General features: G+C 70.6%; 45 protein-coding genes. 33 read left to right on the plus strand and 12 right to left on the minus strand.

Going from position 1 to position 47556, the window contains the following annotated elements; translation table 11 throughout:
- The 3 genes from ACO057_RS03295 to ACO057_RS03305 all read left to right on the plus strand — a co-directional run.
- Positions 1 to 767, plus strand: a 767-nt coding sequence (locus ACO057_RS03295; RefSeq protein WP_421988925.1) for an NAD(P)/FAD-dependent oxidoreductase, incomplete at its 5' end; no start/stop codon positions are given.
- Between the two features lie 96 nt (positions 768 to 863).
- The gene (locus ACO057_RS03300; protein ID WP_421988926.1) at positions 864 to 1655 is read left to right on the plus strand and encodes a cold-shock protein; all 792 of its coding nucleotides are present in this window, start codon (positions 864 to 866) and stop codon (positions 1653 to 1655) included.
- A gap of 92 nt (positions 1656 to 1747) precedes the next feature.
- Complete coding sequence (locus tag ACO057_RS03305; protein WP_421988927.1) at positions 1748 to 2035, plus strand: hypothetical protein; 288 nt, start codon at positions 1748 to 1750, stop codon at positions 2033 to 2035.
- On the opposite strand, the gene ACO057_RS03310 is transcribed toward ACO057_RS03305, so the two are convergent.
- Positions 2036 to 2758, minus strand: coding sequence for an aspartate/glutamate racemase family protein (locus tag ACO057_RS03310; protein ID WP_421988928.1), 723 nt, complete (start codon positions 2756 to 2758; stop codon positions 2036 to 2038). It abuts the gene before it with no gap.
- A gap of 62 nt (positions 2759 to 2820) precedes the next feature.
- Here ACO057_RS03310 and ACO057_RS03315 point away from each other — a divergent pair, with 62 nt between their 5' ends.
- The 6 genes from ACO057_RS03315 to ACO057_RS03340 all read left to right on the plus strand — a co-directional run bounded on the left by ACO057_RS03315 (position 2821) and on the right by ACO057_RS03340 (position 7958).
- Positions 2821 to 3813, plus strand: coding sequence for a Bug family tripartite tricarboxylate transporter substrate binding protein (locus tag ACO057_RS03315; RefSeq protein WP_421988929.1), 993 nt, complete (start codon positions 2821 to 2823; stop codon positions 3811 to 3813).
- A gap of 1 nt (position 3814) precedes the next feature.
- Entirely contained in the window at positions 3815 to 4663 is an 849-nt protein-coding gene (locus ACO057_RS03320) for a hypothetical protein (RefSeq protein ID WP_421988930.1), read from the plus strand.
- A gap of 67 nt (positions 4664 to 4730) precedes the next feature.
- A complete protein-coding gene (locus ACO057_RS03325; protein ID WP_421988931.1) occupies positions 4731 to 5414 on the plus strand; it encodes a GntR family transcriptional regulator in 684 nt (227 codons plus the stop codon).
- Positions 5415 to 5416: 2 nt separating this feature from the next.
- On the plus strand, positions 5417 to 5914 hold the full coding sequence (locus tag ACO057_RS03330; protein ID WP_421988932.1) for a cysteine dioxygenase: 498 nt from the start codon (positions 5417 to 5419) through the stop codon (positions 5912 to 5914).
- A gap of 63 nt (positions 5915 to 5977) precedes the next feature.
- On the plus strand, positions 5978 to 6874 hold the full coding sequence (locus ACO057_RS03335; protein WP_421988933.1) for a DMT family transporter: 897 nt from the start codon (positions 5978 to 5980) through the stop codon (positions 6872 to 6874).
- A 31-nt stretch (positions 6875 to 6905) separates the two neighbouring features.
- Positions 6906 to 7958 carry a hypothetical protein gene (locus ACO057_RS03340; protein ID WP_421988934.1) on the plus strand — a complete coding sequence of 351 codons (1053 nt, stop codon included), beginning with the start codon at positions 6906 to 6908 and terminating at the stop codon, positions 7956 to 7958.
- On the opposite strand, the gene ACO057_RS03345 is transcribed toward ACO057_RS03340, so the two are convergent.
- The 3 genes from ACO057_RS03345 to hutH are packed head-to-tail and all read right to left on the minus strand — an operon-like array spanning position 7933 to position 11053.
- Positions 7933 to 8349, minus strand: a complete 417-nt coding sequence (locus ACO057_RS03345; protein WP_421988935.1) for a PaaI family thioesterase — start codon at positions 8347 to 8349, stop codon at positions 7933 to 7935. The two genes, ACO057_RS03340 and ACO057_RS03345, sit on opposite strands and share 26 nt — an antisense overlap.
- A complete protein-coding gene (gene hutI / locus ACO057_RS03350; protein ID WP_421988936.1) occupies positions 8346 to 9545 on the minus strand; it encodes an imidazolonepropionase in 1200 nt (399 codons plus the stop codon). Before hutI ends, ACO057_RS03345 begins: the two co-directional genes overlap by 4 nt.
- Positions 9542 to 11053: a histidine ammonia-lyase gene (hutH, locus tag ACO057_RS03355; protein WP_421988937.1), complete on the minus strand. Its 1512-nt coding sequence runs from the start codon at positions 11051 to 11053 to the stop codon at positions 9542 to 9544. Before hutH ends, hutI begins: the two co-directional genes overlap by 4 nt.
- A 104-nt stretch (positions 11054 to 11157) precedes the next feature.
- Between hutH and ACO057_RS03360 the strand changes: the two genes are divergently transcribed.
- From ACO057_RS03360 to ACO057_RS03385, 6 genes are all read left to right on the plus strand, one after another.
- Positions 11158 to 12516: a formimidoylglutamate deiminase gene (locus ACO057_RS03360; RefSeq protein ID WP_421988938.1), complete on the plus strand. Its 1359-nt coding sequence runs from the start codon at positions 11158 to 11160 to the stop codon at positions 12514 to 12516.
- Positions 12513 to 13259 (plus strand): SDR family NAD(P)-dependent oxidoreductase, encoded by a 747-nt coding sequence (locus tag ACO057_RS03365; RefSeq protein ID WP_421988939.1) that lies wholly within the window; start codon positions 12513 to 12515, stop codon positions 13257 to 13259. The genes ACO057_RS03360 and ACO057_RS03365 overlap by 4 nt, the downstream gene beginning before the upstream one ends.
- 77 nt (positions 13260 to 13336) lie before the next feature.
- Positions 13337 to 14425 (plus strand): alpha/beta fold hydrolase, encoded by a 1089-nt coding sequence (locus tag ACO057_RS03370; RefSeq protein ID WP_421988940.1) that lies wholly within the window; start codon positions 13337 to 13339, stop codon positions 14423 to 14425.
- Positions 14426 to 14497: 72 nt separating this feature from the next.
- Positions 14498 to 15247: a dienelactone hydrolase family protein gene (locus ACO057_RS03375; RefSeq protein WP_421988941.1), complete on the plus strand. Its 750-nt coding sequence runs from the start codon at positions 14498 to 14500 to the stop codon at positions 15245 to 15247.
- Positions 15248 to 15251: 4 nt separating this feature from the next.
- On the plus strand, positions 15252 to 15557 hold the full coding sequence (locus ACO057_RS03380; protein WP_421988942.1) for a DUF6295 family protein: 306 nt from the start codon (positions 15252 to 15254) through the stop codon (positions 15555 to 15557).
- A gap of 35 nt (positions 15558 to 15592) precedes the next feature.
- Positions 15593 to 16501, plus strand: a complete 909-nt coding sequence (locus ACO057_RS03385; RefSeq protein WP_421988943.1) for an acetamidase/formamidase family protein — start codon at positions 15593 to 15595, stop codon at positions 16499 to 16501.
- 48 nt (positions 16502 to 16549) lie between these two features.
- Here ACO057_RS03385 and ACO057_RS03390 read toward each other — a convergent pair whose 3' ends face one another.
- The 3 genes from ACO057_RS03390 to ACO057_RS03400 form a co-directional block, all read right to left on the minus strand.
- On the minus strand, positions 16550 to 18847 hold the full coding sequence (locus ACO057_RS03390; protein ID WP_421988944.1) for a penicillin acylase family protein: 2298 nt from the start codon (positions 18845 to 18847) through the stop codon (positions 16550 to 16552).
- Positions 18848 to 18942: 95 nt separating this feature from the next.
- A complete protein-coding gene (locus tag ACO057_RS03395) occupies positions 18943 to 19488 on the minus strand; it encodes a lipocalin family protein (protein ID WP_421988945.1) in 546 nt (181 codons plus the stop codon).
- Positions 19488 to 20375 carry a polysaccharide deacetylase family protein gene (locus tag ACO057_RS03400; protein ID WP_421988946.1) on the minus strand — a complete coding sequence of 296 codons (888 nt, stop codon included), beginning with the start codon at positions 20373 to 20375 and terminating at the stop codon, positions 19488 to 19490. Before ACO057_RS03400 ends, ACO057_RS03395 begins: the two co-directional genes overlap by 1 nt.
- Positions 20376 to 20541: 166 nt before the next feature.
- Here ACO057_RS03400 and cydD point away from each other — a divergent pair, with 166 nt between their 5' ends.
- The 6 genes from cydD to ACO057_RS03430 all read left to right on the plus strand — a co-directional run bounded on the left by cydD (position 20542) and on the right by ACO057_RS03430 (position 29485).
- Positions 20542 to 22206, plus strand: a complete 1665-nt coding sequence (gene cydD / locus ACO057_RS03405; protein WP_421988947.1) for a thiol reductant ABC exporter subunit CydD — start codon at positions 20542 to 20544, stop codon at positions 22204 to 22206.
- Positions 22196 to 23839 (plus strand): thiol reductant ABC exporter subunit CydC, encoded by a 1644-nt coding sequence (gene cydC / locus ACO057_RS03410; protein ID WP_421988948.1) that lies wholly within the window; start codon positions 22196 to 22198, stop codon positions 23837 to 23839. Before cydD ends, cydC begins: the two co-directional genes overlap by 11 nt.
- 89 nt (positions 23840 to 23928) lie before the next feature.
- Positions 23929 to 24357 (plus strand): OmpA family protein, encoded by a 429-nt coding sequence (locus tag ACO057_RS03415; protein WP_421988949.1) that lies wholly within the window; start codon positions 23929 to 23931, stop codon positions 24355 to 24357.
- Between the two features lie 65 nt (positions 24358 to 24422).
- Complete coding sequence (recQ, locus tag ACO057_RS03420; RefSeq protein ID WP_421988950.1) at positions 24423 to 26273, plus strand: DNA helicase RecQ; 1851 nt, start codon at positions 24423 to 24425, stop codon at positions 26271 to 26273.
- Positions 26274 to 26387: 114 nt separating this feature from the next.
- Positions 26388 to 28604 carry a TonB-dependent siderophore receptor gene (locus ACO057_RS03425; protein WP_421988951.1) on the plus strand — a complete coding sequence of 739 codons (2217 nt, stop codon included), beginning with the start codon at positions 26388 to 26390 and terminating at the stop codon, positions 28602 to 28604.
- Entirely contained in the window at positions 28601 to 29485 is an 885-nt protein-coding gene (locus ACO057_RS03430; protein ID WP_421988952.1) for an alpha/beta hydrolase, read from the plus strand. The genes ACO057_RS03425 and ACO057_RS03430 overlap by 4 nt, the downstream gene beginning before the upstream one ends.
- On the opposite strand, the gene ACO057_RS03435 is transcribed toward ACO057_RS03430, so the two are convergent.
- The 4 genes from ACO057_RS03435 to ACO057_RS03450 all read right to left on the minus strand — a co-directional run bounded on the left by ACO057_RS03435 (position 29486) and on the right by ACO057_RS03450 (position 35318).
- Positions 29486 to 33433, minus strand: a complete 3948-nt coding sequence (locus ACO057_RS03435; RefSeq protein WP_421988968.1) for an SbmA/BacA-like family transporter — start codon at positions 33431 to 33433, stop codon at positions 29486 to 29488. It abuts the gene before it with no gap.
- Positions 33433 to 34302, minus strand: coding sequence for a hypothetical protein (locus ACO057_RS03440; protein ID WP_421988953.1), 870 nt, complete (start codon positions 34300 to 34302; stop codon positions 33433 to 33435). Before ACO057_RS03440 ends, ACO057_RS03435 begins: the two co-directional genes overlap by 1 nt.
- Positions 34299 to 34559 carry a DUF3253 domain-containing protein gene (locus ACO057_RS03445; protein WP_421988954.1) on the minus strand — a complete coding sequence of 87 codons (261 nt, stop codon included), beginning with the start codon at positions 34557 to 34559 and terminating at the stop codon, positions 34299 to 34301. The genes ACO057_RS03440 and ACO057_RS03445 overlap by 4 nt, the downstream gene beginning before the upstream one ends.
- 135 nt (positions 34560 to 34694) lie before the next feature.
- The gene (locus tag ACO057_RS03450) at positions 34695 to 35318 is read right to left on the minus strand and encodes a DUF1826 domain-containing protein (protein WP_421988955.1); all 624 of its coding nucleotides are present in this window, start codon (positions 35316 to 35318) and stop codon (positions 34695 to 34697) included.
- A gap of 110 nt (positions 35319 to 35428) precedes the next feature.
- Here ACO057_RS03450 and eno point away from each other — a divergent pair, with 110 nt between their 5' ends.
- From eno to ACO057_RS03500, 10 genes are all read left to right on the plus strand, one after another.
- Positions 35429 to 36706, plus strand: coding sequence for a phosphopyruvate hydratase (gene eno, locus ACO057_RS03455; protein ID WP_421988956.1), 1278 nt, complete (start codon positions 35429 to 35431; stop codon positions 36704 to 36706).
- A 157-nt stretch (positions 36707 to 36863) separates the two neighbouring features.
- Entirely contained in the window at positions 36864 to 37163 is a 300-nt protein-coding gene (locus ACO057_RS03460; protein ID WP_421988957.1) for an FtsB family cell division protein, read from the plus strand.
- Positions 37164 to 37499: 336 nt separating this feature from the next.
- A complete protein-coding gene (gene pdhA, locus ACO057_RS03465) occupies positions 37500 to 38468 on the plus strand; it encodes a pyruvate dehydrogenase (acetyl-transferring) E1 component subunit alpha (RefSeq protein ID WP_421988969.1) in 969 nt (322 codons plus the stop codon).
- A gap of 1 nt (position 38469) precedes the next feature.
- Positions 38470 to 39825 (plus strand): pyruvate dehydrogenase complex E1 component subunit beta, encoded by a 1356-nt coding sequence (locus tag ACO057_RS03470; protein ID WP_421988958.1) that lies wholly within the window; start codon positions 38470 to 38472, stop codon positions 39823 to 39825.
- A gap of 14 nt (positions 39826 to 39839) precedes the next feature.
- The gene (locus ACO057_RS03475) at positions 39840 to 41120 is read left to right on the plus strand and encodes a pyruvate dehydrogenase complex dihydrolipoamide acetyltransferase (RefSeq protein ID WP_421988959.1); all 1281 of its coding nucleotides are present in this window, start codon (positions 39840 to 39842) and stop codon (positions 41118 to 41120) included.
- 34 nt (positions 41121 to 41154) lie between these two features.
- Complete coding sequence (locus tag ACO057_RS03480; RefSeq protein ID WP_421988960.1) at positions 41155 to 41652, plus strand: GNAT family N-acetyltransferase; 498 nt, start codon at positions 41155 to 41157, stop codon at positions 41650 to 41652.
- 3 nt (positions 41653 to 41655) lie between these two features.
- Positions 41656 to 43053, plus strand: a complete 1398-nt coding sequence (lpdA, locus tag ACO057_RS03485; RefSeq protein ID WP_421988961.1) for a dihydrolipoyl dehydrogenase — start codon at positions 41656 to 41658, stop codon at positions 43051 to 43053.
- Between the two features lie 81 nt (positions 43054 to 43134).
- Entirely contained in the window at positions 43135 to 44124 is a 990-nt protein-coding gene (lipA, locus tag ACO057_RS03490; RefSeq protein ID WP_421988962.1) for a lipoyl synthase, read from the plus strand.
- Complete coding sequence (locus ACO057_RS03495) at positions 44124 to 44600, plus strand: type II toxin-antitoxin system RatA family toxin (RefSeq protein ID WP_421988963.1); 477 nt, start codon at positions 44124 to 44126, stop codon at positions 44598 to 44600. Before lipA ends, ACO057_RS03495 begins: the two co-directional genes overlap by 1 nt.
- An 86-nt stretch (positions 44601 to 44686) precedes the next feature.
- Entirely contained in the window at positions 44687 to 45316 is a 630-nt protein-coding gene (locus ACO057_RS03500) for a glutathione S-transferase family protein (protein WP_421988964.1), read from the plus strand.
- 15 nt (positions 45317 to 45331) lie between these two features.
- Here the strand turns inward: ACO057_RS03500 and ACO057_RS03505 are convergent, their stop codons facing one another.
- Positions 45332 to 45886: a DUF4337 domain-containing protein gene (locus ACO057_RS03505; RefSeq protein WP_421988965.1), complete on the minus strand. Its 555-nt coding sequence runs from the start codon at positions 45884 to 45886 to the stop codon at positions 45332 to 45334.
- Between the two features lie 108 nt (positions 45887 to 45994).
- On the opposite strand from ACO057_RS03505, the gene ACO057_RS03510 reads away from it, so the two are divergent.
- Positions 45995 to 47038 (plus strand): threonine aldolase family protein, encoded by a 1044-nt coding sequence (locus ACO057_RS03510; RefSeq protein WP_421988966.1) that lies wholly within the window; start codon positions 45995 to 45997, stop codon positions 47036 to 47038.
- Positions 47039 to 47273: 235 nt separating this feature from the next.
- Positions 47274 to 47468 (plus strand): YraN family protein, encoded by a 195-nt coding sequence (locus ACO057_RS03515; protein WP_421988967.1) that lies wholly within the window; start codon positions 47274 to 47276, stop codon positions 47466 to 47468.
- Positions 47469 to 47556: the final 88 nt, after the last annotated feature.

Below are 47556 nucleotides of genomic sequence, written 5' to 3' on the forward strand. Positions count from 1 at the left end.
TGAAGTGGCTGGAGATCGGCGAGGACGAACTGCGGCAGCGCGAGCCCGACCTCGACCGCCGCTACAAGTTCGGTCTCCTGATCGAGGAGGGGGGCCATTGCACCGATCCCGGCGCCTATGTCGCGGCGCTCGTGGCCCAGGCCCAGGCCCAGGGGATGAAGCGCGTGGTCGCCCGCGCCACGGGCTTCCGCATCGAGGCCGGGCGCCTGAAGGCCGTGGTCACCGATCAGGGCGAGGTCTCGACCGACCGCGCGGTGATCTCCGCCGGCGCCTATTCCAAGGCCCTGGCGCGCGAGGCCGGCGACAACCTGCCTTTGGAGACGGAGCGCGGCTATCACGCCGTCATCGCCGATCCCGAGGCCGGGCCGCGTTCGCCCATGATGCCCTCGGACGGCAAGATGAGCATCACCATGACCCGGGCGGGCCTGCGCGTGGCCGGCCAGGTCGAGATCGCCGGCCTCGAGGCCGCGCCCAACTGGAAGCGGGCGGAAATCCTGCGCGACCACCTGCTGCGCAACTTCCCCGGCCTGCCGCGCACGATTCCGGCCGAGCGGATCAAGGTCTGGATGGGCCATCGCCCCTCGATGCCGGATGGGCTCCCGTGCATCGGTCCGTCCTCCGCCAGCCCCGATATCCTGCATTGCTTTGGTCACGGGCATGTAGGCTTGGTGGCGGCGCCGCGCAGCGCGGCGCTCGTTACGGCTCTGCTCTCGGGCACTTCTGCGCCCATTCCGCCCGGGCCTTATTCACCGCGCAGGTTCACTTGATGTTTTCGCGTGCATTCCTTCCCCAGGGGTGCCATGCTGAATCACTCGCCCAGCATCCCGTTCGGCCGAGAACACTAGCGTGGATTGAAGAGAGACGTGTCTGACGATTATGCGCCTGAGGGCGGCGACACCGGCCTGATCGAGGCCAAGGTCAAGTGGTACAACGGCCGCAAGGGTTTCGGCTTTGTGCTTGGACCGGACGGGCAGGACGTGTTCTTCCACGCTTCCGCTCTGACCGATGCCGGGATCGACCAGCCCGACACCGATGATATCCTCGTTTGCGAGATCGGCTCCGACCGTCAGGGTCGTCGGCTTGTCACGCGCATCACCGAGTTGAAGCGCGGCCCCGGCGGCGGCGCTGGCGGCGGTGCGCGCGGCGGCTTCGGCGATCGTCCTCCTCGTCGTGACTTCGGTGGCCCCCCGGGTGGCGGCGGTGGCTTCGGCGATCGTCCCCCGCGTCGTGATTTCGGCGCTCCGGGCGGCTTCGGTGACCGCGGTCCCCCGCGCCGTGACTTCGGCGCCCCGGGCGGCTTCGGTGATCGCGGTCCCCCGCGTCGCGACTTCGGCGGTCCCCCGGGCGGCGGCGGTGGCTTCGGCGCCCCGCGTGGCCCCGGTGGCTTCGGCGGCGGTGGTGGTGGCGGCGACCGTGGTCCCCGTCGCAACTTCGACGAGGGCACCGGCCCCGTCTATCCGCTGAACGGCACCGTGAAGTGGTTCGACCAGGTGCGTGGCTTCGGCTTCGTGACGCCTGAGGACGGCGGCCAGGACGTGTTCCTGCACTCCTCCGTCCTGACGCGCGCGGGTCGCACCGACCTCGCCCAGGGCGAGAAGGTCTCGCTCGACGTGCGTGACGGCCAGCGCGGCCGCCAGGCTGTCGGCATGAAGTAAAGCCGGCCTCACGGCAGGGCTTTCGAGGGCCTCGGACGGAAACGTCCGGGGCCTTTTTCTTGTATTAACCATTCGCCGCGCAGCATCGCGGCATGCCGGCGATCCTCATCCTGCTGATGCTCGTTGCCCCGGCCTGTGCGCAGGTCCCGGTCTGCAACGGCCTGCGCGAGGGGATGACCGCCTGCTTCGACGGCCGGCTCTGCCGCTGCCGTTTCGAACAAAGCGGGACGATGACCGGGCGGCCCGACGCGCATCGCTGGGACTGCGGCGCCCTCCGCCCGGATTGCCACCCCGGGGAGCCGCAGACGCCCTGGCCGCATATCGTTCCGCAGATCTACCTGGACGGGACGCGGGGTCTCGCCCCCCGCCCAGGCAAATGATCACCAGCGGCGCGGGCGCAATCCGGCGTGGAACCACGAGATCATGGAATAGATGTCGTAGACCGGCAGTCCCGTCGCCTCGGCCAGATCGGCCGCATAGGGGGGCATGTTCGTGCATTCCAGTACGATCGCGCCGAGATCGGGATTCTTCGCGACCAGCCGCGCGCCGGCATCCAGGATGTCCTGCCGCGCGAGGTCGATATCCAAGTCCGGCTTCTCGGCCCGGATCAGCACGCGGAAGAATTCGCGCCCGCTTTCCGTGCCCTCCACCGGCGTGTCCAGCGGCACGCCCGCACCCTCCAGATGCTGCCGCGTCATGCTCGCGCTGTTCACGGTGACGAGGCCCACGCGCTTGCCCGGCGGCAGCGTCGCCTGCACCCAGGGCACCTGCATCATGGAGGAGGTCGCGACCGGCACCTTCACCGCCGCCGCCATCTCCGCCTGGAAGAGCGAGAGGAAGCCGCAATTCGTCGTGATGGCCTCGGCGCCGAGATCGACCAGATCCCGCGCCGCCTCCACGAAGGCGTCGAGCAGCCCTGCCGCGCCCTGTTCCACCACCCGGCTCGGAGAGGCGCCGCGCACCACGCGGAACAGAACGGGGAAGGGCCAGGTCTCGCCATTGCCCATGTCGCCGAGGATGCGCGGAAAACGAGCCTCCAGCATCAGAATGCCAAGCGGCGCGCCATAAATTGATTTGCCGCCCCGCGCGATCGTGCCCACCATGATTTCCCTCTGAATCGACCGCGCCTAGACTGCGCGCGACTCATGTTTTGGAGAACCCGCTAATGCGCCGCCGTTCCTTGCTGGCCCTGCCGCTCGCCGCCCCCGCCCTGACGACCTTCGAGGCCCGGGCCCAGGACGCCGCCTTCCCGAACCGTCCGATCACCATCTACAGCGGGTTCCCCAATGGCTCGGGTATCGACATCTACGCCCGCCGCATGCTGGAGCCGCTGGGCCGCGTCCTGGGCGTGACCATCCTGGCCGACAATCGCACCGGCGCCGGCGGCAATATCGGCTCGGACTTCGTCGCGAAGTCGCGGCCGGACGGCTACACGCTCTACTTCGGCACGGCCGGCACGCATGCGATCAACCAGACGCTCTACCGCACGCTGCCCTTCAACGTGATCCGTGACTTCACGCCGATCTCGCATCTCGGCGACGTGCCCAATATCCTCACCGTCAGCCCCGAGCGTCATCCGGAATACACGGATTGCGCCGCCCTGCTGCGGGCCGCACGGGCCAATCCCGGAAAGCTGAACTACTCCTCGACGGGCAATGGCGCCTCCACGCATCTAGCGGGCGCGCAATTCGCCATGGCGGCGAATGTCGACGTCACGCACGTGCCCTATCGTGGCCAGCCCGGCGCGCAGACGGCGCTGCTGGGCGGCGATGTCGACTACTTCCTGAACCAGTCGGGCCCCGCCATGGGCGCGATGCGGCAGGGGCAGGTGAGGGGCCTGGCGGTGTCCACCGCCCAGCGCATGGCCTCGCTGCCCGACGTGCCGACCATGGCCGAGGCCTGCAACCTCCCCGGCTTCGTCAGCACGACCTGGTACGGCATTTTCGGCCCGGCGAACCTGCCCGCGCCGATCCTGGCGAAGCTCTCGAGCGCTTTCACCACGGTCCTGCGCGATCCCGAATTCGCGAACTGGCTCACCGACAACCAGGGCATCGGCCTGCCGCCCGTCTACACGCCCGAGGGCTTCGCCGCGATCCAGCGCCGCGACGTCGAGAGCTGGGGCGAGATCGTCCGCCGCTCCGGCGCCTCGGTGGATTGAGATGCAGCGCCGCGCGCTCCTGGCAGGGCTGATGGCCCCGGGCCTCGCGCGGGCGGCGCTGCCAGCCGGGCGTTCCCGGATCGCCTTCGACGAGCCGAGCGGCGCGGCGCCGGGTCCGATGACGGTCGAACTCTACCGGCCGGCCGCCTGGCGCCCCGGCGGCAAGGTCGTCGCCGTGCAGCACGGGCTGCGGCGCGACGCGGCGAATTACCGCGATGCCTGGGCGCCCCATGCCGAGGCGCAGGGCTTCCTTCTGATCTGCCCGCATTTCTCCGCCGCGCAGTTTCCCGGCGCGCGCTACTACAACCTCGGCAATGCCCGCGCGCCGGAGGCCGAGTGGACCTTCTTCGCGCTCGACCGCGCCGTGGCCGCGGCCTTGCGCGCCGTGGAGGCCCCGCCGGCGCCCTTCGCGCTCTATGGCCATTCGGCCGGGGCGCAATTCGTCCATCGCTATCTGCTGCTGACCGGCGCGCCGCGCGTGTCGCGCCTCGTGATCGCGAATGCGGGCTGGTACTCCTGGCCCGATTTCGGCATCGCCTTTCCCTATGGGCTCGGCGACTGCGCGGCGACCGAGGCGGGGCTGCGCGCCGCGCTCACCCGCCCCGTCACGATCCTGCTGGGCGAGGCGGATACCGATCCGAACCATCCGGCCCTGCGCCGGGATGCCAGCTCGGACCGCCAGGGAACGACCCGTTTCGAGCGCGGCCAGGCGTTTTTCGCGGCCGCGCGGATGGCCGCCACGCGCTATGGCGTCCGCTTCGGCTGGACGCTCGCGACCGTGCCCGGAGTCGGGCATTCCGACGCCGGCATGGCCGGGCCAGCCGCGGAAATCCTTGCTTCCGCCTCATAATTGGCTTGCCATACCACGCCGGTGAGTCGTACAACTGCACTGACATGTTACGGATCGCCCTCAGCGAATGTCCCTGCAGACCACCCTCGAGGCCCCGCCTTCCCTGACCGAGCGCGCCGTCGCCGAGCTGCGGCGCGACATCCTTTCCGCGCGCCTCGCGCCGGGCGAGACGGTCTCCGAGGGCGCGGTCGCGCAGCATCTGGAGCTGGGCAAGGCGCCGGTCCGCGCCGCCCTGGCGCGCCTCGCCGAGGAGGGCCTGGTCACCGCCGTGCCGCGCCGGGGCTGGATGGTCAGCCTCGTCACCATCCGCGACATCCATGAGGTCTTCGACCTCCGGCTGATGCTGGAGCCCGAAGCCGCCCGCCGCGCGGCGGGCCGGGTGGACCATGCCATGCTCTCCCGCCTCGATGCCGTCTGTGCCGCCGGCTACGACTGCGGCGACGAGGACAGCGCCATGGGCTTCCTCGACGCCAACAAGGCCTTCCACGTCGCCATCGCCGAACTCGCGGGCAATGCGCGCCTCGCCCGCCAGCTCGACCGGCTGCTGGACGAGAGCACGCGCATGCTCGTCCTCGGCCTGCGCCCGCGCGACCGCACGGGCGAGATGGCCCATGAGCACCACGCGCTGGTGGAGGCGCTGGCGCTCGGCCGCGCCGAGGACGCCGCGCGGATCATGCATGAACAGGTATCCGCCAGCCGCCGGATGGTGCTGGCCGCGCTGACCGCCCCCGATGCGAGGACCGCAATATGAACATGATGGCCCCCCTCACGCGGCTCGACACGATGCTGGCCGATATCCGCATCGCCGCCCGCACCCCGCTGGCCGGGCGGGACCGTGCCGTGGCCGAGGCCATCGCGCCGCATCTGGACGATCCCGGCCTGCTGGCCGGCAAGGACTGTCCCTGCAATCCCGATCGCTACATCCGTCATTTGCTCGAGGAGGGCGACGGCTATGCGGTGGTGGCCCTGGTCTGGCGTCCGGGCCAGATGTCGCCGGTCCATGCCCACCACACCTGGTGCGCGCTCGGCGTGCATGAGGGCGTGCTGAGCGAGCACTTCTTCACCCCCGGCGCGCCGCCGCAGCTCTCGGCCGCCCATCTGCGCCGCCGCGGCGACATCAGCCACGGCCCGGCCAGCCCCGACGTGATCCACCGCATCGCCAATTGCTCGTCCGAGGTCGCGATGTCGATCCATGTCTACGGCGTGCCCTTCGCGGAATTCGCGGATGGGGTGAACCTCATCCTGGCGTAAACGCTTCCGGGCGCTTGACGGCGCGGGGCCGCTTGCCGAGGGTGGGCGCTCGATGCCCGCACCGTGCTGAACCTCAATCCCAAGATCCTTCTTGGCCTGCTGCTCGGCTCCATCGCTTCGGTGATCTGGGGCGGACATGCGGTGGTGGCGCGGCTCGCCCTCGTCGGGCAGGGCTTCGAGGTCCTGGACATCCTCTTCTGCCGCTATATCCCGGCCTCGCTGCTGCTCCTGCCGCTGGTCTGGCGCGACCGCGCGGCCATGCGCCATCTGGGCTGGCGGCGCATCCTGGCGCTGTTCTGCTGCGCGGGCGCGGGCAACCTGATCCTCTTCGCGATGGCGCTTCGCTTCGCGCCCGCCACCCATGGCGCGACCATCGCGCCCATGATCTCGCCGGTCGCCGGCGCGCTCCTCGCCTGGTGGCTGCTGGGCGAGAGGCCGACGGCGGGGCGCGCGGCGGCGCTGGGCGTCATGCTCGCGGGCGTGCTGATCATCGGCTGGGACGGGCTGGGCGCGCATCCGGGCGCCTGGCGCGGCGACCTGATGCTGGTCGGCGCGGGGATCACCTGGTCGGTCTTCACCATCCTCATCCGCCATTGGCAGGTGCCGGCCATTCCGGCGACGGCGGCGGTCACCATGGTCTCCGCGCCCTTCGTGCTGCCGCTGTTCCTCTATTACCGCGCCGAGGCCTTCTTCGCCCTGCCGACCGAGCTCGTCATCTGGATGATCATCGCCCAGGGCGTGCTGCTGGGCGGCGTGGCGATGCTGCTCTTCGCCCGCAGCGTGGAGATGCTGGGCGCGACGCGGGCCAGCACGCTCTCGGTCATCGTGCCCGTGGCCGGGCTGATCCTCTCGGCCGTGGTGCTGGCCGAGCCGATCGGGCTGGTGAAGGCGCTGGGCGCGACGCTCTCGCTCGCCGGGATGCTGGCGGCGATCCTCTTTACCGGACGGCGGGTGGCCTGAGACACTCGTCATCGACAGCCAGGAGCGCGCGATGAGGCCATTGATCAACGCGCGCGGGACCTTCACGCCGCTCGGCGTCTCGCGCTCCTCCCCCGCGGTCGGTTCGGCGGTGGCGGCCGCGCTCTCGGACTTCGTGGTCATGGACGATCTGCACGCCGAGACCGGCCGGCGGATCGCGCGGTTCTCGGGCGCCGAGGCCGGTGCGGTGACCCACTGCGTTGCCGCGGCGATCACGCTCGCGGTCGCCGCCGTGATGGCGGGTTCCGATCCCGCGCGGATCGCGGCGCTTCCGGACACGCGCGGGATGCTCCATCGCGTGGTGCTGCCGGCGGGCCACGCCGTGAACTACGGCCATCCGATCGAGCAGGCGATCCGGCTGGCGGGCGCGACGCCGGTGCTGGCGGAAGACCTCCCTGCGGCGCTGGACCATCCGGCCACCGGGGCTCTGCTGCTGGTCTCGTCCCGCCTGACGCGCGGCGAGCCCATCGATCTCGCGGCGGCCGTGGCTCAGGCGCATGCGCGCGGCGTACCGGTGATCCTGGACGGCGCCGCGCAGGACTGGCGCATTCCCGAACTGCTCGGGACGGGTGCGGATCTTCTGCTGGTGAGCGCCCAGAAGTATCTGGCGGCTCCGACGGCGGGGCTGGTGATGGGCCGGAGTGACCTCGTCGCCGCGGTGCGCGCGCAGGAGAAGGGCATCGGCCGTGCCATGAAGGCGAGCAAGGAGGCCATGGCCGGCATCCTTGCCGCCCTCGCCGAGCGCGAGGCCCTGGACCCCGCGGCCTGGGCGGCGGAGCAGGAGCGCAAGCTGGCGCGCTTTCTCGACGGAGCGAAGGCCTTGCCCGGCCTCCTTGCCGAGGCCGAGCCGGATCCGACCGGACTGCCCTTCGCGCGGGCGAGGCTTCGCATGGCGCCGGCGCGGGCCGTGGCGCTGGCGAAGGCCTTGCGGCACGGCAGTCCTTCGATCTGGACGATCGACCAGGCGGCCGAAGCCGGCGACCTCGTCTTCGAGCTGGTCCCGCTGCGCGACGGCGAGATCGACGCGATTCTGGCGCGGCTCAGGGCGTCCTTGGCTTCGTCCTGACCCAGCTCGTGGTGATGTGGACCGCGACCTCGTCGCTGTCCTTCCGCGTCACCAGAACCTCGCCGAAGATGGTGCGCCCGCCGCCCTTGAGGACGCGCGCGGTGGCGATGATCGGCCCCGGTCCGCAGGCGCGGAGGAAGTTCACGTTCATCGCGGTGGTCAGGCTCTCGTCGCGCCCTTCGGTGCCGGCCAGCAGCGCCGCCCACATGGCGATGTCGGCGAGGCCCATGATGGCGGGGCCCGAGACCGTGTTGCCCGGGCGCAGAACGCGCGGGCTGGAGGGCAGTTCCAGTTTCGCATAGCCCGGCGAGGCCTCCAGCAGCCGCACGCCCCATTCGGCGCCGAGCGGCACGCCCGCATGCAGGATCGCCTCTATCTCGGCCAAGGTCATGCGGCTTCTCCGGCGACGACGCGCCCCGTGCAGGGATTGCCGCCGAGCCAGTAGCAGAGCTCCGCCGGCCGCTCGACGGCGTAGAAGGCGAGGTCGCAGCGCAGCCCTTCGGCGAGCATGCCCCGATCCTTCAATCCGAGCGCGGCGGCGGCGTGGCGGGTGACGCCCAGCAGGGCTTCGGGGACCGTCAGGCGGAAGAGCGTGCAGGCGAGGTTGAGCATCAGCAGCAGCGACAGCGCGGGCGAGGAGCCGGGGTTCATGTCCGTGGAGACGGCCATGCGGCAGCCCGTCGCGCGCATCGCGGCGATGTCGGGGAAATGCGTCTCGCGCAGAGTGAGCGTCGCGCCGGGCAGCAGCACGGCCACCGTGCCGGTGGCGGCCATGGCGGCGATGCCCGCCGCGTTCGAGCGCTCCATGTGGTCGGCGGAGAGCGCACCGAAGCGGGCCGCCAGCGCCGCGCCGCCGCCATCGGTGAGCTGGTCGGCATGCAGCTTCACCGGCAGGCCGCAGCGCTTGGCGGCCTCGAAGACCAGAGTGGTTTCCTCGGCGGTGAAGGCGATGGTTTCGCAGAAGGCGTCCACCGCATCGGCCAGGCCCTCGGAGGCGGCGCGCGGCAAAATCTCCTCCGCGACGTGGCGCGCATATTCGCCTGGGCGTCCGGCATATTCCGGCGGCACGGCATGGGCGGCGAGCAGGCTGGTGACGATGCCGACCGCGCGCTCGCCCTCCAGCGCGCGGGCCGCGCGCAGTTGCTTCAGCTCCGCGCCCAGCTCCAGCCCATAGCCGGACTTGATCTCGACGGTGGTCACGCCCTCGCGCAGCAGGGCGTCGAGGCGGGGCAAAGCGGCGGCGACCAGCGCCTCCTCGCTCGCGGCGCGGGTGGCGCGCATGGTGGACAGGATGCCGCCGCCCGAGCGCGCGATCTCCTCATAGGAGGCGCCGGCCAGCCGCGCCTCGAACTCGCCCGAGCGGTTGCCGCCGAAAACCATGTGCGTGTGGCAGTCGATCAGCCCGGGAAGGATCCAGGCGCCCCGGCAATCGGTGACGGGCGCGGAATGCGCGGGCAGTGCCGCGCGCGGCCCGACCCAGGCGATGCGCCCGTCCTTCGCCGCGATCGCACCATCCTCGACCAAGCCAAGCGCGTCGTCGCGCATCGTCGCGAGATTCGCGTTGGTCCAGACGCGATCGAAGCTCATGCCAAAGGCACCAGCGCGCCCAGGCGCTGGCCCGCCAGAAGCTTGCGCGCGGCGGCGATGTCGGGCGCCATCAGCCGGTCCTCGTCCCAGGGCGCGACATGCTCGCGCAGCGCGGCATGGGCCGTCTCGACGGGGGCGGAGCTGGTCAGCGGGCGGTGGAATTCCAGGCCCTGGGCCGCGGCCAGCAGCTCGATGGCGAGGATGCCCTGCAGGTTGTCCAGCATGGGGCGCAGCCGCAGCCCAGCGCCGGTGGCCATGGAGACATGGTCCTCCTGATTGGCCGAGGTGGGCAGGCTGTCCACGCTGCGCGGATGGGCGAGGGACTTGTTCTCGCTGGCCAAAGCGGCGGCCGTCACCTGGGCGATCATGAAGCCGGAATTCAGCCCGCCCGCCTGGACGAGGAAGGCCGGCAGGCCGGAGAGCGCGGGATCGGTCAGCAGGGCGATGCGCCGCTCGGCGATGGCGCCGATCTCGGCGATCGCCAGCGCCAGGGTGTCGGCCGCGAAGGCCACCGGCTCGGCGTGGAAATTGCCGCCCGAAAGCAGCTCGCCGCCCTCTACCAGCAGCGGGTTATCGGTGACGGCATTGGCCTCGCGCTCCAGCGTGAGCGCGGCCTGCTCCATCAGGTCGAGGCAGGCGCCGGCCACCTGGGGCTGGCAGCGCAGGCAATAGGGGTCCTGCACGCGGACGTCGCCATGGCGATGGCTCTCGCGGATGGCGCTGCCGGCCAGCAGCCCGCGCAGGGCGGCGGCGATGCGGATCTGGCCGGGCTGGCCGCGCAGGGCGTGGATGCGCGGGTCGAAGGGCGTGTCGGAGCCGCGGGCGGCATCCACGCTCATCGCGCCGGTCAGCAGCGAGGCGCGCAGCAGGTCCTCGGCCCGGAAGAGCGCGTCCAGCGCGAGGGCGGTCGAGACCTGGGTGCCGTTCAGAAGCGCCAGCCCCTCCTTGGGGCCGAGCACGACCGGCAGGCGGTCGCTCGCCAGCAGCGCGGCCGCGCCGTCGCGCCGCACGCCCGAGGCATCGGTGGCCGAGCCCTCGCCGATCAGCACCAGCGACAGATGCGCGAGCGGCGCCAGGTCGCCCGAGGCGCCGACCGAGCCCTGGGCCGGCACGTCGGGCAGCATGTCGTGCGCCAGCAAGGCGAGCAGCGTCTCGATGATCTCCGGCCGCACGCCCGAGGCGCCGCGCGCCAGCGACATCGCCTTCAGCGCCAAGGCGAGGCGCACCACCGGGCGGGGCAGGTTCTCGCCCGTACCGGCGGCGTGGCTGCGCAGCAAGTTGAGCTGGAGCTTCGCCAGCTCCCCCTCATGGATGCGCGTGGAGGCGAGCTTGCCGAAGCCGGTGTTCACGCCATAGAGCGGCTCGCCGCTGGCCAGGGCGTGGCGCAGCGTCTCGAGCCCGGCGGCGACGTCGATCCCCCAGCCCTCGGCGAGTTCGAGGGCGGCGCCGTCGCGGACGGCGCGCAGATCGGCAAGACGGGCCTGTCCGGCCTGGAGGATGTGCTTCATGGCGGCAGGATAGGGTCGGCGCGCGCGCGATGTCAGCAGGGACGGGGTTGCGCGGTCCGGGGGCGGCCGCGATGTTCGCGCGGACGTCACGCGAAAGGTTCCCCATGCCGGAATTCCTGGCCGCCCAGGCGCTGCTGCCCGAGGGCTGGCGGCGCGACGTTCTGGTCACCTGCGACGCGGCGGGGATCATCACGGCGGTCACGCCCGACGTCCCGGCGGGAGACGCCCGGCGGTTGCGCGGCGCGGTGATCCCGGGCGTGCCGAACCTGCACGGCCACGCCTTCCAGCGCGCCATGGCCGGCGGGGCCGAGCGCCGCAGCCCGGCCGGGCAGGACAGCTTCTGGACCTGGCGCGAGACCATGTACCGCTTCGCGCTGACGCTTTCGCCCGAGGATACCGAGGCCATCGGCGCGATGCTCTATGCCGAATGCCTCTCGCGCGGCTTCACCCAGGTGGCCGAATTCCACTACCTGCACCACGCGCCCGACGGCGCGCCCTATGCGGACCGCTCGGAGATGGCGCAGCGCCTCTTCGCGGCCGGCGAGGCGACGGGCATCGGCGTTACGATGCTGCCGAGCCTCTACCGCCATGGCGGCATCTTCGGCGCGCCACCGCATGACGGGCAGCGGCGTTTCCTCAACGACCTCGACGGCTTCTTCGACATCCTGGAGCGCGTGAAGGCCACCGCTGCGAGGCAGCGCAACGCCGCCTGGGGCGTGGCCCCGCACAGCCTGCGCGCCGTGACGCCACAGATGCTGCAGGCGATGGCCGCACTCGACGCGCCGATCCACATCCACGCCGCCGAGCAGGAGCGCGAGGTGGGCGAATGCCTGGCCGCCACGGGCCTGCGCCCGGTCGAATGGCTGCTGCGCCACTGCCCCATCGACCGCCGCTGGGTGGTGATCCACGCCACCCATATGAGCGCGACCGAGACGCGCGAGCTGGCCGCGACGGGCGCCGTCGCCGGGCTTTGCCCGAGCACCGAGGCTTCGCTGGGCGACGGCGTGTTCCCGCTGCCGGATTATCTCGCGGCCGGCGGCGTGCTCGGCCTGGGCACCGATAGCCACGTCGGCACCGACCCCGCCGCCGAGCTGCGCCAGCTGGAGACGAGCCAGCGCCTGGCCCTGGAGCTGCGCAGCGTCGCCACCGACGAGGCGCGCCCGCATCCCGGCCGCGCCCTGCTGGAGCGCGCGCTCGCCGGCGGCGCGCAAGCCTGTGGCGTGCCGCTCGGCGCCATCGCGGTGGGGATGCGCTGCGATCTCGTGGAGCTGGATGACGAGCATCCCACGCTGGTCGGCCGCGCGGGCGACGGCCTGCTCGACGCCTGGGTCTTCGGCCCGGCCGACCGGATGGTGCGCAGCGTCGCCGTCGGCGGGCGGATGGTGGTGGAAAGCGGCCGCCACATCCGCGAGGGCACGATCCGCGAAAACTTCGCCAGAACCATGAGGAGCCTTGGGGCATGAGCCTTTCCGGTAAGATCGCCTATGTGACCGGCGGCAGCCGCGGGATCGGCAAGGCCAGCGCACTCGCCTTCGCCGAGGCCGGCGCGGATGTCGCGCTCTGCCATTACCGGGACGAGGCCGAGGGCCAGGCCGTGGTCGCTGCCATCGAGGCCATGGGCCGGCGCGCCTTCCAGATGGAGGCCGATGTCGGCAAGGTCGCGCAGGTGCAGGCCTTCGCCGCCGCTGCCGAGGCCGCGCTCGGCCCCTGCGACATCCTGCTCAACAATGCCGGCATCAACATCCGCACGCCTTTCGGCGAGGTCTCCGAGGCGGAGTTCGACCGGATGTTCGACGTGCATATGAAGGGCATGTTCTTCATGGCCCAGGCCGTCTATCCGGGCATGGTGGCGCGCGGCGGCGGGCGGATCATCAACATGGCCTCGCAGCTGGCGCTCAAGGGCTCGGCGGGGCTCACGACCTATTGCGCGGCCAAGGGCGGCATCCTCGGCTTCACGCGCTCGCTGGCCTTCGAGGCGGGGCCGCACGGCGTGCTGGTGAACGCCATCGCGCCGGGCCCGATCGAGACTGATCTCACGGCCAATCGCGGGCCGGAATGGAAGGCGCGGATCTCGGCGAGCCTGCCGCTGGGCCGGCTCGGCCTGCCGGAGGAAATCGCGGCGACGGCGGTGCTGCTCGCGGGGCCGGGCGGCAGCTATTACTGCGGCGCCTGCCTCTCGCCGAATGGCGGCGACATCATGCACTGAGGCTTTTGCCTGCGCCCTCCCGCGCTGCTACCGTTCCTGCAAGAGAACAAGAACAACGGGAGGATTTCGTGATGGGGATGCTGCGACGCGTCTTGGCCTGTGCCTGGCTGTGCGGCCTGGCGCTCCTTCCGACGGCTTGGGCGCATGCGCCCAATCAGGCGCCGCACCAGAGCTTCGCCATGGGTGATCTGCGCCTGGAAAGCGGCGAGGCGATCCGCGATTTCGCGATCTCCTACGTCACCCACGGGACGCTGAACGCCGAGCGCTCGAACGCGATCCTGATGGTGACGGCCATCAGCGGCAATCACCACCGGCTCGACTTCCTGATCGGCCCCGGCAAGGCGCTCGACACCGACCGCTACTTCATCATCGCCACGGATGCGATCGGCAATGGGCTGACGACCTCGCCCAGCAACAGCCGCGCGCAGCCGCGGATGCAATTCCCGCGCTTCACCATCCGCGACATGGTCGCCTCGCAGCATCGCCTGCTGACCGAGCACCTCGGCATCAACCATGTGGTGGCGGTGGTCGGTCCCTCGATGGGCGGCATGCAGGTGCTGCAATGGGGCGTCAGCCACCCGGCCTTCATGGACAGCCTGGTGGCGATGGTGCCGCTGGCGCGCACGCCGGCCTGGACGGTGGCCGTGCTCGACGCGAGCCGCCAGGCGATCATGCTCGATCCGGCCTGGAACGCGGGCAACTACACCGCGCCCCCGGAGCGCGGCATCCGGTTGTGGCGCGACATCCTGAGCTTCCTCGCCGCCCGCGCGCCCGAGATGTATCGCGACCAGTTCCCGAACGCGCCGATGGAGGTCCTGCCCTGGCTGCGCGCGCAGGAGGCCTCGCTGATCAACGCCTTCGACGCCAATGACTGGCTCTACCAGACCTGGGCCTATGAGCGGCACGACATCGGCGCGACGCCGGGCATGAACGGCGATCTGGTGGCCGCGCTGCGCGCCATCCGGGCGCGCACCCTCGTCCTGCACGGCACGGGCGACCTGCTCAATCCCGAATACGAGCCGATCGACGCCGCGCGCTTCATCCGCGACGTCCGCGTGCTGCGGATCAGCCCGGGGACGATCACCGGCCATGCCTCGGCCGGCGGTGGCAATCCGGCGGATGTGGATTTCCTCAACCGCGAGGTCGGCGCCTTCCTGCGGCGGTAGGGGCTGGCGCGTTGCGTGTCCGGAAGGATGGCAGAATACTGTCGCCAACAGCGCCCATGGAGGACCATCCGGATGTCATTCTACCGCGGCATGACCTGCACCAACGTCACCCTCAAGGGCGACGGCGGAACCCCCATCACCGCCTATGTGGCCAAGCCCGAGGGCAAGGGGCCGTTTCCCGGCGTGGTGCTGATCCATCACCTGCCGGGCTGGAGCGAGCTTTATATCGAGACGACGCGCCGCTTCGCCCATCACGGCTACATGGCCATCTGCGCCAACCTCTATGAACGCGCCGGCGAGGGAAATCCCGACGACGTCGCGGCCCGGGTGCGCGGCGAGGGCGGCATCCCCGACGCGCAGATGGTCGGCGACACGGCCGCCGCCGTCGCCTGGATGCGCGCCCAGCCCGAGAACAACGGCAAGGTCGGCCTCTACGGCTCCTGCTCGGGCGGGCGGCATGCGGTGATCTATGCGAGCCAGCGCCAGGACGTGGACGCCGTCGTGGACATGTGGGGCGGGCGCGTGGTGATGGGCGCGGAGGAGCTGAACGCCAAGACGCCGGTCGCGCCCATCGACATGACGAAGACCCTCTCCGCGCCGCTGCTCGGCCTCTTCGGCAATGACGACCGCGCGCCGAGCCCCGAGCAGGTGAACCAGCACGAGGCCGCGCTGAAGCAGCACGGCAAGGATTACGAGTTCCATCGCTATGACGGCGCCGGCCACGGCTTCAACTACTGGCACCGCCCGCTCTACCGGCCCGAGCAGGCGATGGACGCCTGGGGCAAGGTCTTCGCCTTCTTCGGCAAGCATCTCGGGAGATAGGGAGATGTGCACCTCCATCGTCGAGATCGTGCCCGCCGAGGGCATGGCCAAGCGCGGGGACGACTGGTTCCCGCTGACCCAGGCGGTGGTCGCCTACGACCATGCGCGCCACGCGAATCTGGGCGATGTCATCACGCTCGACTTCTCCAATGCGGCGCTGGAGCCCGGCGCGCGGGCGGCGGTGGAGCTGACGCTGGAGAGCGCGAAGGCGCTGCGCGCGGCGCTGGAGCGGGCGATCGCGGCGGCGGAATTCGAGGAGGCGGAGGTGCGCGGGAAGACCGCGCCGCCGCGTCTGGTCCGGGTGGCGTGACTTGACCCTCTGAGCCTCGCTTTCTAGCCTTCGGGATGACCACGCACCGCTTCACCCCGTCCAAATACTTCAACACACTCGGCACCGCCGAGCCCGTCCTGCGCGTCGCCAATGGCGATACGATTGTGACCGACACGATCGACGCCTCCGGCCTCGATGCGCGCGAGGTCGCCGTCGCCAGCCGTCCCAACCCCATGACCGGCCCCTTCTTCATCGAGGGCGCCGAGCCCGGCGACACGCTGGCCGTCCATATCGAGCGCCTCACGCCCAGCCGCGCGACGGGCTGGACCTATTCGCCCCTCGCGCTGACCGTGCTCGACCCCGCGGCCGTCGCCGATCGCCCGGCCCCGCAGCGCGCGGTCTGGGACATCGACCAGAAGGCCGGAACCGTGCGGCTTCAGCAGCCCGTGGCGGGCCTCGAGGATTTCGCCCCCGCGATCCAGCCCATGATCGGCTGCTTCGGCGTCGCGCCGGCCGGCGGCCAGGCCTTCTCGACCGCGACCAGCGCGCAGAACGGCGGCAATATGGACTACCGCCTCTTCGCCCCGGGGACGACGGCCTGGTTCCCGGTCGCGGTGCCGGGCGCGCTCTTCTATCTGGGTGACGGCCATGCCTGCCAGGGCGATGGCGAGATCGTGGGCACAGGCATCGAGACCTCCTTCGAGATGGAGGTCACATTCACGGTGCTGAAGCGCGCGATCACCTGGCCGCGCGGCGAGACGGCCGAGGACATCTTCACCATCGGCAATGCCCGCCCGCTCGACCAAGCGCTGCAGCACGCGACGACCGAGATGTCCAAGTGGCTCGGCGAGGATTACGGGCTGGATGCACGCGCGGCGAGCCACCTGATGGGCCAGGTGGTCCGCTACGACGTGGGCAATGTCTTCAACCCTGCCTTCACGGTGGCTTGCCGCATCGCGAAGAAGTGGCTGACCAAGCGGTAGGACGGACGTGGCCCCGGTCAGGCCCGCTGGCCCGACCGGGGCTTCGCCTCAGCCCGGCAGAAGCTGGATCCGCGCTTCCGTCGCGCCCTCCACGGCCTTGCGGCTGTAGAGCATCGGCACGTATTCATCCCGCGCCCAGATCAGGAAGAGATCGCGGTAATGCGGGCTCGCCGGATCGCCGGACTGGCCCGGCGCGTTGATGGTCCAGCTCGCATCCCAATTGCCGACGTCGAGCACCATCCGCCACGACACGCCCGACATCACGCGGAAGTCGGTGCCGCGATAGCCGTTGTTGTTGATGGTGAGGTTGGAGCCGCCCTTGGGCGCGGGCCCCACATCCAGCTTCCCCGCCAGCTCCGGCGGCGCGAGGCGCGAGAGCGGGTGGCTGAAATAGCCCTGGTGGATCGAGCCCCAGCTCCAGCGCGCCGGGTCGCCGCCGAGACGCTCGCGCGCCTCGGCCCAGGCGGCCTCCAGCGTGGTCAGCAGCAGCGCATCCCGCGCGGCCACGGGCTCGGCGCCGAAGCCAGGATCGGACGCCGCTTCCAGGATTTCCAGATAGAGCTGCGTGTCCACCACGCCGACCATCTGCGCCAGGCCCTCGGGGCCCAGCGCCTTGGGGATGGCGGGCATCAGGTGGTTGGTGAACCAGATCTCGAAGAGCGCGGCCGGGCCGCTCTCCGCCGTGACCCGGTGGTCCCAGCCCGCCAGGCAGGCGCGCGCCGCGGCCGCCGCCTTGCCCGGCGCCGCGGCCAGCAGCGCGCAGAGCCGGCGCGCGGGCACGCTCAGCACATCCGTCTGGAGCGCCAGCGTATCCTCGACCGACCAGCGCTTCTCGCCCGCCAGCGATTCCGACAGGCGCATGTAGCGCGCGACGTCGGTCCATTCGAAGCCGGTCTTGTGGCGGCGATAGTCGTAATCCGCCGGCAGGTTCATCTGGTTGGACGAGCCGAGCCAGCCGCAGGCCGGGTCCTTGGCGCTGGGCAGGGTCGAGGCCTGGATGGTGCCGGCCCATTCGTGCCGCCCGTCGCCGGGCACGGGCATCAGCCCGTCCCAGCTCGGCCGCACGGGGATCTTCGCCGCCGCCTGCCAGCCGATATGGCCGTCGACATCCGCCACGACATGGTTGGTGGAGGGTGCGCCCCAGCCTTCCAGCGCGCGCTGGTATTCCTCGAAATTGCCGGCGGTGAGGTAGCCCAGGCTTGCCATATAGGCGGCCGTCCCCGGCTCCCACCACACGCTGCGCAGCGCATAGGCGCGGCGGTTGGCGGCATCGACGTGCAGCACCGGGCCATGGCGCGTGAAGCGCAGCTCGACCGTGACCGGCTCGGCGCCGAGCACAGGGATGGTCTCGCTCACCAGGCGCATGCGCTCCCAGCCCCCGCCGTAGCGGTAGAGGTCGGGATCGGTCTCGCTCAGCTCATAGACGTAGAGGTCCTCCTGGTCGGAGGGGTGGATGGTCAGCGAGAAGGCCAGGCGGTCGTTATGGCCGAGGCTGACGCCGGGAATCGCGGGCTCGCCCGCGCCGATCACGTCCAGGCCCGGGGCCACGAGATGGGCGATGTAGCGCAGCGAGGGCTGGTCGTGCACGCGATGCGGATCGCTCGCCAGGATGGCGCGCCCGGTGGTGGTGCGCCCGGGCGTGAGCGCCCAGTTGTTGCTGCCCCATTCGCCGGTATCGGCCAGCGGCTCGGCGGGCGTGGCGCTGTCGATGGGATGGGGCTCGCAGCCCAGCAGATACAGGCGCAGCACCTCGGGCGGGATGGCATGCGGCTCCAGCCCCTCGGGGATCTGCAGGCGCCATTCGGGCTGCAGGCCCTTGTGCAGCCGGTCCGCATCGGCGCCGAAGGCTGCGACGATGTTGGTGCGCGCGATCTCGGAATCGAGGTTGCGGACGCGGGCATGGGCGCGGCAGCGCACCACATCCTCGGCGATCCAACGCTGGGGCTTCGTGCCCATGGCGCGGAATTCCATCGGCAGCCGCGCGGGCTCGCGCTCGACGAGGTCGATATAGGCGTTGATGCCGGCCACGAAGGCCTCGGTGCGGGACTGCGCCTCCGCGCCGTAGCAGGCCCATTCGGCCGCCATGTCGCCGCGATAGAGCAGCAGCCGCGCGGCACGATCGCGCTCGACATATCCGGCGCCGAGGTCGGCCGCCATCAGGCCGAGGCCGCGCTTGCGCCAGAGGTCGATCTGCCAGAGCCGGTCGCGTCCCGCATTGAAGCCCTGGACGAAGAAGGCGTCGCGCTGGCTCGCGGCATAGATGTGCGGGATGCCCCAGCGGTCGATGAGGATCTCCGCCGCGGCCTCGAGCCCGGGGAGGGAGAGCGTCTCCGCCGCCCCCGTCACGATCCGCGCTCCAAATTGGTCACCGTCATGTCGTCGAGTCCTTGCACGCTGCGGCCCTGAGTCGAGCCGAGCGGCAGGGGATCGTCAACGCGGGCTCAGCCCGGCGGGGCGGAGCGGATGAGCCTGGACAGGTCGAAGCCCTGGGCGCGGGCGATGGCCAGCGCCTGCTCCATCTTCGGCGCGGCCAGGCTGGGCGTGCGTGACAGGATCCACAGATATTCGCGGTTGGGCGTACCGACCACGGCCCACTGGTAGTCCAGGTCCAGGCCGAGCACCCAGTAATCCGCATAGAAGGGCCAGAAGAAGCTCACCCGCAGCCGGGCATTGTTGCTGCCCTCCACCGCATAGGCCTCGCCGCGCACGGAACGGCGCGCGCGCGCGGGGTCGAGCGCGTTCACGCATTCGTTCAGCACCGTGATCCCGCCGCCCTGCGCCTGCTGGTAGTCGGCCGTGACCTCCTCGCAGCGCAGGCTCGAGCTGTCCTGGAAGCGCTGCGGGAAGCGCGCGACCTCGTGCCAGCGGCCCGAATAGCGGGCGATATCCACGGAGGGGACGGTCTGGGGCGTCTGGGGCGTGGGCGTCGTGGCGCAGGCCCCGAGCATCAGCAGCGGCGAGAGCAGCAGGGCATAGACTGATCGCATCAGGGAATGCTTCCTTCGGGCCAGGTCAGGCAGTGGTCGTGGATCGCGCCGGCCGTCGTCATCCAGACCGTTCCGCGTTCGGCGGCGATCACGCTCAACGCGCGACGCAGCGCCCGGATGCGATAGGGCTGTCCGATAATGTAGGGGTGAAGCGCGATGCCCATCACCTGGGGGATGCCATCGGCCGTCTGGCGCAGGCGCTCGGCGAAGTCCTCGGCCAGGAGGGCGGCGAATTGCTCCGCCCCGTCCTTGCGGGCGACGATGGAGGGGATGTCGTTCGCCTCCTGCGGATAGGGGATGCTGAGGATCCGCCCGGCCCGCGTCGTCTTCCAGACCGGCTGGTCGTCCATGCACCAGTTGAGCGAGTAGCTGTAGCCGGCCTCCTGCAGCAGGTCGGGCGTGACGGCGCTCTCGGCGATCCAGGGCGAGAGCCAGCCGCGCGGGGGCATGCCCTCGTGCTCCGCGATGGCGGCGGTGGATTCGGCGATCAGCCGCGCCTCCTCGGCTTCCGGCAGGGTGCTCTGGCGCTCGCTGTTGGTGCGCCCGTGGCCGGCGATCTCGTCGCCGCGCGCGCGATGGGCGGCCACCAGTTCCGGGGCGTGGGAATACATCGCGCTGTTGAGCAGCACGGTGCAGGGCAGGGACAGCTCGTCCAGCAGCTGGATCAGGCGGAAGCCGCCCACCCGGTTGCCGTAGTCGCGCCAGGCGTAGTTCAGGATGTCGGGGGCGGGGCCGCCAGGGGCGAGCTCCGCGCCCAGGCCCTCGCCGAAGGCGAAGTGCTCCAGGTTCACGCCGAGATAGACGGCCAGCTTCCGCCCACCCGGCCAGGATTCCGGCCGGCGCGCCGTCCAGGGCGAATAGGGGAAGCGGCCGTGGTGACGCAGCATGCGGGAATCCTGAGCGGAATCCGCCGATGTGACGCGACGGCCGGGCCGCCGGCAAGTGGCGCGGCGACCCCGTCTGGCCTAAACACGTCCCTGATATGGAATCGCTCCCAAACGGCTGCGGAAGCCTGGACCTCGAAGGCGGAATCGCGCCTGGCGGACGGCTGACATGAGCACATCTCGCCGGCAAAAGACGCCGGGCTCGGCCTGGCTCATGCGCGAGGCCCGCAGCCAGGCCTGGCGCCTGGCCCTGCCGATCGGTCTCGGCCTCGCCGTGAGTATCTGCCAGGTGGGCATCGCCTTCCTCGTCGCGCGGATCCTGGCGACCCTGCTCGGCTTTTCCACCGGCGGCTGGGCCGATCTTGCCGGGGCGGGCGCGCTGATGTGGGCCAGCGCCGGGCTGAGCGCCGCCCAGGAGATGGCCCAGCAATCGGCCGGCGAGCATGCCCGCGCGCGCATCCGCGCCGCGCTCTTCGCCCGACTGCTCGCCCTCGGCCCGGCCGATCCGCGCGGTGTGGGCGAGAAGGCCGCCCTGCTGGTGGACCGCGTCGAGGCGCTGGACGGCTTCTTCGCCCGCTGGCTGCCGGCCATGACCCTGGCCGTGCTCTCGCCCGCTTTGGTCCTCCTCGTCGTCTGGCGCGCGGATTGGGTGAGCGCGCTGGTGCTGCTCTGCCTGGGCCTGCTGGTTCCCGTCGCCATGGCGCTCACCGGCATCGGCGCCGCGCGCGAGAGCCGCCGGCAGCTGGATGTGCTGGGCCGCCTCGCCGGGCGCTTCGTGGACCGGCTGCGCGGCCTCGCGACCCTCGTGCAGTTCAACCGCGCCGAGGACGAGGCCCGCGCCCTGGGCGCGGCGGCCGAGGAATTCCGCTGGCGCACCATGCGCGTGCTGCGCGTGGCCTTCCTCTCCAGCGCCGTCCTGGAGCTGCTGTCGGCCTTCACGCTCGGCTACCTCGCCTGGCGGCACGGCGCGCTGCTGACCGGACGCGGGCTGACCGACCCCACCCTGTCGCTCTTCTGCATCCTGATGGTCCCGGCCTTCTTCGCCCCGCTGCGCGCCTTCTCGGCCGCCTATCACGAGGCCATGTCGGCCCGCGGCGCGGCGGCCGATCTCGCCTCCCTGCTGGAGGCCGAGCCCGAGACCGGGTTGGCTCTGGAGACGGTGCCGCGCCGCGTGGCGCTCGTCTTCAACGAGGTGGAACTGCACCATCCCGGCGCCGCCCGGCCCGCCGTCGCGCGCCTGACCTTCGCCATGAACCCCGGCGAGACGCTCATGCTCGTCGGCCCCTCGGGGGCGGGGAAATCCTCCGTGCTGCGGATGCTGATGGGCTTCGCCCGGCCCACCGCCGGGCGCATCGCCATCAACGGCCAGGACGTGACCCGCCTGCGCCCCGCCGAGTTGCGGCGGCTGTCCTCCTATGTCGGCCAGCGCGCGCATCTCTTCGGCGGCACGCTGCGCGAGAACATCCTGCTCGCCCGCCCCGAGGCCAGCGAGGCCGAGCTCCTCCGCGCGGCCGAATCCGCCCGCGTCATGGCCTTCGCCGCCGAGCTGCCGCTGGGCCTCGACACGCCGGTGGGCGAGGGCGGTCATGGCATCTCGGGCGGGCAGGCGCAGCGCGTGGCGCTGGCCCGCGCCTTCCTGCGCGACGCCCCGCTGGTCCTGCTGGACGAACCCACCGCCTCGCTCGACCCCGGCACCGAGGCCGAGGTGATGGAGGCCATCGGCCGTCTCTGCATGGGGCGCACCGCCATCATCGCCACCCATTCCGCCGCGCTGCTGGGCCTTTCGGGCCGCGTGCTGGAGCTGGGGGGAAGGAAGCTCGTCGATGTGGACTGACCTCGCCCGCGTGCTGCGCCTCTGGGACACGCGCCGGGGCGCGCTGGTCGGCGCGCTGCTGGTCGCGATGGCCTCCGCGCTTTCGGGCGTGGCCCTGCTGGCCCTGGCGGGGCAGGGGGTCGCGGCCGGACTCGCCGCCGGCGGGATCTTCGGCCTCGCCGCCCTCGTCTGGGTGCGGCCGCTGGTGCTGCTGCGGCCCTTCCTGCGCTGGAGCGAGCGCATGGCGAGCCACGCGGCCGCCTTCCAAGCCTTGGCCGATACCCGGGTCTGGTTCTTCCGCCGCCTGGCCGAGCGCATGCCCGGCGGCATCGGCCTGCGCGGTTCGGGCGATCTGCTGGGCCGGGTGATCGGCGACGTGGACGCGCTGGACCGCCTCTATCTCGGCGGCATCCTGCCGGCCGGCGCGGGGCTCGCCGTGCTGGTCGCGATCCTCGCTTTGCTGATGGGCGAGCCCTGGCTGATGCTGCTGGTCGGCCTGCCGCTGGCGCTGGCCCTGGTCCTGCCGCTGGTTCTCGCCCCGGGCGCGGCGCGCGCCGCAACCCGCACGGCCGACCGGCGAGGCGCGCTGCGCGCCGCCGCCGTCGATCCCCTGGCCGGCCTCGAGGACACGCTCGCCGCCAATGCCGAGGCCCGCGCCATGGCGCGGCTCCAGGCCGCCGATGGCGAGCTGATGCGCGGCCAGCGCTCTCTGGCGAAGCGTTCGGCCTGGGCGGGAGCCTCGGGCGGATTGCTCGCGCAGCTGGCTGTGCTCGGCGCCCTGGGCTGGGGCCTGGCGGGCGGCACCGCCGCGGCCGGCATGGTGGTGCTGGCGCTCTTCCTCGCCGTCGCGGCTTCGGAGGCGCTGGGGCTGATGCCGCGCGCCGGCGCCGCCCTGGCCTCGGCCGGCGCGAGCGCGCGCCGGCTCTTCGAGGCCGCCGACCAGCCCGCGCCGGTCGCCGAGCCCGCGCATCCCGCCGCTCTGCCGTCCTCCAACGAGCTGGTCCTGACGGGCCTTCGATTCGGCTGGCGGCCCGACGTGCCGGTGCTGGAGGGTCTCGACCTCACGCTGCGCGAGGGCGAGCGCGTGGCCATCCTCGGCCCCTCGGGCGCGGGGAAATCCACGATCTCGGCGCTGCTCACCAAGCTGGCCGCCCCCCAGGCGGGGACCATTCGCCTCGGCGGCGTGGACATCGCCGGGCTCTCGGCCGCCGAGGTCCGGACGCGCATCGTCGTCCTCTCCCAGCAGGCGCGGCTCTTCGACGACACCGTCGCGGCCAATCTGCGCCTCGCCGCCCCCCAGGCGCCCGACGCCGCGCTCTGGCGCGCCTTGGCCAAGGCGGGCATCGCCGACCATATCCGCAGCCTGCCCGAGGGGCTCGAGACCCGCTGCGGCGAGGGCGGCACGCGCTTCAGCGGGGGCGAGGCGCGGCGCATCGCGCTCGCCCGCGCCTTGCTGCCCCCGGCCGGCATCCTGGTCCTGGACGAGCCCACCACGGGCCTGGACGCCATGGCCGAGCGCGCCTTCCTCGCCACGCTGGCCACGGCCTGCGAGGGGCGCAGCCTGCTGCTCGTCACACATCGCCTGACGGGCGCCGAGCCGCTCGATCGGGTGCTGCGCCTGGCCGGTGGCCGTCTTCTTCCGGCCACTGCCTGAAAGCGCGCAAGCTCCGCCCGATTTGGAGGGTTCAGGTGACGGGATGCCAATCTGACGGCAATATCGCCGGATCCCTGGAGACTGTCCCCATGAACCGCCGCCTGATGCTTTCCGCCGCCCTGCTGCCCCTCGTCGCGGCCTGCGCGGAGCTCGACCCGCTCTTCGTGCGCGATCCGGCGAATCTTCCCCACCCGGTGATCTTCTTCACCGAGGACGCCTCGACCCTCGACGACGCCGCCAAGGCCACCATCCGCGAGGCCGCCGCCACGGCGGGGCGCTTCGGCGACGCGCGGGTGAACGTCTTCGGCTATGCCGGCCCGGTGGGCGGCGCGGCCTTCAACCGCCAGCTCTCCGACGCGCGGGCCCAGGTCGTCGCCGCCGAGCTGCGGCGCAACGGCGTGGCCTCCGAGCGCATCTTCGTGGTGCCGCGCGGCCCCGTGGCCTTCGACATGGCGCCGATCGAGAGCCGCCGCGTGGAAATCCGCTTCGCGTCGCCGGCGCCGCGCCCGCCGCAATAAGGTGAGCCGAGGGGCGCGCTGCCCCTCCCGACCTTCCCGGGGCTTTCGGCCCTGGTCCCCTCGGGATGCGTCGACTCGGCGGCCCTGCTACCCTGCGGGATGCCAGCGAGAGACACAGAGTGACGCAGGATCCTGCGAAGGTACTTCACGACGTTTTCGGCCATGCCGGATTCCGCGGACGTCAGGCCGAGATCGTCGATCATGTGATGCGGGGCGGCTCGGGCCTCGTGCTCATGCCGACGGGCGGCGGCAAGTCCCTCTGCTTCCAGGTCCCCGCGCTCTGCCGCGAGGGCCTGGCGATCGTCGTCTCGCCGCTCATCGCCCTCATGGAGGACCAGGTCGCGGCCCTGCGCCAGCAGGGCGTGGCGGCGGCGGCGCTGCACTCGGAGCTCGAGGAGACCGAGCGGCGCGAGGTCTGGCGTGGGATCAACGAGGGCACGCTCAAGCTCCTCTATATCAGCCCCGAGCGGCTGGGCATGGACGGCATGCTGGAGCGGCTGGCCCAGCGCGACATCGCGCTCTTCGCGGTCGACGAGGCGCATTGCATCAGCCAGTGGGGCCATCACTTCCGCCCCGAATACCGCGCGCTCAGTTTTCTCCGCTCGGGCTTCCCCGAGGTGCCGCGCCTCGCGCTGACGGCCACCGCCGATGCCCGCACCGTCGACGACATCCGCGCTCAGCTGGGCCTCGAGGACACGCCCGTCTTCCGCGCCTCCTTCGACCGCGCGAACATCCACCTCGCCGCCGCCCCGCGCGAGCAGGAGCGCAGCCAGATCCGTGCCTTCCTGCGCGAGGCCTCGGACGGGCGCGGCGCGGGCATCGTCTATTGCGGCACCCGCGCGCGCGCCGAGCAGACCGCCGACTGGCTGCGCGCCGACGGCCACGATGCCATGCCCTTCCACGCCGGCATGCCCTCCGAGGACAAGCGCGACGCCCATCGCCGCTTCGCCCGAGGCGACGCAGTGGTGATGTGCGCGACCATCGCCTTCGGCATGGGCATCGACCGCCCGGACGTGCGCTTCGTGGCGCATCTGTCGCTGCCGCAGGGGCCGGAGGGCTGGTACCAGGAGATCGGTCGCGCGGGGCGCGACGGCCTGCCGGCCCGCGCCCTGCTGCTCTACGGCGCGGGGGACATCGCGCTCGCCCGCCACCGCATCCAGCAAAGCCCCGCCTCCGACGACCAGAAGCGCATCGAGCGCGCGCGGCTCGACGCCATGGTGGGCATTGCCGAGGCCGGCACCTGCCGCCGCCGCGTGCTGCTGCGCTGCTTCGGCGAGGATCTCGACGCCGATTGCGGGAATTGCGACGTCTGCGCGGCCCCGCCCAAGCTCTATGACGGCAGCATCGCCGCGCAGAAGCTGCTCTCGGCCGCGCTGCGGACGGGCAGCCGCTTCGGCCTCGGCCATCTCGTGGACGTGCTGCGCGGAAGGCTGACCGACAAGGTCGCGCAATTCGGCCATGACAAGCTGCCGACCTACGGCGTGGGCAAGGACGTGCCCGAGGGCGCCTGGCGCGGGGTGGTGCGCCAGCTGGTGGCGCAGGGCGCGCTCGACATCGCGGTGGAGAACCATGGCGAGCTGGTGCCGACCGAGGCGGCGCGGCCCATCCTGCGCGGCGAGAACAAGGTGATGCTGCGCGAGGAGCTGATGCGCCCGCGCGACAAGCGCGCCTCGCGCGAGAGCGTGCAGACGCATTCCGACGACCCGCTCTTCGGCGCGCTGCGCGAATGGCGCAAGGCCGAGGCGCGGACCCAGCAGGTGCCGGCCTATGTCATCTTCCACGACGCGACCCTGGCCGAGATCGCCGCGCGCCGTCCGGCCAGCCTGGGCGAGCTGCGCAATGTCCCCGGTGTGGGCGAGAGCAAGCTGGAGCGCTATGGCGCGGCGGTGCTGGAGGCGCTGCAGCAGGCCGGGTGAGGCGCGTGCGACACGCCTGGCGCGCGATTTCGCTCCGGGCTCATCCAGTAATTGCGAACGACTCTCAATCGCGATAACTGTTCCTGGATAACAATTCAGGATTCGCTCACGGTCATGTCGCCCCATCGGAATGCGAGGCTTCCTCTCCTCGCCACGACGGCCCTTTGCGCCGTCCTCGCCGCGCTTCCGGCCATCGCTCAGGACAGTCCGGCCGTGGCCGAGGCGGGTGGGATCGAGCTTCCGGAGATGGACGTCCGCGCCACGGCCTGGCGCTCCTGGCAGCCGATCCAGGGCTATGTCGCCCCCGTCACGACCACGGGCTCCAAGACCGATACGCCGCTGATCGAGGCGCCGCAGTCGCTGGGCATCGTCACGCGCCAGCAGATGGACGACCAGGGCGCGCAGAGCGTCTCCCAGGCGCTGCGCTACACCGCCGGCGTCCTGCCCGAGGTGCGCCCGAGCGCGCGCTATGACAGCGTCTTCGTGCGCGGCTTCGGCGGGCAGGGGACGGGGGCGGCCTTCGTGAACATGCAGGACGGCCTGCGCCAGGGCCGCGGCGCGCAGTTCGGCGTGCCCAATACCGATCCCTGGCTGCTGGAGCGCATCGAGGTGCTGCGCGGCCCGGCCTCGGTGCTCTATGGCCAGACGGGCGCGGGCGGGCTGGTGAACCTCGTCAGCCGCCGCCCGACGGAACAGCGCATCAACGAGGTCCGGCTCGAGGCCGGCAGCAATGCCCTCATGCAGACCGCCTTCGACTTCGGCGGCAAGGCGACGGAGGACGGGCGGTTCCTCTACCGCTTCACCGGCATCGCGCGGACCGCCGGCACCCAGGTCGACCACGTCAACGAGCAGCGCGTCGCCATCGCGCCCGCGATCACCTGGCGCGCCACCGACAACACGACGATAACCTTCCTGGCCAGCTACCAGAACGACCCCTATGGCGGCTTCTACAACTTCGTCCCCGCGACCGGGACGGTGCTGTCCAACCCCAACGGCCGCATCCGCTCCAACTTCTTCGGCGGCGATCCCAATTATGACCGCTTCCGCCGCGAACAGGCCTCCATCGGCTACCAGCTCGAGCACCGGATCGACCCCGTCTGGACCGTGCGGCAGAACTTCCGCTACTCGCATATCGATGCGGAGGTGAACGTCCTCTCGATCCAGTCGATCTCCAGCGACCGCACGGGCGTGCGCGCCGCCAGCTATGTCTCCGACCACAGCAATTCCTATTCGCTGGACAACCAGGCCCAGGCGCAGTTCACCACGGGCGCCGTGCGGCATACCGCGCTCTTCGGCGTGGACTGGTTCCGCAACTCCGCGCGCGTGCGCGCCGCGACGGTGACGGCCAATGTGCCGTCGATCGACCTCTTCCGCCCGATGTACTTCCAGAACGTGCCCACGATCTTAGCTGGGAATACGGGGCTGACGAACCAGGAATCCGACCAGGTCGGCCTCTATGCGCAGGACCAGATCTCCTACGGCCGGTGGCGGTTCAACATCGGCCTGCGCTACGACATGGCGCAGACCGGGACCACGCGGCACAACGTGGCCGGCGGCCCGCTGGGCCAGAGCTCGCAATATGACGACAAGCTGACCTGGCGCGCCGGCGCGCTGTACCTCTTCGACAACGGCTTCGCGCCCTATGTCAGCTATTCCACGTCGTTCCTGGCCAATTCCGGCACCCAGGCGCCTCAGCGCGGCGCCGCGACCTTCGCGCCGACCACTGGCGAGCAGATCGAGGTGGGCATCAAGTATCAGCCGCCCGGCATGAACAGCTTCATTCAGCTGGCGGGCTACCAGATCACCCAGCAGAACGTCCTCACGCGCGATCCGCTGTACAACACCTACTCCGTCGCCACCGGCGAGATCCGCTCGCGCGGCATCGAGCTGGAAGGGCGCGCGAGCCTGACCAGCAACCTCGACCTGATCGGCACCTACACCTACATCGATGCCGAGGTGACGCAGTCCAACACGCCCGGCGTGCGCGGCAACCGCGTGCCGCAGGTGCCCAACAACATCGCCAGCGGCTGGGCCAATTACCGCTTCACGGAGGGCGCGCTGCGCGGCCTGCAGCTGGGCGGCGGCCTGCGCTACATCGGCGAGACCTTCGGCAACGACACCAACACCTTCAAGGTCCCGGCGGTGACGCTGGTCGATGCCGCGGTCCGCTACGATTTCGGCGCGCGCTTCGAGCGGCTGACCGGGCTGGAGGCGACGGTCAACGCTTCCAACCTCGGCGACAAGGAATACGTCTCCAGCTGCTCCTCGGTGACGGCCTGCTACTTCGGCAACCGCCGCACCGTCCTCGCCGGCCTGCGGATGCGCTGGTGAGCGCGCTCCGGACGACGGGCCGGCGCGGCGCGCTGGCCCTGCTGGCGGCGGGTGCGGCGCTGCCCGCCTTCGCCGCCGACGAGCCGCCCGTGACCCTGCCGGGCACGCGGCAGTGGGACATCGCCGGGCCCGACGGCCCCCGGCGCATCTTCGCCTACCGGCCGGAGGGCGATGCGCCGGCGGGCGGCTTCCCCGTGCTCTATCTGCTCGACGGCAACGCGGTCTTCTTCACGGCCGTCGAGGCGCTGCGGATCCAGCAGCGCCGCGCCGCCGCGACGGGCGTGCATCCCATGGTCCTCGTGGCCGTGGGCTATCCGACCGCGCAGCCCTTCGATGGGCGTCGCGCGCGCGACTACACGCCGGCCTTTCCCGGCGCGCCGGCGGGCTCGGGCGGGGCGGATGCCTTCCTCGATGCGCTGCTGGGCGGCATCGCCGCCTCGGTCGCCGAGCGGATGCCGGTGAACTTGGCGCGCAACGCGCTCTTCGGCCATTCCTATGGCGGGCTCTTCGCGCTGCACGCCTTCCTCGCGCGCCCCGGTGCCTTCCGGCGCACCATCGCGGCGAGCCCGTCGCTGTGGTTCGCCGAGGGCGCGATGATGGAGCAGGTGCGCCGCTTCGCCGCCAACCCGCCGCCGCACCTGCCCGAGCTCGGCCTGCTGCTGACCGTGGGCGGGCTGGAGGAAGAGGATGCGGCTATGCCGGCCGCCCGCCAGGCCACGCTGCGCGAGCGGCGGATGGTCAGCCGCGCGCGGGAGGTGGGCGCGATCCTCTCCGCCCTCGGACCGCGCGGGCCCGAGCTGTGCTTCCAGCTCTTCGAGGGCGAGAACCACGGCTCGGTCCTGCCCGGCGCCGTCAACCGGGCGCTGCGCTTCGCGGGCTGATCAGCGCGTCTCGGCGAGCGCCCGTTCGGCGATGACCAGATGCCGGTCGTGGTGCTCCGCCACGGCCGGGCGATGGGCGATGGAGAGCAGGGCGGTGCCCGGCAGGCGCTCCTTCAGCAGCTCGTAGAGCCGCTGCTCGGCGACCGGATCGAGGCTGGCCGTCGCCTCGTCCAGGAAGAGCCATTTCGGCTTGTGCAGCAGCGCCCGCGCCAGGGCCACGCGCTGCTGCTCGCCGCCCGAGAGCTGCTGCGCCCAGGCCTCCTCCGTATCGAGGCGCGGGGCGAGATGCGCCAGGCCCACATCGCCCAGCACCGCCAGGATCTCCGCCTCGGGGAAGCGATCGGCCGCCGCCGGATAGGCGAGCGCGCGGCGCAGCGTGCCCAGCGGCAGATAGGGGCGCTGGGGCAGGAAGAAGGGCGCCTCGCCGGGCGGGAAGCTCACGCTGCCGCTGCCGAAGGGCCAGATGCCGGCGATGGCGCGGAACATGGTGGACTTGCCGCTGCCCGAGGCGCCGGTCAGCACCGCGCGCTCGCCGGGCTTCAATTCCAGCGTGCCGTGGTCGAGCAGCACGCGCCCATCCGGCAGGGTCAGATGAAGATCGTCCACGCGCACGGCGCCCGGGGCGCCGATCGCCGCGCGCACGCCCTCGCCGCGCGCGGTCGCGGCATGGGCGGCGTCGATCGCGTCGCGGAAGCCGGTGAGGCGCGCCACCGTCGCGCGCCATTCCGTGAGGGAGGAATAGTTGTCCACGATCCAGGACAGCGCGCCCTGCACCTCGCCGAAGGCCTGCGCCGTCTGCGTCAGGCCGCCCAGCGGAATGGCGCCCGAGAAGAAGCGCGGCGCGGCCACGACGAAGGGGAAGACCGAGGCCACCTGCGCATAGCCCGCGGTGAAGAAGGTCAGCCGCTTCGTCGCCACCATCAGCGCCCACCAGTTCGCGGTCACGCCGTGGAAGCGGCCGGCCAGGCTGGCATGCTCCTCCGCCTCGCCGCGATGCAGCGCGACGCCCTCGGCATTCTCGCGGAAGCGCACCAGCGCGTAGCGGAAATCGGCCTCCACCTTCTGCTGCTGCACGTTCAGCCGGATCAGCGGCCGGCCCACCAGATGCGCGAAGACAGTGCCCAGCGCCGCATAGATCAGCGCGACCCAGACCATGTAGCCCGGGATCTCGACCCCCAGGATCGTCGCCGGTCCCGACAGCGTCCAGAGCACGAAGAGGAAGGAGAAGAGCGTCACCACCGTGCGCATCAGCCCCAGGCCCAGCACCAGCGTGTTGTCCACGAAGAGCTTGGCGTCCTCGGCGATGCGCTGGTCGGGATTGTCGGTGCCGCCCTTCGCGTCGCCCCGCTCGGTCAGCGCGATGCGATAATAGGCGCGCTTCTCCAGCCAGGCGGCCAGCATCGCCTCCGTGTTCCAGCGCCGCCAGCGGATCTGCAGCGCCTGGCGCAGATAGAGCGCGTAGACGGCGATGAGGATGTAGAGGACGGCGATCCAGACGAAGCCGGGCATCGGCCCGCTCTCGGTCGGCTGCCAGGTGAAGAGCAGGTGGAAGAACGCGCCCGAATCCCGCGCCTCCAGCGCGTTGAAGAATTCGCGGTTCCAGTAGGAGAGCATCACCGTCATCGCCACCAGCGAGAGGTTCAGCACCACGACCAAAGCGAGCAGCCCGCGCGCCTTCCAGCGCTCCTCGCTGCGCCAGAAGGGCAGGGCCAGAGCCAGGGCCTCGCGCAGGGGGATGAGGATCTTGGTCATGGGATCTCGTTCCAGGAATCGGCAAGACGGAGCGCGGCGGGATGGCCCGGCGCCAGCAGCAGCGCCTGGGCGAGGAGCTGCTCGGCGCTCTCGGCCTGGCCGGCGGTGCGCAGGATCTCGGCGGCGGCGAGCATCGCCTCCGCGCTGTTGGGCGGATGGGCGTTGACGCGGATCTGGTCGGGCGTGAGGAGCGGCGTGCGGGAGAAATAGCCCCTCGCGCCGGGCGGCGGCCTGGGCATGATCCCGCTCGATCATCAGACGCAGCGCGGGGCGCAGCGCCTCGGGCATCGCGGCGAGGGCGGGCCGCGCCGCGCGGGCATAGCTGCGATAGAGGAATTCCGGATCGTGCGAGGCGGTCTGCGCGCCCTCCCAGACGCGGTAGCGGAAGAGGATCTCGGGCAGGCATTCCAGGTGCAGGCCGTCGAGCGTCGCCTGCATCAGGAATTCCCAATCCTCGAAATAGGCACGGTCGTCGGTGAAGCCGCCCATGCGGTCCCAGGCCGCGCGCGTCATGAACATATTGGCGTCGCCGAAGCAGTTCCAGAACAGGCCGACCGCGGGGCAGGCCCCGATCGGGATCCAGAGGTCCGGGCGCGTCGCGCGATGGGCGGGCGGCGGGCCGCCGCCCAGGAAGGGCTGCATCTGGCAGGTGAGGACATCCGCACCCGAATGCTCGGCCGCGGCGACGAAGGTCTCGACCTGATCCGGCCAGGCCGCGTTGTCGTCATCCATGAAGACCAGGTATTTGCCGCGCGAGGCCTCGACGGCCCTGCGGCGGGTCATGCCCTGCCAGGCGTTCCGCTCGTTGCGCAGCAGCGTCCAGCCGCGCGCGGCGAAGCGGGGCCGCAGCGCCTCGAGGAAGGCGAGCGTGGTCTCGTCGGTGCTGGCGTCGTCCACCAGGATCAGCTCGAGATTCGGATAGGTCTGGCGCTCGATGGCCGCGATGGCATGGGCCAGCGGCTCGTGCCGGTTGAAGGCGGCCATGCAGACGGAGACGAGCGGCGGCTCGTCGCGCCAAAGGCGGGCCGGCGGCGCGGGCGCGGGCGGCAGCGCGTCCTGGAATTCGAGCCACGCCTCGCGCACCTTCGCCGGCGCGGCCTGCGCGCGGGCGGGCGTCACACCCTGTTCCAGCGCGCGGCGCATCGCCTGGGCCAGCGCCTCGGGCGTGCGCGCATAGAGCACGCTGGCATGGTCCGCCGCATCCACCAGCTCGCCGATCCCGCCCACATCGGGCGCGAGGAAGGGCAGGCCGGCGGCGAGGCATTCCAGCACCACATAGGGCGCGTTCTCCATGCGCGAGGCGATGACGGCCAGCCGCCCCGGCCCGGCCAGGAATTCCCGCGCGCGATGGGGATCGAGGTCGTTCACCACCCGCCACGGCACCGGCCATCGCCCGGCGATATCGGCGAGCCAGGCCAGGGCATTCATGCGGTCCATGTGACCGACCTTGCCGAGGAAGGTGATCCGCTCGGGGCGCATCCCGGCGCGCAGCAGGCGCCCCACGCTCTCGCAGAAAAGGCTGAGGCCCTTGCGCTCCTCCAGCCGGCCGAAGAAGACCAGCTCGCGCACGGGGCGCGGCGCGCGCGGCGCATCGGCGGCGATGGGGAAGCTCGCCGGCAGGAGGTTCGGCAGGACCAGGTTCCGCGCGGGCAATCGCCAGCCCATCTCGGCCACGGTGTCGAGGATGTAGCGCGAGGGGGCCGTGACCACATCGGCGCCCTCGCAGCTGCGCCGTTCCAGCCAGTCCACCTCCAGTTCCGCATGGCCTTGGAGGAACTGCGCGGAATGGGCGACATGCCAGAGCGTGGGGCTGTGGACCTGGCAGACCAGCGTCGTCTCGGCGAAGGCCAGGCCGCAGCGCTTGGCGACGGTCAGCCAATAGCCGATGCCGCCCATCTCGTGGAAATGGATCGCGTCGAATTCGCGGGCCTTCAGCCATTGATAGGCGCCGAAGCCGAGGGCCTTCTGCGTGCCCTCCAGGAAGAGCGACACGAAGTCGATCCCGCGCGCGGCATAATGCTCGCGCCAGCGCGTGACCGGCTCGTTCTCGGTATAGCCGGAGGGGTAGAGCACGGTGACGTGGTGGCCGGCGGCGGCGAAGACCTCGGCCGCGGCGAGAAAGGCGGTGCCCATGCCGCCGTTGCGAATGGGGCCGACGAAGTCGAGCGTCAGCAGGCAGATCCGCTGCGGCCGCATCACGCCTCGGCCGTGACGAGGAGGCGCGCGCCGTCCTCCTGCCAGCGGCGCGGCGTCCAGCCGGCCTCGCGCAGCAGGCGGGCCAGGGCCTCGCGGCCCATGAACCACCACCAGGGATCGGCAAGGCCCAGCGCCTGGGCGGATTCCCGCGTCAGGCGCCCGGCGGCGAATTGCGGCAGCGCGAGGCCCCTGGCCCGCAAGCCCGCGTCCAGGGCGGCGGCGCGCGGCGCGTCGAGCTCGCCGGCATGCCAGAGCGTGTCCGGCGTGAAGCCGGCCGCGTCGAATCCGGGGGGCACCGTCTCCGTCCGCAGGATCATCCGGCGCGCGCCGGTGCCGCGCAGCTGGGCGAGGCGGCGGGGCGGATCGCCGTCCAGCCGGGCGAGGCTGGCCCCATCCACGACGAGATCGACCTCGCCGAGGCGGGCGCGGAGGTCCGGCGCGTCGAGCGAGCCGCGCATCCACCAGACATGGGGCGCGTCGCTGCGGACATGCGGGGAGGGGGGGAGCAGGTCGCGGGCGGCGCTGCCGGCGGCCAGCAGCGCCTCGGCCAGCCCGGCCTGGCCCGAGGCGATGGCGGCCCGCGCGAGCAGCCCGTCGGCATCGGACGGCCGTTCGGCCGAGAAGGCGCGGACCGAGGCCGCGCCGGCCGCGGCGGCGGCCAAAGCGAGAGCGGGGATCTCCCCCGCCTCGCCCCAGGCCAGGAGCAGGTGACGCCCCGGCGCGGAGCGGGCCAGGAGTAGGGCCAGAGGGTCGGCGGGAGCGACGGGCTCGTCGGCGGGCGGCAGGGGCGGAGGGGCCGCGGCCGGCGCGAAGGTCGCCTCGGCCGGCCTGTCCCACCAGCGTCGCAGCCGGCCGAGCGCCGCGCTCATTCCGTGCCGGCCGCCCGGCGCAGGCGGATCACGCCGCGCATTTCCTCGGGCGGCACGGGCTTGCCCTTGCGCAGGATCTCCAGCCGGCCCTGCTTGCACAGGCGCACCGCCGCGAGGCGGACGGGGCCGAGCAGGGGCCGCCAGTTCTCGGGCGCGAGGGCGGCGGCCACCTCGTTGGGCGAAATGGAGGCGCCGGGGGCGGCCGCCTCGATATGGGCGAGGATCGCGGCCTCGACGGCCTCGGCGTTCACGCCCATGGGGCGGCCTCCAGCGGGATGGGTGAGGTGATCGGGGGGGTATCGGACGGGGAGGCTTGCATCGGCGCATCAATGGCACCTCGGGGGGTGGGCGCAAGATGTTCCTGCGACATGGCACACCTCACGGGCCACACCTCACGGTAACGGCAGCGGCTCGTCGATGCACAGAAGGAGCCGCCAGCGCCGTGCCTCGGGCAGGTGGGAGAGCGGCGGCGAGCGGTGCAGCACGGACTCGCCGGTCCCGCGGCGGCCGCGCAGAAGCGCCACCGCGCCGCAGGGCACCTGCTCCGGTGTGGTCGCCGCCGCGGGATCGCCCATGACCCATTGCGTCCCCGGCCCGGCATAGGTGACCAGCATCCGCAGCCCGACCGCGTCCACATGGAATTTCCGGCAGGCATCGTCCGTGATGCCCTCCAGGCGCAGCCGCACCGTCTCCGAGCGGGCGAGGGCGCCGAAGAGGGTCGAGAGACGGAAGATGTCGGTCAGGAAGGCGCCGTCGATGCCTTGGGATAGTTGCTCGCAGAGCGCGTCCAGCGCGGCCTCGGGCGCGCCTTGCCCCACGGCGACAAAGGGGCCGCCCTCACCCAGGGCCCGCAGGGAGCGGCCGAATCCCGCCGGTTCGTCGCGCAGCCAGATGGCGAGGGCGACCTGGGGGCGGAGGATCGCGAGGAGCGTCTCCTGCGAACGGCCGACGACCGCGCGGGCGGCGGAATCGAAGGCGTTGGCGCCGGGGGCAAAGGCTTCGCAGAAGAAAGTCATAAAAGATATATTATAACATAACTTATCTGGCGCAAGGCCTCCCCGACCCGCCTTGCCCTTTCGCGCCACTCGCCCTATCCGCGCAGGAAACCCGCCGGAAGGATTTCCCCATGCCCGCCATCGCCGACATCATCGCCCGCGAAGTGCTCGACAGCCGGGGCAACCCGACCGTGGAGGCGGAGGTGATCCTCGATGACGGTTCGCGCGGCCGCGCCATCGTCCCCTCGGGCGCCTCGACGGGCGTGCACGAGGCGGTCGAGCTGCGCGACGGTGACAAGTCGCGCTACGGCGGCAAGGGCGTGACCAAGGCCATCGCGAATGTGGAAGGCGAGATCTTCGACGCGATCGGCGGCATGGAAGCCACCGACCAGGTCAAGATCGACAGCCTCATGATCGAGCTGGACGGCACGCCCAACAAGGCGCGGCTCGGCGCCAATGCAATCCTCTCGGTCAGCCTCGCCGTCGCCAAGGCCGCAGCCCAGGCCCATGGCCAGCCGCTCTACCGCTATGTCGGCGGGACCTCGGCGCGCACCCTGCCGGTGCCGATGATGAACATCATCAACGGCGGCGCGCATGCCGATAACCCCATCGACATCCAGGAGTTCATGATCCTGCCCGTCGCCGCCGGCAGCATCGCCGAGGCGGTGCGCATCGGCTCGGAGTGCTTCCATGCGCTGAGGAAGGCCCTGCACGACGCCGGCCACAACACCAATGTCGGCGACGAGGGCGGCTTCGCGCCGAACATCGGCAGCGCCGAGGAGGCCCTGGCCTTCATCTCCAAGGCCTGCGAGGCCGCCGGCCATCGCCCCGGCGAGGACATCATGTTCGGCCTCGACTGCGCCGCCAGCGAATTCCACAAGGGCGGCAAGTATGTGATGGCGGGCGAGGGCAAGACCCTCGATGCCGGCGGCATGGTCGACTACCTGGCCGCCCTCTGCGACCGCTTCCCCATCATCTCCATCGAGGACGGCTGCGCCGAGGAGGACTGGGACGGCTGGAAGCTGCTGACCGACCGGCTCGGCGGCAAGCTGCAGCTGGTCGGCGACGATCTGTTCTGCACCAACCCCGAGCTGCTGACGCGCGGCATCGCGACGGGCACGGCCAATTCGATCCTCGTGAAGGTCAATCAGATCGGCACGCTGAGCGAGGCGCTGGAGGCGGTCGAGATCGCGCATCGCGCGGGCTATACGGCGGTGATGAGCCATCGTTCGGGCGAGACCGAGGACAACACCATCGCCGACCTCGCGGTCGCCACGAATTGCGGGCAGATCAAGACCGGTTCGCTGAGCCGTTCGGACCGGCTGGCCAAGTACAACCAGCTGATCCGCATCGAGCAGGATCTCGGCCCGGCGGCGCGCTATGCCGGCCGGACGATCGTGAAGCGCTGAGGCGCTTCCTTCCGCCTGTTGGAATCCCACGGGAAATTCTCGCGCGGGCCGGGTGTTTTTGCTTGTCAGCGCGGCCCCGTGGTGATTCCTTGGAATGGGCGTGCCGGGGGGCCGCTTCGGGGGTTACATGAATTTGGGGCGGGCACTACTCCGCGGCGTGAAGCTTCTGGCGGCGCCGGTGATCCTGGCGAGCGTCGCGGCCTTCTTCGTCTGGCATGCATCGCATGGCGATCGCGGGCTGATCGCGCGCGAGCTGCGCGTGGTGGAAATTGCGAATGCGCGCGCCGAGCTGCAGCATGCGACCGACGAGCGCGAGGCGGCGGAGCGGCGCGTGAACGCCATGCGCGGCGACCGGCTGGACCGCGACCAGCTCGAGGAACGGGCGCGGGCCATGCTCAACATGACCAATCGCGACGAGATCGTGATTCCCTATCCGCAGGGGCGGCGGCTCTACTGAGGTCCCGCGGGTGAGGACCTGCGGGCTGGGCCGAGCGCATTCGGATTTGAATTCAAAATCATAGGGTGCCGGGTTTATCGGCCGGTTCACCGGTCTGCGCTTCCCGTTTCAGATCAGCGCTCTAGCAAGATTGTTGCGTCGCAGCATAAGATTATTGCGTGAACCGAAATCCGGTTAAATGCCATATTGCATTGCAATAACTGGATTTTCTTCCTCCACGCCAATCTTGCGAAGGTCGCGGGGGCAGCTTAACTGTGGCGCATCCGCAGGGAGACGCCGATGCCCGATGCCACCCCCCCCAAGCGCCGCGCCAAGGGCGCCGCGAAGGAAAAGGAAATGCAGATGGGGCATAATGCCCTGCTGCGCGCCTATCGGGACATGCTCCTGATCCGACGATTTGAAGAGAAGGCCGGCCAGCTTTACGGCATGGGCCTCATCGGCGGCTTCTGCCACCTCTATATCGGCCAGGAGGCCGTGGTGGTGGGCATGCAGGCCTCGCTCAAGCCGGGCGACGAGGTCATCACCTCCTATCGCGACCACGGACACATGCTGGCGACCGGCATGGAAGCGCGTGGCGTCATGGCCGAGCTCACGGGCCGCATCGGCGGCTATTCGAAGGGCAAGGGCGGCTCGATGCACATGTTCAGCCGCGAGAAGGGGTTCTTCGGCGGCCATGGCATCGTGGGCGCGCAGGTGAGCCTGGGCGTCGGCCTGGCCTTCGCCAACTGGTATCGCGAGGACGGCAAGGTCTCGGTCGCCTATTTCGGCGAGGGCGCGTCCAACCAGGGCCAGGTCTACGAGAGCATGAATCTGGCGGCGCTGTTCAAGCTGCCCTGCATCTTCGTCATCGAGAACAACAAGTACGGCATGGGTACGAGCGTCGAGCGCGCCTCGGCCAGCCAGGACCTCTCCAAGAACGGCGCGCCCTGGGGCATTCCGGGCGAGCAGGTCGACGGCATGAACGTGCAGACCGTCTTCGAGGCGTCGCAGCGCGCCGTCGCGCATTGCCGCGCGGGCCTCGGCCCGTATCTGCTGGAAATGAAGACCTACCGCTATCGCGGTCACTCCATGTCCGACCCCGCGAAGTACCGCACGCGCGAGGAAGTGCAGAAGATGCGCGAGCAGCACGACTGCCTCGAGACGGCGCGCGGCCAGCTCATGGGCCAGGGCGTGACGGAAGCCGACCTCAAGGCGCTGGACGACGAGGTGAAAGCCATCGTGACCGACGCCGCCGAATTCGCGCAGACCTCGCCCGAGCCGGACGAGAGCGAGCTCTGGACCGACATCCTGGTGGAGACGAAGTAAGATGGGCGTCGAGATCTTGATGCCGGCTTTGTCCCCCACGATGACGGAGGGCAAGCTCGCGAAGTGGCTGAAGAAAGAGGGCGATGCGGTGAAGGCCGGCGACGTGATCGCCGAGATCGAAACCGACAAGGCGACCATGGAAGTGGAAGCCGTGGATGAGGGCGTCCTCACCAGGATCGTCGTGCCCGAGGGCACGGAGAACGTGGCCGTGAACTCGCCCATCGCCGAGCTGGATGGCGGCGCCGGCGGCAAGGCCGCGCCCGCTCCCAAGGCCGAAGCGCCGGTCGGCGAGGACCATGCCGTGGTCGCCGCCAAGCCGCATCCGACCATCGCGGCGACGCCCGTGTCCGTCGCGCCCGAGAAGGATTGGGGGCCGACCAAGTCGATCACCGTCCGCGAGGCGCTGCGCGATGCCATGGCGCTGGAAATGCGCGCCGACAAGGACGTCTTCCTCATGGGCGAGGAGGTCGCGCAGTATCAGGGCGCCTATAAGATCAGCCAGGGCCTGCTGGAGGAGTTCGGCGCCAAGCGCGTGCTGGACATGCCCATCACCGAGCATGGCTTCACGGGCATGGCCGTGGGCGCGGCCTTCACCGGCCTCAAGCCCATCGTCGAGTTCATGACCTTCAACTTCTCGATGCAGGCCATCGACCACATCATCAATTCGGCCGCCAAGACGCTCTACATGTCCGGCGGCCAGCTGGGTTGCCCGATCGTCTTTCGCGGCGCGAACGGCGCGGCCTCGCGCGTCGGCGCCCAGCACAGCCAGTGCTATGCGAGCTGGTACGCGCATTGCCCGGGCCTGAAGGTCGTCGCGCCCTGGTCCTCGGCCGATGCCAAGGGCCTGCTGCGCGCCGCCATCCGCGACCCCAACCCGATCATCTTCCTCGAGAACGAGATCCTCTACGGGCAGAGCTTCGAATGCCCCACGGATGAGGATTTCGTGCTGCCGATCGGCAAGGCGAAGGTCGAGCGCGAGGGGACGGACGTCACCATCGTCGCCTTCTCGATCATGGTCGGCCTCGCGTTGCAGGCGGCGGATGCGCTGGCCGAGAAGGGCATCAGTGCCGAGGTCATCAACCTGCGCACCATCCGCCCGCTCGACATCGACACCATCGTGGCGAGCGTGAAGAAGACCAACCGCGTCGTGACGCTGGAGGAGGGCTGGCCCTTCGCCGGCATCGGCTCCGAGATCGCGATGCAGATCGTCGAGAACTGCTTCGATGATCTCGATGCGCCGCCGGTGCGCGTCCATGGGCTCGACATTCCGATGCCCTATGCGGCCAATCTCGAGAAGCTGGCCCTGCCGCGGCTGGAACAGGTGGTCGAAGCCGTCCACTCTGTGACCTACCGCTAAGGGGAAACGAGATCATGGCCACGAATATCCTGATGCCCGCGCTCTCGCCGACGATGACCGAGGGCACGCTGGCCCGCTGGCTCAAGGCCGAGGGCGACACGGTGAAGGCCGGCGACATCATCGCCGAGATCGAGACCGACAAGGCGACCATGGAAGTGGAAGCCGTGGACGAGGGCGTGCTCGGCAAGATCGTCGTGGCGGCCGGCACCGAGGGCGTGAAGGTCAACGCCGTCATCGCCGTGTTGGTCGAGGCAGGCGAGGCCGTGCCGTCGGGCGAGGCGAAGGCGGCTCCGGCCGCCGCGCCGAAGGCCGCCGAGAAGCCCGCCGAAGCGCCGAAGGCCGCCGCACCCGCCGCTGCTCCGGCGCCGGCACCCGCCGCTTCGGGCGACCGCGTCTCGGCCTCGCCTTTGGCCAAGCGCATGGCGCAGCAGGCCGGGCTCGACCTCGCGAAGGTCTCGGGCTCGGGTCCGCAGGGCCGCGTGGTAAAGTCCGATATCGAGGCCGCGATGAAGGGCGGCGCTCCGGCGTCGGCTCCCGCCGCTGCCGCCGCCCAGGCCCCTGCACCGCGCCCCGCCGCGGCCCCGCCGCAGGTGCTGGGCGCGACGACGGCGCATCCCAACAGCTCGATGCGCAAGGTGATCGCGCGCCGCCTGTCGGAGAGCAAGCAGAACGTCCCGCATTTCTACGTGGCGATGGACATCGAGATCGACGCGCTGCTGGACCTGCGCGCCAAGCTCAATGCCAGCAGCCCCAAGGACGGGCCGGGCGCCTTCAAGCTTTCGGTGAACGACCTGATCATCAAGGCCGCCGCCGTCACGCTCAAGCGCATCCCGGCGGTCAACGCCGCCTGGACCGAGGAGGCGATCCTGCGCTTCAACGACGTCGATATCAGCATCGCCGTCTCGATCCCGGACGGGCTCATCACGCCCATCGTGCGCAATGCCGATGGCAAGGGCCTGGCCGCGATCAGCAACGAGATGAAGGATCTCGGCGCGCGGGCGAAGTCGGGCAAGCTCAAGCCCGAGGAGTTCCAGGGCGGCGGCTTCAGCATCTCCAACATGGGGATGTATGGCGTCACCCACTTCGCCGCGATCATCAACCCGCCGCAGGCCGGCATCCTCGCCGTCGGCGCGGGCCAGAAGCGTCCGGTGGTGAAGAATGGCGAGCTCGCGGTCGCGACCGTGATGACCTGCCAGCTCAGCGTCGACCATCGCGTGATCGACGGCGCTCTCGCCGCGGAATGGCTGCAGGAATTCAAGGCCATCGTGGAAGCGCCGCTGAGCCTGATGCTTTAGCCATGGCGTCCGATCGTCTGAGCGGAGCGAGGACGTGAATCGGCCGCCCGGCAACGCCAGCTGGCGCGACACCGGACCGGAGGATGTCGGGCACATCCACCGGCTCGTGCGTGCGCTGGCGGTCTTCGAGAAGATGGAACACGAGTTCCACGCGACGGAGGAGGACCTGGCCAAGGCCCTCTTCGCCGAACGGCCTCTCGCCCATGCGATGCTGGCGGAGGCAGAGGGCCGCCCCGTCGCGGTCTGCCTCTGGTACTATACCTTCTCCAGCTTCCTCGGCCGGCCCGAGATCTGGATCGAGGACGTCTTCGTCGAGGTCGATCACCGGAAGCAGGGCCTCGCCAAGGCCGCCTTCAGCCTCCTCGCGCGGCGCGCGCTGGATGAAGGCTGCCCGGCGGTGTCGTGGAATGTGCTCGACTGGAATACGCCGGCCATCGCCGCCTATCGCGCGATGGGCGCCGTGGGGCGCGAGCAATGGACGGATCAGCGCGTCTCGGGCCAGGCCCTGGTCGCGCTTGCAGGAAGGGGCTGAGGCATGGCCGATAATTACGATCTCGTGGTGGTGGGCTCCGGCCCCGGCGGCTATGTCGCGGCCATCCGCGCGGCGCAGCTCAAGATGAAGGTCGCGATCGTCGAGCGCGAGCATCTGGGCGGCATCTGCCTCAATTGGGGCTGCATCCCGGCCAAGACGCTGCTGCGCTCGTCCGAGATCTTCCACATCCTCCAGACGCTCGACCAGTATGGGATGAGCGCGGAGAACGTGAAGTTCGACATCGCCAAGATCGTGAAGCGCAGCCGCGGCGTGGCCGCGCAGCTCTCCGGCGGCGTGAAGTTCCTGATGAAGAAGAACGGCATCACCGTCATCGACGGTGCGGCCAAGCTGGCGGGCGGCGGCGGCAAGGTGACCGTCGAGAAGGACGGCAAGAAGGTTGCCGACCTCGTCGCCAAGAACATCCTGCTCGCCACCGGCGCGCGCGCCCGCGTGCTGCCGGGCATGGAGCCGGACGGCAAGCTGGTCTGGACCTATAAGGAAGCGCTGGTGCCGGACACGGTGCCCAAGCGGCTCATCGTCATCGGCTCGGGCGCGATCGGCGTTGAATTCGCCAGCTTCTTCCGCGACCTGGGCAGCGAGGTCACCATCGTCGAGGCGCTGGACCGCGTGGTGCCGGTCGAGGATGCCGAGGTCTCCGCCTTCGTGAAGAAGTCCTTCGAGAAGCAGGGCATGAAGGTGCTCGTCGGCGCCTCGGTGAAGGGCGTGAAGAAGGGCGCCTCCACCGTCACTGCCACGGTCGAGATCGGCGGCAAGACGCAGGAGATCGAGGCCGACCGGCTGATCCTGGCGGTCGGCATCGTCGGCAATGTCGAGGGCCTGGGTCTCGAGGGCACCAAGGTGAAGGTCGAGCGCACGCATATCGTGGTGGACGGCTATGGCCGCACGGGCGAGCCCAATGTCTTTGCCATCGGCGACGTCGCGGGGCCGCCCTGGCTCGCGCATAAGGCGAGCCACGAGGCCATCACCTGCGTGGAGTTCATCGCCGGGCTGAACCCCCATGAGTTCGACGGCAGCAATATCCCCGGCTGCACCTATTGCCGCCCGCAGGTGGCTTCGGTCGGGCTGACGGAGGCCCGCGCCAAGGAGCTCGGCCATGAGGTGAAGGTCGGCCGTTTCCCCTTCATCGGCAACGGCAAGGCCATCGCGCTCGGCGACACCGAGGGCTTCACCAAGACCGTCTTCGACGCCAAGACCGGCGAGCTGCTGGGCGCCCATATGGTCGGCCCGGAAGTCACCGAGATGATCCAGGGCTACACCATCGCCCGCACCCTGGAGACGACGGAGGCGGAGCTCATGCACACCGTCTTCCCGCACCCGACCGTCTCCGAGACGATGCATGAGTCGGTGCTCGACGCTTATGGCCGCGTGATCCACATCTGACGCTGCCTTGCCCGGGCGTCATGGCCCGGGCCACCAAACCAGGGATGTGAAACGGCCGACCCGCGCTATATGAGGGGAATCATGGCCCGTATCGAGATCGACCATCGCCCTTCAGGGGGCGCCAGAGAGGCGGGTGTCCGGACGGGTGCCGAGCGGCACCCCGAGAAGGCGAACCGCCCCGACAACGCCATCCAGCGGAAACCCGACTGGATCCGCGTGAAGGCGCCCACGCACCCGATCTACCACGAGACCCGCAAGCTCATGCGGGACAACAAGCTCGTGACCGTCTGCGAGGAAGCGGCCTGCCCGAACATCGGCGAATGCTGGAGCCAGCGCCACGCCACCATGATGATCATGGGCGACACCTGCACGCGTGCCTGCTCCTTCTGCAACGTCGCGACCGGCATGCCCAATCCGCTGGACCATGACGAGCCGCGCCGGGTGGGCGATGCGGTCGCCGCCCTCGGCCTGCGCCACGTCGTCATCACCAGCGTGGACCGCGACGACCTGCGCGACGGCGGGGCGAAGCACTTCGCCGAGACCATCGCCGCCATCCGCAATGCCGCGCCCGACACCACCATCGAGATCCTGACGCCCGACTTCCTCCGCAAGGACGGCGCGCTGGAAGTGGTGGTCGCTGCCAAGCCGGACGTGTTCAACCACAATCTCGAAACCGTGCCGCGGCTCTATCCCTCCATCCGGCCGGGCGCGCGCTACTATCATTCGCTGCGCCTGCTGGATCGCGTGAAGCAGCTGGACCCGTCCATCTTCACCAAATCGGGCGTCATGGTCGGCCTCGGCGAGGAGCGGATCGAGGTGCAGCAGGTGATGGAGGATATGCGCAGCGCGGATATCGATTTCCTCACCATCGGCCAGTACCTCCAGCCCAGCGTGAAGCACGCGGCCGTGGCCCGCTTCGTCGAGCCCTCCGAATTCGCGGATTATGCGAGCCTGGCGCGGGCCAAGGGCTTTCTCCTGGTCTCCGCGACGCCGCTCACGCGCAGCTCCTACCATGCCGACCGGGACTTCGCGGCGCTGCGCGAGGCACGGGAAAAGAGCCTCGCGGCCTGATGCCCACGCACGCGGAAAAGAAGATCCTTCGGCAGACGCCGGATCAGATCTTCCAGATCGTCGCCGACGTGCACCGCTATCCGGAGTTCCTGCCCTGGTGCGTGGGCGCGCGCGTGCTGACGCGCGACGAAACCAAGCTGACGGCCGACCTCACCATTGGCTTCAAGATGTTCCGCGAGACCTTCCGCAGCGAAGTGACGCTGGAGCGGCCGGAGAAGGTGGAGGTCAAATACCTCGACGGTCCCTTCCGCTACCTCAACAACACCTGGCGCCTGACGCCGGTGCCGGGCGGGACGGAGGTCCATTTCTTCGTCGATTTCGAGTTCCGTTCGAAGTTGTTGCAGGCGGTCATCGGCACGGTGTTCAATGAGGCCGTCCGCATGATGGTGCGCGCCTTCGAGCGGCGGGCCATGGCGCTCTACGGACGCCACCCCGTCTCGCCCGTCACGGTGCCCACACCCGTACCGCAGCGGTAGCGCGCGCGTCCTTCTCCTGAACGCGGCCATGCCCCGCTGCCACCATCATCCGGCGGCTTGATCCGCGAGGATCCTGGGAGGGCGGCATGGGCTACATCCTCTACGGCGATGCGGGTTCCGGCTCGGGCCCGGTCGAGATGGCGCTGGCGGAGATCGGCGCGCAGGTCGAATTGCGCGACGTCCCCCTGGCCACGAACGCGCAACTCGCGACGGATTACCGCAAGCTCAACCCGATGGGCCGCCTGCCGACGCTGATCCTGCCGGACGGAACGGTGGTGACGGAATCGGTGGCGATCCTGATCGCGCTGGCGGATCGCCATCTCGAGGCTGGGCTCCTGCCGGCCGGTCATGAATCCGCCCGCGCGACGGCCCTGCGCTGGATGGTGCTGGTGGCGACCGAGTTCTACCCGCATGTGACGCGCTTCGATTACCCGGACCGCTTCTCGGCCGAACCCGCCCATGCGCCGGCGATCGCGGAGCGGGCGCGGGAGATGGCGCGCGAGGTGTGGCGGCTGATCGAGCGGGAATGCGCGCCGTCGCCCTTCGTGCTGGGCGATCGCTTCTCGATGGCGGACATCTACCTCGCGGCCCTGTCGCGTTGGAACGAGGGCGCGAGGTGGATGCCGTTGGAGTGCCCGCGCGTGGAGGCCCTGGTGCGCGCCGTCTCGGCGCGCCCGCGCATCGCGCCGGTCTGGCGCCGCCACGTCCCGGGCTGACCCGGGCAGGGCGGGTCAGAAGTGAATGAGCCCGGGGGCGAAATAGCCCAGCATCATCAGGCCGAAGCCGACCACTCCCAGGCCGCCGGCCAGCCAGATCAGCAGCGCCACGCCGGTGATGATCGAGGCCGAGGCCACCACGATCCCGACCTGGTAGACCGCGCTCGCATACTCGAACATGTGGTAGCGCTCCATATTCCGGTCGCGCCTGGCTTCCGCGACCTGGGCGCGGGCCATCAGCTCCCGGCGTCCCTCGCCGGTGGAGGGCTCGCTTTCCCAACGCGCGACGGTCGCGGTCCAGCGGGACTGCTGGGCCTCGATGACGGCGCGGTTCTCCGGCGTCTTGTCCAGTTCGGCCTGCTCGGCGGCGGTGCGGAGCTGCGTCTGGCGGATGGTGCGGGCCTGGAAGAAGGACCAGAGATTGGCCGCCTGGACATTGCTGTTCAGCGCCTCCGTCTGGGAGGATTTCCCGCCGACCTCGGCGAGGGCCAGGAGCAGCGCCAGCACGGCGATGAGCAGCGCCACGCCCTTGTTTTCCGAGCCATGCGCGGCCCCGTGTCCACCAGCCATGCGAATCCGTCTCCCGATTATTTCGCGAGCCAGATGACATAACGGCAATGGCGACGCCATTGCGATGGCGGGGCTGACGTCCCGAAAGATTCCTGCCAGGATTTCGGAATGGTCCAAGCCCCTCCGCACAGCATGTCCTCCAACTCCTGGGCGCCGGCTCGCCCGCCCAGGAATGCGCCGCCCGTGCGCATCAACCTCTATTCCGACACGCAGACGCGCCCGACGCCTGCGATGAAGGAGGCGATGATGCGCGCCGAGATGGGCGACGAGCAGCATGGCGACGACCCCACGGTCTGGGAGCTGTGCGACCGCATGGCGGCGCTGACCGGCAAGGAAGCCGCCGTCTTCCTGCCCTCCGGCACCATGTGCAACGTCATCGCCATCCTCACCCATTGCCAGAAGGGCGACGAGGTCGTCGCCCACGAGACCAGCCATATCCTCGGCAGCGAGGGCGGCACGCATGCCGCGCTGACGGGCGTGCAGATCATGGGCCTCAAGGGCGCGCGCGGCATGTTCACGCCCGACGACCTGCGCGCCGCCATCCGCCCCAAGACGCGCTACACCCCGCCGCAGAAGATGCTCGAGATCGAGCAGACGGCGAATATCGGCGGCGGCGGCATCTGGTCGCTGGACACGCTGAACACGCTCACCGACATCGCCCACGAGCAGGGCTGGGCGACGCATATGGACGGCGCGCGGCTGATGAACGCCTGCGTGGGCGCGAAGATCTCGGCGGCCGACATGGTGGCCGGCTTCGACTCCGTCTGGCTCGATTTCACCAAGGGCCTGGGCGCGCCGCTGGGCGCCGTGCTCTGCGGCTCGCACGAGTTCATCGGCCAGGCCTGGCGCTGGAAGCAGCGCCTGGGCGGCTCGATGCGCCAGGGCGGCATCTGCGCCGCGGCCTGCATCTACGCGCTGGACCACAACATCGAGCGCCTCGCCGACGACCACGCCAATGCCAAGGCCCTGGCGCGCGGCCTCGCCCAGATCGAGGGCGTGGTGGTCGAGGATCCCGACACCAACCTCGTCTTCTTCGACATCAAGGGGACCGGAAAGTCGGTTCCGCCAGCTGCAGTCCATGCTGCTCGACCAGGGCATAATGGTCAGCGGCCTGGGCGGGCGCGTGGCGGGCCTGCCTGCATCTGGACGTGACGGCGGCGAGTGATCCCCGACGCGGTCTCGGCCATTCGCGACGCGCTTGCCGCCTGATCCACGGCGCCAGCGCCGGGGCGTCCAGGCCGATCTTTGGGGCCGGGATGCCGAGGCTCTGGCGCGCGAGGCCCCTGGCCGGCGACGGCTGGACCATCCTGGGCGAAAGGCTGCGCACCCCCCGCCGGCGAGCTCGATATCGTCGCCGAGAAGGGAAGGGCTGCTCGCCTTCGTCGAGGTGAAGGCGCGGGCCAGCCTGCGCGAGGCGGCCTTCGCGCTGACCGCGCGTCAGCAGGCGCGGCTGATGGCCGCGGCCGAAATCTGGCTGGCCGCCAATGCCGGCCATGGCGGGGCGGGCATGCGCTTCGACGTGCTGCTGGTGGCGGCCGACGGGACGGTGAAGCGGATCACGGACGCCATCCGGCAAGGCTGAGGCGAGGGGGGCTCAGCCGCGCCCGCCGCCGAAGGCGTTGAAGGTCTGCAGGGTATAGGTGTCCTTCACGCCGGCCACGCTCTGCACC

Origin of the sequence: Roseococcus sp. (assembly GCF_965227005.1) — a bacterium.
Lineage (GTDB): Bacteria > Pseudomonadota > Alphaproteobacteria > Acetobacterales > Acetobacteraceae > Roseococcus.

Coding starts and splice junctions, on each gene's coding strand:
- ACO057_RS03305 (WP_421988927.1), top strand. CDS start 1,748: ATGCCGGCGATCCTCATCCTGCTGATGCTCGTTGCCCCGGCCTGTGCG.
- ACO057_RS03310 (WP_421988928.1), bottom strand. CDS start 2,758: ATGGTGGGCACGATCGCGCGGGGCGGCAAATCAATTTATGGCGCGCCG.
- ACO057_RS03315 (WP_421988929.1), top strand. CDS start 2,821: ATGCGCCGCCGTTCCTTGCTGGCCCTGCCGCTCGCCGCCCCCGCCCTG.
- ACO057_RS03320 (WP_421988930.1), top strand. CDS start 3,815: ATGCAGCGCCGCGCGCTCCTGGCAGGGCTGATGGCCCCGGGCCTCGCG.
- ACO057_RS03325 (WP_421988931.1), top strand. CDS start 4,731: ATGTCCCTGCAGACCACCCTCGAGGCCCCGCCTTCCCTGACCGAGCGC.
- ACO057_RS03330 (WP_421988932.1), top strand. CDS start 5,417: ATGATGGCCCCCCTCACGCGGCTCGACACGATGCTGGCCGATATCCGC.
- ACO057_RS03340 (WP_421988934.1), top strand. CDS start 6,906: ATGAGGCCATTGATCAACGCGCGCGGGACCTTCACGCCGCTCGGCGTC.
- ACO057_RS03345 (WP_421988935.1), bottom strand. CDS start 8,349: ATGACCTTGGCCGAGATAGAGGCGATCCTGCATGCGGGCGTGCCGCTC.
- hutI (WP_421988936.1), bottom strand. CDS start 9,545: ATGAGCTTCGATCGCGTCTGGACCAACGCGAATCTCGCGACGATGCGC.
- hutH (WP_421988937.1), bottom strand. CDS start 11,053: ATGAAGCACATCCTCCAGGCCGGACAGGCCCGTCTTGCCGATCTGCGC.
- ACO057_RS03360 (WP_421988938.1), top strand. CDS start 11,158: ATGCCGGAATTCCTGGCCGCCCAGGCGCTGCTGCCCGAGGGCTGGCGG.
- ACO057_RS03365 (WP_421988939.1), top strand. CDS start 12,513: ATGAGCCTTTCCGGTAAGATCGCCTATGTGACCGGCGGCAGCCGCGGG.
- ACO057_RS03370 (WP_421988940.1), top strand. CDS start 13,337: ATGCTGCGACGCGTCTTGGCCTGTGCCTGGCTGTGCGGCCTGGCGCTC.
- ACO057_RS03375 (WP_421988941.1), top strand. CDS start 14,498: ATGTCATTCTACCGCGGCATGACCTGCACCAACGTCACCCTCAAGGGC.
- ACO057_RS03380 (WP_421988942.1), top strand. CDS start 15,252: ATGTGCACCTCCATCGTCGAGATCGTGCCCGCCGAGGGCATGGCCAAG.
- ACO057_RS03385 (WP_421988943.1), top strand. CDS start 15,593: ATGACCACGCACCGCTTCACCCCGTCCAAATACTTCAACACACTCGGC.
- ACO057_RS03395 (WP_421988945.1), bottom strand. CDS start 19,488: ATGCGATCAGTCTATGCCCTGCTGCTCTCGCCGCTGCTGATGCTCGGG.
- ACO057_RS03400 (WP_421988946.1), bottom strand. CDS start 20,375: ATGCTGCGTCACCACGGCCGCTTCCCCTATTCGCCCTGGACGGCGCGC.
- cydD (WP_421988947.1), top strand. CDS start 20,542: ATGAGCACATCTCGCCGGCAAAAGACGCCGGGCTCGGCCTGGCTCATG.
- cydC (WP_421988948.1), top strand. CDS start 22,196: ATGTGGACTGACCTCGCCCGCGTGCTGCGCCTCTGGGACACGCGCCGG.
- ACO057_RS03415 (WP_421988949.1), top strand. CDS start 23,929: ATGAACCGCCGCCTGATGCTTTCCGCCGCCCTGCTGCCCCTCGTCGCG.
- recQ (WP_421988950.1), top strand. CDS start 24,423: ATGCGTCGACTCGGCGGCCCTGCTACCCTGCGGGATGCCAGCGAGAGA.
- ACO057_RS03425 (WP_421988951.1), top strand. CDS start 26,388: ATGTCGCCCCATCGGAATGCGAGGCTTCCTCTCCTCGCCACGACGGCC.
- ACO057_RS03435 (WP_421988968.1), bottom strand. CDS start 33,433: ATGCGGCCGCAGCGGATCTGCCTGCTGACGCTCGACTTCGTCGGCCCC.
- ACO057_RS03440 (WP_421988953.1), bottom strand. CDS start 34,302: ATGAGCGCGGCGCTCGGCCGGCTGCGACGCTGGTGGGACAGGCCGGCC.
- ACO057_RS03445 (WP_421988954.1), bottom strand. CDS start 34,559: ATGGGCGTGAACGCCGAGGCCGTCGAGGCCGCGATCCTCGCCCATATC.
- ACO057_RS03450 (WP_421988955.1), bottom strand. CDS start 35,318: ATGACTTTCTTCTGCGAAGCCTTTGCCCCCGGCGCCAACGCCTTCGAT.
- eno (WP_421988956.1), top strand. CDS start 35,429: ATGCCCGCCATCGCCGACATCATCGCCCGCGAAGTGCTCGACAGCCGG.
- pdhA (WP_421988969.1), top strand. CDS start 37,500: ATGCAGATGGGGCATAATGCCCTGCTGCGCGCCTATCGGGACATGCTC.
- ACO057_RS03470 (WP_421988958.1), top strand. CDS start 38,470: ATGGGCGTCGAGATCTTGATGCCGGCTTTGTCCCCCACGATGACGGAG.
- ACO057_RS03475 (WP_421988959.1), top strand. CDS start 39,840: ATGGCCACGAATATCCTGATGCCCGCGCTCTCGCCGACGATGACCGAG.
- lpdA (WP_421988961.1), top strand. CDS start 41,656: ATGGCCGATAATTACGATCTCGTGGTGGTGGGCTCCGGCCCCGGCGGC.
- lipA (WP_421988962.1), top strand. CDS start 43,135: ATGGCCCGTATCGAGATCGACCATCGCCCTTCAGGGGGCGCCAGAGAG.
- ACO057_RS03495 (WP_421988963.1), top strand. CDS start 44,124: ATGCCCACGCACGCGGAAAAGAAGATCCTTCGGCAGACGCCGGATCAG.
- ACO057_RS03500 (WP_421988964.1), top strand. CDS start 44,687: ATGGGCTACATCCTCTACGGCGATGCGGGTTCCGGCTCGGGCCCGGTC.
- ACO057_RS03505 (WP_421988965.1), bottom strand. CDS start 45,886: ATGGCTGGTGGACACGGGGCCGCGCATGGCTCGGAAAACAAGGGCGTG.
- ACO057_RS03510 (WP_421988966.1), top strand. CDS start 45,995: ATGGTCCAAGCCCCTCCGCACAGCATGTCCTCCAACTCCTGGGCGCCG.